Origin of the sequence: Pseudonocardia ailaonensis (assembly GCF_039531635.1) — a bacterium.
In the GTDB taxonomy this organism is placed as follows: Bacteria; Actinomycetota; Actinomycetes; order Mycobacteriales; family Pseudonocardiaceae; genus Pseudonocardia; species Pseudonocardia ailaonensis.
In genome coordinates this window covers 56,508-114,178 of the sequence record NZ_BAAAQK010000012.1, presented here as the reverse complement: position 1 = coordinate 114,178, position 57,671 = coordinate 56,508, and the positions used below count along the sequence as shown (strand labels likewise).

General features: G+C 74.8%; 46 protein-coding genes (2 of these 46 cut by a window edge). 17 read left to right on the top strand and 29 right to left on the bottom strand.

The genetic code is table 11. The annotated features are described in order from the left end of the window. The 3 genes from ABD324_RS19225 to ABD324_RS19215 form a co-directional block, all read right to left on the bottom strand. Window positions 1–289: the 5' end (the start) of a branched-chain amino acid ABC transporter permease gene (locus tag ABD324_RS19225; RefSeq protein WP_344418668.1), read on the bottom strand. It extends 581 nt beyond the left edge of the window; the window shows 289 of its 870 coding nt (coding positions 1–289); its start codon is at window positions 287–289; its stop codon lies off the left edge, out of view. Between the two features lie 107 nt (window positions 290–396). After that, window positions 397–1,194 (bottom strand): SDR family NAD(P)-dependent oxidoreductase, encoded by a 798-nt coding sequence (locus ABD324_RS19220; RefSeq protein ID WP_344418665.1) that lies wholly within the window; start codon window positions 1,192–1,194, stop codon window positions 397–399. After that, window positions 1,191–2,393, bottom strand: a complete 1,203-nt coding sequence (locus ABD324_RS19215) for a cytochrome P450 (protein WP_344418662.1) — start codon at window positions 2,391–2,393, stop codon at window positions 1,191–1,193. The genes ABD324_RS19220 and ABD324_RS19215 overlap by 4 nt, the downstream gene beginning before the upstream one ends. Before the next feature lie 264 nt (window positions 2,394–2,657). Here ABD324_RS19215 and ABD324_RS19210 point away from each other — a divergent pair, with 264 nt between their 5' ends. The 3 genes from ABD324_RS19210 (at window position 2,658) to ABD324_RS19200 (ending at window position 7,638) form a co-directional block, all read left to right on the top strand. Then, window positions 2,658–3,842 carry an ABC transporter substrate-binding protein gene (locus ABD324_RS19210; RefSeq protein ID WP_344418659.1) on the top strand — a complete coding sequence of 395 codons (1,185 nt, stop codon included), beginning with the start codon at window positions 2,658–2,660 and terminating at the stop codon, window positions 3,840–3,842. A gap of 236 nt (window positions 3,843–4,078) precedes the next feature. Next, entirely contained in the window at window positions 4,079–5,083 is a 1,005-nt protein-coding gene (locus ABD324_RS19205) for a magnesium transporter CorA family protein (RefSeq protein ID WP_344418657.1), read from the top strand. A 74-nt stretch (window positions 5,084–5,157) separates the two neighbouring features. Continuing rightward, a complete protein-coding gene (locus ABD324_RS19200; RefSeq protein ID WP_344418654.1) occupies window positions 5,158–7,638 on the top strand; it encodes a glycogen/starch/alpha-glucan phosphorylase in 2,481 nt (826 codons plus the stop codon). 147 nt (window positions 7,639–7,785) lie between these two features. On the opposite strand, the gene ABD324_RS19195 is transcribed toward ABD324_RS19200, so the two are convergent. Together ABD324_RS19195 and ABD324_RS19190 are read right to left on the bottom strand one after the other, a co-directional pair. Continuing rightward, a complete protein-coding gene (locus tag ABD324_RS19195; RefSeq protein WP_344418651.1) occupies window positions 7,786–9,132 on the bottom strand; it encodes a sensor histidine kinase in 1,347 nt (448 codons plus the stop codon). Beyond that, window positions 9,132–9,764, bottom strand: coding sequence for a response regulator (locus tag ABD324_RS19190; protein ID WP_344418648.1), 633 nt, complete (start codon window positions 9,762–9,764; stop codon window positions 9,132–9,134). Before ABD324_RS19190 ends, ABD324_RS19195 begins: the two co-directional genes overlap by 1 nt. A 117-nt stretch (window positions 9,765–9,881) precedes the next feature. Between ABD324_RS19190 and ABD324_RS19185 the strand changes: the two genes are divergently transcribed. The 3 genes from ABD324_RS19185 to ABD324_RS19175 are packed head-to-tail and all read left to right on the top strand — an operon-like array spanning window position 9,882 to window position 13,455. Next, window positions 9,882–10,940, top strand: coding sequence for an iron ABC transporter substrate-binding protein (locus ABD324_RS19185; protein ID WP_344418645.1), 1,059 nt, complete (start codon window positions 9,882–9,884; stop codon window positions 10,938–10,940). After that, window positions 10,937–12,481: an ABC transporter permease gene (locus tag ABD324_RS19180; protein ID WP_344418642.1), complete on the top strand. Its 1,545-nt coding sequence runs from the start codon at window positions 10,937–10,939 to the stop codon at window positions 12,479–12,481. The genes ABD324_RS19185 and ABD324_RS19180 overlap by 4 nt, the downstream gene beginning before the upstream one ends. Next, window positions 12,478–13,455 (top strand): ABC transporter ATP-binding protein, encoded by a 978-nt coding sequence (locus ABD324_RS19175; RefSeq protein ID WP_344418639.1) that lies wholly within the window; start codon window positions 12,478–12,480, stop codon window positions 13,453–13,455. Before ABD324_RS19180 ends, ABD324_RS19175 begins: the two co-directional genes overlap by 4 nt. Before the next feature lie 216 nt (window positions 13,456–13,671). Here ABD324_RS19175 and ABD324_RS19170 read toward each other — a convergent pair whose 3' ends face one another. Genes ABD324_RS19170 through ABD324_RS19155 form a run of 4 tightly spaced genes read right to left on the bottom strand, consistent with a single transcriptional unit; the run spans window position 13,672 to window position 16,860 of the window. Beyond that, on the bottom strand, window positions 13,672–14,562 hold the full coding sequence (locus ABD324_RS19170; protein ID WP_344418636.1) for an undecaprenyl-diphosphate phosphatase: 891 nt from the start codon (window positions 14,560–14,562) through the stop codon (window positions 13,672–13,674). Then, window positions 14,559–14,987: a DUF1707 SHOCT-like domain-containing protein gene (locus ABD324_RS19165; RefSeq protein WP_344418633.1), complete on the bottom strand. Its 429-nt coding sequence runs from the start codon at window positions 14,985–14,987 to the stop codon at window positions 14,559–14,561. The genes ABD324_RS19170 and ABD324_RS19165 overlap by 4 nt, the downstream gene beginning before the upstream one ends. A gap of 20 nt (window positions 14,988–15,007) precedes the next feature. After that, complete coding sequence (locus tag ABD324_RS19160; protein WP_344418631.1) at window positions 15,008–16,168, bottom strand: glycosyltransferase; 1,161 nt, start codon at window positions 16,166–16,168, stop codon at window positions 15,008–15,010. Window positions 16,169–16,218: 50 nt separating this feature from the next. After that, window positions 16,219–16,860: a DedA family protein gene (locus ABD324_RS19155; protein WP_344418629.1), complete on the bottom strand. Its 642-nt coding sequence runs from the start codon at window positions 16,858–16,860 to the stop codon at window positions 16,219–16,221. 120 nt (window positions 16,861–16,980) lie between these two features. On the opposite strand from ABD324_RS19155, the gene ABD324_RS19150 reads away from it, so the two are divergent. From ABD324_RS19150 to ABD324_RS19110, 9 genes are all read left to right on the top strand, one after another. Beyond that, window positions 16,981–17,670 carry a response regulator transcription factor gene (locus ABD324_RS19150; RefSeq protein WP_344418626.1) on the top strand — a complete coding sequence of 230 codons (690 nt, stop codon included), beginning with the start codon at window positions 16,981–16,983 and terminating at the stop codon, window positions 17,668–17,670. 79 nt (window positions 17,671–17,749) lie between these two features. Beyond that, window positions 17,750–18,631: a DMT family transporter gene (locus ABD324_RS19145; RefSeq protein WP_344418623.1), complete on the top strand. Its 882-nt coding sequence runs from the start codon at window positions 17,750–17,752 to the stop codon at window positions 18,629–18,631. 25 nt (window positions 18,632–18,656) lie between these two features. Further along, on the top strand, window positions 18,657–19,955 hold the full coding sequence (locus tag ABD324_RS19140; protein WP_344418620.1) for a sensor histidine kinase: 1,299 nt from the start codon (window positions 18,657–18,659) through the stop codon (window positions 19,953–19,955). A 47-nt stretch (window positions 19,956–20,002) separates the two neighbouring features. After that, complete coding sequence (locus ABD324_RS19135; RefSeq protein ID WP_344418617.1) at window positions 20,003–21,169, top strand: phosphodiester glycosidase family protein; 1,167 nt, start codon at window positions 20,003–20,005, stop codon at window positions 21,167–21,169. A 70-nt stretch (window positions 21,170–21,239) separates the two neighbouring features. Beyond that, window positions 21,240–23,723 (top strand): HAD-IC family P-type ATPase, encoded by a 2,484-nt coding sequence (locus tag ABD324_RS19130; RefSeq protein ID WP_344418614.1) that lies wholly within the window; start codon window positions 21,240–21,242, stop codon window positions 23,721–23,723. Between the two features lie 51 nt (window positions 23,724–23,774). Beyond that, window positions 23,775–24,794 (top strand): sensor domain-containing diguanylate cyclase, encoded by a 1,020-nt coding sequence (locus ABD324_RS19125; RefSeq protein ID WP_344418611.1) that lies wholly within the window; start codon window positions 23,775–23,777, stop codon window positions 24,792–24,794. A gap of 109 nt (window positions 24,795–24,903) precedes the next feature. Beyond that, entirely contained in the window at window positions 24,904–25,068 is a 165-nt protein-coding gene (locus tag ABD324_RS19120; protein ID WP_344418608.1) for a hypothetical protein, read from the top strand. Window positions 25,069–25,126: 58 nt separating this feature from the next. After that, a complete protein-coding gene (locus ABD324_RS19115) occupies window positions 25,127–28,291 on the top strand; it encodes an ATP-binding protein (protein ID WP_344418605.1) in 3,165 nt (1,054 codons plus the stop codon). A 203-nt stretch (window positions 28,292–28,494) separates the two neighbouring features. Then, window positions 28,495–28,770 carry a hypothetical protein gene (locus tag ABD324_RS19110; protein WP_344418603.1) on the top strand — a complete coding sequence of 92 codons (276 nt, stop codon included), beginning with the start codon at window positions 28,495–28,497 and terminating at the stop codon, window positions 28,768–28,770. Here the strand turns inward: ABD324_RS19110 and ABD324_RS19105 are convergent. From ABD324_RS19105 to ABD324_RS19095, 3 genes are all read right to left on the bottom strand, one after another. Beyond that, window positions 28,722–29,276 carry a DUF5994 family protein gene (locus tag ABD324_RS19105; protein WP_344418601.1) on the bottom strand — a complete coding sequence of 185 codons (555 nt, stop codon included), beginning with the start codon at window positions 29,274–29,276 and terminating at the stop codon, window positions 28,722–28,724. The genes ABD324_RS19110 and ABD324_RS19105 overlap by 49 nt on opposite strands. A gap of 196 nt (window positions 29,277–29,472) precedes the next feature. After that, the gene (locus tag ABD324_RS19100; RefSeq protein WP_344419398.1) at window positions 29,473–30,255 is read right to left on the bottom strand and encodes a GAF and ANTAR domain-containing protein; all 783 of its coding nucleotides are present in this window, start codon (window positions 30,253–30,255) and stop codon (window positions 29,473–29,475) included. A gap of 5 nt (window positions 30,256–30,260) precedes the next feature. Beyond that, on the bottom strand, window positions 30,261–31,010 hold the full coding sequence (locus ABD324_RS19095; protein ID WP_344418598.1) for a GAF and ANTAR domain-containing protein: 750 nt from the start codon (window positions 31,008–31,010) through the stop codon (window positions 30,261–30,263). Window positions 31,011–31,442: 432 nt separating this feature from the next. Between ABD324_RS19095 and idi the strand changes: the two genes are divergently transcribed. Further along, window positions 31,443–32,048: an isopentenyl-diphosphate Delta-isomerase gene (gene idi / locus ABD324_RS19090; protein WP_344418595.1), complete on the top strand. Its 606-nt coding sequence runs from the start codon at window positions 31,443–31,445 to the stop codon at window positions 32,046–32,048. A gap of 177 nt (window positions 32,049–32,225) precedes the next feature. Then, on the top strand, window positions 32,226–33,410 hold the full coding sequence (locus ABD324_RS19085; RefSeq protein ID WP_344418592.1) for an MFS transporter: 1,185 nt from the start codon (window positions 32,226–32,228) through the stop codon (window positions 33,408–33,410). An 18-nt stretch (window positions 33,411–33,428) separates the two neighbouring features. Here ABD324_RS19085 and ABD324_RS19080 read toward each other — a convergent pair whose 3' ends face one another. The 17 genes from ABD324_RS19080 to ABD324_RS19000 all read right to left on the bottom strand — a co-directional run. Continuing rightward, complete coding sequence (locus tag ABD324_RS19080) at window positions 33,429–34,658, bottom strand: cytochrome P450 (RefSeq protein ID WP_344418589.1); 1,230 nt, start codon at window positions 34,656–34,658, stop codon at window positions 33,429–33,431. Between the two features lie 118 nt (window positions 34,659–34,776). Then, window positions 34,777–35,355 (bottom strand): hypothetical protein, encoded by a 579-nt coding sequence (locus tag ABD324_RS19075; RefSeq protein ID WP_344418586.1) that lies wholly within the window; start codon window positions 35,353–35,355, stop codon window positions 34,777–34,779. Then, on the bottom strand, window positions 35,348–36,931 hold the full coding sequence (locus tag ABD324_RS19070) for a substrate-binding domain-containing protein (protein ID WP_344418583.1): 1,584 nt from the start codon (window positions 36,929–36,931) through the stop codon (window positions 35,348–35,350). Before ABD324_RS19070 ends, ABD324_RS19075 begins: the two co-directional genes overlap by 8 nt. Further along, a complete protein-coding gene (locus tag ABD324_RS19065) occupies window positions 36,928–38,013 on the bottom strand; it encodes a hypothetical protein (protein ID WP_344418580.1) in 1,086 nt (361 codons plus the stop codon). The genes ABD324_RS19070 and ABD324_RS19065 overlap by 4 nt, the downstream gene beginning before the upstream one ends. Before the next feature lie 91 nt (window positions 38,014–38,104). Beyond that, window positions 38,105–38,935: an alpha/beta fold hydrolase gene (locus tag ABD324_RS19060; protein WP_344418577.1), complete on the bottom strand. Its 831-nt coding sequence runs from the start codon at window positions 38,933–38,935 to the stop codon at window positions 38,105–38,107. A gap of 2 nt (window positions 38,936–38,937) precedes the next feature. After that, window positions 38,938–39,369, bottom strand: coding sequence for a PaaI family thioesterase (locus ABD324_RS19055; protein ID WP_344418574.1), 432 nt, complete (start codon window positions 39,367–39,369; stop codon window positions 38,938–38,940). 113 nt (window positions 39,370–39,482) lie between these two features. Continuing rightward, window positions 39,483–41,291: a fatty acyl-AMP ligase gene (locus ABD324_RS19050; protein ID WP_344418571.1), complete on the bottom strand. Its 1,809-nt coding sequence runs from the start codon at window positions 41,289–41,291 to the stop codon at window positions 39,483–39,485. Then, entirely contained in the window at window positions 41,288–42,028 is a 741-nt protein-coding gene (locus ABD324_RS19045) for a thioesterase II family protein (RefSeq protein WP_344418568.1), read from the bottom strand. The genes ABD324_RS19050 and ABD324_RS19045 overlap by 4 nt, the downstream gene beginning before the upstream one ends. Next, the gene (locus tag ABD324_RS19040; protein WP_344418565.1) at window positions 42,025–43,257 is read right to left on the bottom strand and encodes a cytochrome P450; all 1,233 of its coding nucleotides are present in this window, start codon (window positions 43,255–43,257) and stop codon (window positions 42,025–42,027) included. Before ABD324_RS19040 ends, ABD324_RS19045 begins: the two co-directional genes overlap by 4 nt. Then, window positions 43,254–44,081, bottom strand: a complete 828-nt coding sequence (locus tag ABD324_RS19035) for a class I SAM-dependent methyltransferase (RefSeq protein ID WP_344418563.1) — start codon at window positions 44,079–44,081, stop codon at window positions 43,254–43,256. Before ABD324_RS19035 ends, ABD324_RS19040 begins: the two co-directional genes overlap by 4 nt. Next, complete coding sequence (locus ABD324_RS19030) at window positions 44,078–44,335, bottom strand: acyl carrier protein (RefSeq protein WP_344418561.1); 258 nt, start codon at window positions 44,333–44,335, stop codon at window positions 44,078–44,080. Before ABD324_RS19030 ends, ABD324_RS19035 begins: the two co-directional genes overlap by 4 nt. Further along, a complete protein-coding gene (locus ABD324_RS19025; protein WP_344418559.1) occupies window positions 44,332–45,288 on the bottom strand; it encodes an acyl-CoA desaturase in 957 nt (318 codons plus the stop codon). Before ABD324_RS19025 ends, ABD324_RS19030 begins: the two co-directional genes overlap by 4 nt. Further along, window positions 45,285–46,868: a PfaD family polyunsaturated fatty acid/polyketide biosynthesis protein gene (locus tag ABD324_RS19020; RefSeq protein ID WP_344418557.1), complete on the bottom strand. Its 1,584-nt coding sequence runs from the start codon at window positions 46,866–46,868 to the stop codon at window positions 45,285–45,287. The genes ABD324_RS19025 and ABD324_RS19020 overlap by 4 nt, the downstream gene beginning before the upstream one ends. Further along, a complete protein-coding gene (locus ABD324_RS19015) occupies window positions 46,862–49,057 on the bottom strand; it encodes a beta-ketoacyl synthase (RefSeq protein ID WP_344418554.1) in 2,196 nt (731 codons plus the stop codon). The genes ABD324_RS19020 and ABD324_RS19015 overlap by 7 nt, the downstream gene beginning before the upstream one ends. After that, window positions 49,054–56,109: an SDR family NAD(P)-dependent oxidoreductase gene (locus ABD324_RS19010; RefSeq protein ID WP_344418551.1), complete on the bottom strand. Its 7,056-nt coding sequence runs from the start codon at window positions 56,107–56,109 to the stop codon at window positions 49,054–49,056. Before ABD324_RS19010 ends, ABD324_RS19015 begins: the two co-directional genes overlap by 4 nt. A gap of 65 nt (window positions 56,110–56,174) precedes the next feature. Further along, entirely contained in the window at window positions 56,175–56,744 is a 570-nt protein-coding gene (locus tag ABD324_RS19005) for an SGNH/GDSL hydrolase family protein (RefSeq protein WP_344418549.1), read from the bottom strand. Then, window positions 56,744–57,671: the 3' portion of an NAD(P)/FAD-dependent oxidoreductase gene (locus ABD324_RS19000; protein ID WP_344418546.1), read on the bottom strand. The gene runs 278 nt beyond the window's last position; the window shows 928 of its 1,206 coding nt (coding positions 279–1,206); its start codon lies off the right edge, out of view; the stop codon is at window positions 56,744–56,746. Before ABD324_RS19000 ends, ABD324_RS19005 begins: the two co-directional genes overlap by 1 nt.

Sequence of the window (57,671 nt, the reverse complement as noted above, 5' to 3'; positions counted from 1 at the left end):
CGAAGCTGCTGATCAGCGGGACCAGATGGTCGCCGGTGCGGGCCATCCGGCCCGCGATGATCCCGAACAGCAGCCCGAGCACGCCCACGATCAGGATCCCGGCCACGATCGCGACGACCGGCCTGCCCCCGTCGAGCACGACCCACTGGATGTAGAAGAACACCCCGAGCGCGGCGATCTCGCCCTGGGCGAAGTTGACGAGGTGGGTGCCGCGGTGGACCACCACGATGCTGCACGCCATCAATGCGAAGATGCTGCCGACGCAGAGGCCGACGATCACCGTGGCCACGACGCCGTCCCTCCCCGCCCTGTTCCGCTCTCCATCGAACCTCCGCTCGCTCGCGCCTCGTTGCACTGTTCTGCCAAGCACTGTCAGGACGGACCGCCGCCGCGGTCTCAGGTCACGCCGGCCAGCCGGGCCGAGGCACCGCCGTCGACGACGAGGACCTGGCCGGTGATCCAGCGGGCCTCCGGTCCGGCGAGGAACCGCACCGCGTGGGCGGTGTCCCAGGCCGTCCCCTCCTCGCCCAGGAGCGTCGCGGCCACCCGCTGCCGGCGCGCCGCCCCCGCGTCGCGCGCGTCCCCGGTGTCGACGACGGGCGTCCACACCGACCCGGGACACACGGCGTTGACCCGGATCCCGGACGGGCCGAGCTCCCCGGCGAGCGCGACCGTCAGACCCTCGACGGCGGCCTTCGACGTGGCGTAGGCGAGCCGGCCGGTCACGCGGTGCGCGGCGAGGGAGGACAGGTTGACGATCGCGCCGCCCCGCGGCATCGCCGGGGCCAGGTGCTTCGCCATCACCATCGCGGCGGTGACGTTCGTCCGCAGGATCCGGTCCCACTCCCCCAGGTCCAGATCGGACAGTGCCGTAGGACCGCCCATCACGCCGACGTTGTTCACCAGCACCGCGACCTGGCCCTGTCCGGCGACGGCCCCGCACACGCGGGCGCAGTCGGCCTCGTCGGCGACGTCCGCCTCGTGGGCCCGGGCGGTGCCGCCCTCGGACTCGATCACGTCCACCGTCTCGCGGGCGGAGTCCACGTCCCGGTCGACGACGTGCACGCAGGCGCCCTCGCGGGCCAGCAGGACCGCGGTCGCCCGGCCGTTGCCCAGTCCTCCGTGGACGGAGCCGGCGCCGGTGACGACCGCGCGGAGGCCCCGCAGCCCGCCGCGGGCCTGCGTGCCGGTCATCCCGTCTCCACGAGGAACCGCGCAGGCTGCTGCAGCATCGTGGAGACCGCGAACTCCTCGGAACCCTCCACCAGCCGCAGGTCCGGCAGCCGCTCGGTGAGCTCCGCCAGCACGGCGTCGGCCTCCAGCCGGGCCAGGCCCGCGCCGAGGCAGAAGTGGATCCCGGTCGAGAACGCCACGTGGGGGTTCGGGGACCGCGTGATGTCGACCGCCCACGGATCCGCGAAGACCTCGGGATCCCGGTTGGCCGCACCCAGCCAGAGCGTGACCCGCTCCCCCGCCTCGACCCGCCCGCTCGGCAGCTCGACGTCGGAGAGGACCAGCCGCAGCGGTAGCGCCCCCACGCTCCCCGCCACCCGCAGACACTCCTCGATCGCCGTGCGCCGCAGGTCGGGCGTCGCGCAGAGGAGCTCCCACTGCTCGCGGGCCCGCAGGAGCTGCAGCACACCGCCGCCCAGCAGACCCGAGGTCGTCTCCATCCCCGCGACGAACAGCTGGCACGTCATGCCGAGCAGCTCGTCGTCGGTGAGCCGGTCGCCGGCATCGGTCGCCTCGATCAGGCCGGTCAGCAGGTCCGAACCGGGGTTGCGACGGCGGTCGGCGATCACCCCGCGGACGAGCTCCACGAACGCGTCGGCCGCCGCCTCCGCCGCGGCCGCCGCCTCCGGGGTCGGCTCGGCCGCGATCCCGGTGAGGATGTGCGGGATCAGCGGCACGACCCGGTCGCGCTGCTCGTCGGTGAGGGCGAGGATCTCGGCGAACACCCCGACGGGGAGCGGGTGCGCGACGTCGGCCACGAAGTCGAACCGCGCGGCGCCCTCGACCGATGCGACCAGCTCGGCGACGACCTTGCGGACCTGGTCATGGACCGCGCGCAGCCCCTTCGGCGTGAACGCCTGCTGGGCCAGTACCCGCAGCCGGCGATGGTCGGGCGGGTTGGTCAGGGAGAGGAACCTGCGGGTCAGCCGGTCCATGCTCGAGTCGGGGGCCGCACCCGGCGGGGCCTCGCGGACCGCCTCGTTGCTCCTGCTCAGCGCGACCACGTCGGCGTGGCCGCTGACGATCGTGAAGCCCAGCGGGCTGCGGTGCAGCCGCTCCTCGGCGTGCAGCCGCCGGATCAGCGGCGCGGCCTCGCTCCACCGCGGAGCCGAGTAGAAGTGCTCGACGGACGCGGTCAGTGTGGCTACCGGCTCTGGCATCGCTCACCCTCGTGGTCGGTCGACAGGAGCCAGCGGAACGTACACCACTGGTACAGCTCGCGGCGAGTGACATCACAAGGCAGCTGCCTCAGGCTCGTGCCACATCGTGAGACTCACCAGCTTGAGCAGCGCAGATGGACACTTGACAGGGCGGGCCGCCACCGAGACCATATCCAGCCACAGTGCAATTCATGTACTGGTGACGCCAAGGGCGGCCCACGGAGCTGCGGCCGCCCTGCGCACCGCAGCCCCAGGGAGACTCCGATGAGCGCCGCCCGACCACGTGTCCTCCGACGGTGGCTGACCACCGCCGCCGCCTCCTCCGTCCTCCTCGTCGCCGCCGCCTGCGGGGGCGGTGGCGCCTCGACCGCCACCCAGACCGTCAAGATCGGCTCGGTGGTACCGCTGACCGGGGCGGCGGCCGCCGTCGCCGGGCAGTACCTCGCGGGCACCGAAGCGGCGATCAACGCCGCCAACGACGCCGGCGGCGTCAACGGGCGCACGATCGAGCTGGTGAAGGTCGACGACGGCTTCGACATCTCCCGCACGATCACCGGCATCCGGCAGCTCGCGACGAAGGACCAGGTCGCGGCGATCATCGGCCCGTACGGCACGAACGCCGCCGCCGCCGTCCGCCCCGTGGCCGAGCAGCTCAAGGTGCCGCTGGTCGGCCCGCTCGCCTACGTCAAGTCCTTCTACGACCCGGTCTCCGCGGACACCTACGCGCTCTGGCCCTCCCACGACACGATGTTCCGCGCCGTCACCGACTACGCCCTGACCAGGGGCGGGGTGAGCAAGCTGGCCGTCGTCGCCACGGTCGGGGACGTCGGCGACGGCGCGGTCGCCGGCGCGACGGCGGCCCTGGGCGCGAAGGGGCTCCAGCCCACCGTCGTGGTCCGGGTCCCCAACGGCGCACCGGACTACTCGGGCGCCATGAACCAGGCCAAGGGCTCGGGGGCCGACGGGCTGGTCGTGCTCGGCGACAACCCGTCGATGGCGAAGATGCTGTCCGACGCGCGCCGCGTCGGCCTTCAGGTGCCGTTCTTCGGCGGCGTCTCGGCGGCCGACTCCGGCTTCGCGAAGCTCGCCGGCACCACCGCCGACGGCATCATCGGCGTGAGCACCGTGGACCTGAGCGGCAAGGCCGCCGGCTGGTCGGACTACATCGCCGCCGTGGCGAAGTACACGAAGGCCGACCCGGGCAGCAGCTACGTCGCCTCCGGCTACGCCGCCGCCCAGACCGTGATCGGCGCGATCGCGCAGGTCAAGGGCACGGTCGACGCGGCGTCGCTCACCGCAGCGCTGCAGCAGACGAAGGTCGACACCATCGCCGGTCCGGTGGCCTTCTCCAAGGACTCGCACCTGGGCCGCAGCGACGTGTACCTGACCAAGATCGTCAACGGTCAGGTCACGCTCACCGGGGACACGGTGAACACGTCCACGACCTGACCGACGGCACCTGACCCGCCGCCGCCCCGGACCCTGTCCGGGGCGGCGGCGGGGTGCGGGACCCACGCTCCCGCGCGGACGGGCGCGGCGCGTCCGACCCCGCCCCCGCTGTTCACCTCCCCGGCGGTCGCCGTTCGCGACCGCGACGCCGGGCCGGGTCACGCTCTGCGGACACCCGAGCCGGAGGCGAGGCCGATGCGGACGTGCACGACGGCGGTCACCGCCGGGCTCCCGGCGTGAGCGGGCGGCCGCCCGCCGCCTCGGTCCTCCTGCTCCGGGACGGCCGCGCCGAGCCGCGGGAGCTCGACGAGGTGCCCGCCCTCCTCGCCGCGGGCACCGGGGTCGTCTGGGTCGACGTCGCGCGCCCGGACGACGACGTCCTGGACCTGCTCCGCGCCACCTTCCGCTTCCATCCGCTCGCCCTGTCCGACAGCGCGCGGCGCAACCCCATGCCGAAGTTGCACAGCTACCCCGATCACGCCTTCCTCGTCCTGCACGCCCCCGAGCGCGGGCTCGGCGGCCACATGCACTCCCTGGAGCTGGACCAGTTCATCGGGCCCGGGTACCTCGTCACCGTGCACGGTCCGCTCAATCCCGCCCTCGACCCGCGGATCGCGCTCACCGAGACCGACGCCGTGCGCGCCCGCCTCGACGCCGGGCGGCTGCGGCCGGGCAGCGGGCACGAGCTGGCGGCCGCGATCGCCGCCGCGGTGGTCCGCCGGTTGCAACGGCACCTGGAGGAGCTCACCGCCGAGGTGTGGGAGCTGGAGCGGACCGTGACCTCCGGGCACTTCGGCGACGCCGAGCAGTTCCTCGAGGAGATGTTCCGGGTGCGGCACGGCCTGCTCAGCGTGGCCACCATGGCCACCCTCGACCACCAGGTGTACGAGCGCCTCACCCAGCTCGCCGACGTCGCCGACGACCGCGGCCGGGAGCTCGCCCTCGACGTGGTCGACAGGTTCGCCCGGATCGCCACCATGGCCGAGAGCCAGCGCGCCTACATCCAGGGCGTGATCGAGTTCTACCAGACCCGCACGAACACCAAGATGACCATCGCGGCCGAGCGGCTCGCCGTGATCGCCGGTGTCACGCTGCCCGTCACGGCGCTGTCCTCGGTGCTCGGGATGAACGTCATCGTGAGCGACGAGACGCACTGGCCCCTGCTGATCCTGCTGCTCGCGGTCATGGCCGCGATGTCCGTGGCGATGCTCGTGTGGGCCCGCCGCAAGGGCTGGTGGTGAACCGCCCGACCTCTTCCGCGGGCGTTCATCCTCTGTGCACTCCTCTCTGCACATCGCCCTGCCAGGCTCGCGGCGTGACCGATCTGGTGCAGACGCCCGGTGCCCCCTCCCCCGAGCCGTACGGGCACAGCCGTACCGGCCTGGACCCCGACTCGCTGCGCCGCGGGATCGTGGACCACCTGCGCTACTCGATCGGCCGCCCGGCCGCCGCGCTGCGGCCCGAGCACTACTACCGGGCGCTCGCGCTCGCGGTCCGCGACCGCATGCAGGACAACCGCGCCGCGTCCACGCAGACCTCGCTGGACCTCGGCCGCAAGATCACCTGCTACCTGTCGGCCGAGTTCCTGATGGGCCCGCAGCTCGGCGCGAACCTGCTGAACCTCGGCATCGAGGGACCGGCCCGCGAGGCGCTGGCCGAGCTCGGCCAGGACATCGGCGAGGTCCTGGCCTGCGAGCCGGAGCCCGGGCTGGGCAACGGCGGGCTCGGCCGGCTCGCCGCCTGCTACCTGGACTCGCTGGCGACCCTGGAGCGCCCGGCCATCGGCTACGGCATCCGCTACGAGTTCGGCATCTTCGACCAGGAGATCCGCGACGGCTGGCAGGTCGAGAAGACCGACAACTGGCTGGCCCAGGGCAACCCGTGGGAGATCGCCAAGCCGGACGTGAGCTACCTCGTCCGCTGGGGCGGGTTCACCGAGCACACCGCGGACGGTGTCCGCTGGGTGCCCGGCCGGGTGCTCAAGGGGGTCGCGTACGACACCCCGATCCAGGGCTACGGCGTGCGCACCTGCAACGTGCTGACCCTCTGGAGCGCGCGGGCGGTCGAGTCCTTCGCGCTGGAGGCGTTCAACACCGGGGACTACTACAAGGCCGTCGAGGACGAGGTGACGTCCGAGACCGTCACCAAGATCCTCTACCCCAACGACGAGCCCGACGCCGGCAAGCGGCTGCGCCTGCTCCAGCAGTACTTCTTCGTGTCCTGCTCGCTGCAGCACGTCCTGCACATCCTCGACGACCTCGAGGGCGCGTCGCTGCGCGAGCTCCCGGAGCGGTTCGCGTTGCAGCTCAACGACACCCACCCGTCGATCGGGGTCGCCGAGCTCATGCGGCTGCTCGTCGACGAGCGCGGCCTCGGCTGGGACGAGGCCTGGGCCCTCACCGTCCGGACCTTCGGCTACACCAACCACACGCTGCTGCCCGAGGCGCTGGAGACCTGGCCGCTGGCGATGTTCGGCGAGTCGCTGCCGCGGCACCTCGAGATCGTCTACGAGATCAACCGCCGCTTCCTTGACGAGGTGGCCGCCCGGTTCCCCGGCGACGCGGAGCGGCTCCGCCGGATGTCGCTGATCGGCGAGGACGGGGACCGCAGCGTCCGCATGGCGCACCTGGCCACCGTCGGCAGCCACGCGGTCAACGGGGTGGCCGCGCTGCACTCGGAACTGTTGCGCCACAGCGTGCTCGCGGACTTCGCCGAGCTCTGGCCGGAGCGCTTCTCCAACAAGACCAACGGCGTGACCCCGCGGCGGTTCGTCGCGCTGGCGAACCCCGGCCTGCGCGGGCTGCTCGACCGCACGATCGGCGAGGGGTGGCTCACCGACCTCGACCGGCTGCGCGGCCTGGAGGCGTTCGCGGACGACCCCGCGTTCCAGCAGGAGTGGCAGGAGGTCAAGCGGGCCAACAAGATCCGGCTCGCCGACTACGTCCGGGAGACCACCGGCGTGGAGCTCGAGCCCGAGCGGCTCTTCGACGTGCAGGTCAAGCGGATCCACGAGTACAAGCGCCAGCACCTCAACGTCCTGCACATCCTCACCGCCTACCACCGGCTCAAGACCACCCCCGGGCTGGAGATCCCGCCCCGCGCGTTCGTGTTCGGCGGCAAGGCCGCGCCGGGCTACTTCCTGGCCAAGCGGATCATCAAGCTGATCACCGCCGTCGGCGACGTCGTCAACAACGATCCCGAGGTCAGCCCCTTCCTCAAGGTCGCCTTCGTGCCGAACTTCTCCGTGCGCAACGGCCAGCTCATCTACCCGGCGGCAGACCTGTCCGAGCAGATCTCGACGGCGGGCAAGGAGGCGTCGGGCACCGGCAACATGAAGTTCATGATCAACGGTGCGCTGACCATCGGTACCCTCGACGGCGCGAACGTCGAGATCCGCGAGGAGGCCGGGCCCGAGAACTTCTTCCTCTTCGGCCTGACGGTCCCCGAGGTCGAGGAGCTCCGGCGGACCGGCTACCGCCCGGCCGACCACGTCACGGGGGAGCTGGCCGCGGTCCTCGACCTGCTGACCGACGGCACCTTCGGGGATCCCGAGGTGTTCCGGCCGCTCGTCGACAACCTGCGCCACTCCGATCCCTTCCTCGTGCTGGCGGACTACGCGTCGTTCGTCGAGTGCCAGGACCGTGTGGACGCCGCGTGGCGCGACCGCGCGGGCTGGACGCGGATGTCGATCCTCAACGCCGCCCGGAGCGGGAAGTTCTCGTCCGACCGGGCCGTCGCCGAGTACTGCGACGACATCTGGAACGTCGGGCCGGTCACGGTGGCCGGCCGGCCGTGAGCACGACCGGCTCCGGGCCGCGTACGACGAGGTCGTCACGGGTCGGACCGTCCGGCGCGGCCTCCCACCCGCGCTGACCGACACCGCCCGCCGCCCGCACCGCGGCGAGAGGGCCGCCGGGTCCGGGTGAGGCCGTGACCGGGGCGGTCAGCGGGGCGCGCCCGCACGGGCGCGCTCCCGGGCTCGGGGCGCGGGGCGCTCGGGGATGCGGACCGAGACCGTCGTCCCCCGGCCGGGTGCGGAGTCGACGCGGATCGTGCCCCCGCCGTCCTCGACGAACTGCCGGACCAGCGGGAGCCCGACGTGACCGGGGCGGCGGGGCGCCGACGGATCGAAGCCGATGCCGTCGTCGCTCACGAGGAGCTCGACGACGGCGTCCCCCGCTCCGGTGAGGGCCACCCGGACGACGTCGGCATCGGCGTGGCGGAAGGCGTTGCGCAGCAGCTCGCCGGCGACCCGACGCACGAGGAGGGCGGTCCCCTCGGACAGGGCCGGGGAGTCCGGGACGTCGATCTCCACCACCGGACCGTCCGGCCCGGAGGCCCGGCGCAGGTGGTCGCCCAGCCCTCGCAGCGTGTCCCCGATCGGCTCGGCCGGGGAGCCGACCAGCTCGTCGAGCAACGCGCGCAGCCGCGCGACGTCCTCGGCCACCACACCCTGGGCCCTGCCGACGAGCTCCCACGGCGGGTCACCGGCCGGAGCCCCGGCACTGACGGCCTGCAGCAGCAGGCTCGCACCGGCGAGATCGGGAATCACCCCGTCGTGCAGGCGCTGGGCGAGGTCGCGGCGGGCCAGCTCGGCCGCGGCCAGCCCGTAGTCCCGCGCCGCACGCTGCTCCGCCCGGTCGCGTTCCATCCGGCGGGCGAGCGCGATCGACAGCGGGACCGTGGCCAGGGCGAGCAGCAGCAGCCCGGCGAGGATCAGCGGCACGAGGACCGCGACCGCGGCGCGGGTCGTCTCGCCGACCTGGACCGGGACGTACACCTCGAGCCGGGTGTCGTGGCCACCCGCGTCCCGGAAGCCGAAGTACACCTCGAACCGCTCCCCGGGCAGGCTCCGCTCGAAGTCGTGCTCCGGATCGTCCGGCACCTCCTGGACCACGACGTCACCGCGGTCGAGCTGCGCCACGAGCTGGGGCCGCAACGTGCCCGAGCGTCCCTCGATGCGGCGCTCGTCGGAGAACACGACGCGGGCCGTGCCGCCCGCGACGGTGAACACCTTGACCCGCTCGATCATCCCGGAGCCGAGGAATGGGGCCAGGTCGGCCAGCAGTGCGTCCCGCGCGACCCCGCCGGGGCTCCCGAAGTCCCGCTGCGCCATCGGCATCAGCAGCGCCGACGCGATCTGCCGGGCGACCCGCTCCGCCGAGCGCCGCGCGTCCCCCTCCGCATAGCGCCAGACGCCGGCCGCGGTGATCCCGGACAGCACGACGGCGACCAGTGCGGTGAGCAGCAGGTGCCGGACGAGCGTGCGGCGCACCAGCGGGCCGGGCATCAGTACCGCGCGCCCAGCGTGATCAGGCCCCGGCGCTCGGCGGAGACGACGGCGTCGAGCTGGGTGTGGACACCGAGCTTGGCCATCAGGGCCTTGATGTGGTCCCGAGCGGTGTGGACCGAGATCCCGAGCGCCGCCGCGATCCGGGTGGCGTCCCGGCCCTGGCCCAGCTCGCGCAGCACGTCGAGCTCGCGGTGGGTGAGCTCGACACCGCCGGGGCGGGCCCCGGCCTCGACGACCGGGTTCGCGGCGTCGGCGTGGCGCACCGCGTCGAGGATCCGGGTCAGCGGGGCGTCCTTGCCGAGGAAGGCGACCGCGCCCGCGCCGAGCGCCCGTTCCGCGAGGTCCGGGCGGGGATGGGCGGTGAGGACGACGATCCGGGCTGCCGGGCGCAGCGCGCGCAGCAGCGGGATCAGGTCGAGCCCGCCGCCGTCGGGGAGCTGGAGGTCGATCACCGCGACCGCGAAGTCCACGGCCGCCGCCCGGGCCAGGCCCTCGCGGGCGCTGTGGGCCACCGCGACACAGGCCAGGTCGGGCTGCATACCGAGGCTCATCGCGAGCAGGTCGGTGAACACCCGGTGGTCGTCGAGCAGCAGCACCGGCAGGCGGGCCGCGTCGGTCGGGGGCGTCACCCCCCCCATTCTAGGGAGGCCACCCTCAGTTGTTGAAGCCTAACCTTCCTTCGAGCCGCCGTGGGGTCGTCGACGCCCCGGTGCGGAACCCCTGTGAACAGTGAGAAGGAGCCCCTCGTGCGCCCCGCCCGACGTCACCTGCTCACCGCCGCGGTCGCCGCGGCGGTGCTGTCCCTCGCCGCCTGCGGCAGCGGCGCGACCCCCGCCGCCGCCCCGTCGAGCACCCCGGCGGGCACCCGGGCCGCCGACACCACGCTGGTGCTCTACAACGCCCAGCACGAGGAGGTCGGCAAGGCCTGGGCGGACGCGTTCACCGCCAAGACCGGCGTGAAGGTCGACATCCGCAAGGGCAGCGACTTCGACCTCGCGAACCAGATCATCGCCGAGGGCGCGGCGTCCCCGGCCGACGTGTTCATCACGGAGAACTCCCCCGCGATGTCGCTGGTGTCGAGCAGGGGCCTGTTCGCCCCGGTCGACGCGGCGACCAAGGCACAGGTCCCGGCCCAGTACTCGTCGAGCAAGGGGGACTGGGTGGGCGTCGCGGCCCGCTCGACCGTGTTCGTCTACAACTCCGCCACCCTGACCGAGGCCCAGCTGCCGAAGTCCATCATGGACCTGGCGAAGCCGGAGTGGAAGGACCGCTTCGGGATCTCACCGAGCGGGGCGGACTTCCAGGCCATCGTCAGCGCCGTCTACCTCACTCAGGGCGACGCGGCCGGCGCGGCCTGGCTCCAGGGGATCAAGGCCAACGCCAAGATCTACCGCGGCAACAGCACGATCATGAAGGCCGCCAACGCCGGCGAGGTCCCGGGCGGGGTCATCTACCACTACTACTGGTACGGCGACCAGGCCGACGGCGGCGCCAACAGCAAGGCCACCAAGCTGGAGTTCTTCGGCAACCAGGACCCGGGCGCCTTCCTCAGCGTCTCCGGCGGCGGGGTGCTCGCGTCGAGCAAGCACGGGGCACAGGCGCAGCAGTTCCTGGCGTTCATGACCGGCGCCGAGGGACAGAAGATCCTCTCCGACGGCAAGGCGCTCGAGTACAGCGTGGGCGCGGGCGTCGCGCCGAACAAGGCGCTCAAGCCCCTCGCCGAGCTCCAGGCCCCGACCGTGGACATCAACGCGCTCAACGGCCCGAAGATCGTCGCGGAGATGCAGCGGGTCGGCCTGCTGTGACGCGTGCGGTGGCGGGTGCCGGGATTCGGCGCCCGCCGCTCCGGCACCCGCTCCGGCTCGCCGCCGCCCTCGCGGTCGCCGCCCTGACGCTGCTCCCCCTCGGCTATGTCGTGGCGGGAGTGGTCGCGGCGGGGCCCGAGGGCGTCGTCGCGCTCGTGTGGCGCCCGCGCGTGGGCGAGCTGCTGCGCAACACGGTGACGCTCGTGCTGCTGGGCACCACGGCGTGCGTGGTCCTCGGCACCGGAGCGGCCTGGCTGGTCGAGCGCACGTCGCTGCCCGGCCGCGCCCTCTGGACCGGGCTGATGGCGGCGCCGCTCGCGGTGCCCGCCTTCGTGAACAGCGTGGGCTGGTACGCGCTGTTCCCCGGTTTCGACGGCCTGGACGCCGCCGTCGCGGTGACCACGCTCTCGTACTTCCCGCTGGTCTACCTGCCGGTCGCGGCCGTCCTGCGCGGGATCGACCCGGCCTTCGAGGAGCTCGGCCGCTCGCTCGGACTGGGACCCTGGCGCGTCGTCGCCCGCGTGGTGCTCCCCCAGCTCCGGCCTGCCCTCCTCGGTGGGGCTCTGCTGGTGGGCCTGCACCTGCTCGCGGAGTTCGGCGCCCTGCAGTCGCTGCGCTTCGACACCTTCACCACGGCGATCTACGACCAGTTCCAGTCCACGTTCGACGGTGCCGGGGCGACCATGCTCGCGGGCGTCCTCGTGCTGCTCTGCCTGCTGCTCCTCGCGGGCGAGGCCGGGCTCGCGGGCCGGGCCCGGATCTCCCGGGTGGGGTCGGGCGTGGCCCGCCGCGCGGCACCGCACCGGCTCGGCGCCGCCACCCTCCCAGCGGTGATCGCCCTGTCGGCGCTGGCGGTCGCCGCGCTCGGTGTTCCCCTGGTGAGCCTGGCGTCGTGGCTGGTCACGAGCACGTCGACGGCGTTCCCGCTCGCGGAGCTGGCCGGCACGGCCGCCACCTCGCTCGGCCTGGGGGCCCTGGGCGCGCTCGCGACCTGTCTGCTCGCCCTCCCCGTGGCCTGGCTCGCCGTGCGCTGCCGGGGCCGGCTCGCGATCCTCGTGGAGCGCGCCACGTACATCGGCAACTCGCTGCCCGGGATCGTGGTCGCGCTGGCGTTGATCACCGTCGGCATCCGCGTGGTCCCGGCGCTCTACCAGAGCACGGCGATGCTCGTCGCGGCGTACGCCGTGCTGTTCATGCCGCGGGCGATGGTCAGCCTGCGGGCCGCCCTGGCGCAGATCCCGCCCGAGCTCGACGACGTCGGCCGGTCCCTGGGAGTCGGGCCCGCGGGGGTCCTGGCCCGGGTGTCGGTGCCGCTGATCGCCCGGGGGATCGGCGCCGGCGGGGCGCTGGTGTTCCTCGCCGTCGTCACCGAGCTGACGTCCACCCTGCTGCTGGCCCCGATCGGCACGGAGACCCTGGCCACGAGATTCTGGAGCGAGTCGTCCGAACTCCACTACGGCGCCGCGGCGCCCTCCGCACTGCTCATGATCGTGCTGTCCGCCCCGGCGGCCTGGCTGCTCACGCGGCGGGCGGCCCGGTGACCGGCCTGGACGTGCGCGGCCTGCGCCGCTCCTACGGCGATGTCCCTGTGCTGCAGGGCCTCGACCTGACGGTGCCCGCGGGCGCACTGACCGCCGTCGTCGGACCGTCCGGCTGCGGGAAGACCACGCTGCTGCGCCTGGTCGCCGGCTTCGACCGCCCCGGTGCCGGCACCGTGACGATCGACGGCAGGGCGGTCACCGGGCCCGGTGTGCTCGTCGCGCCCGAGCGTCGGCGGATCGGGTACGTCACGCAGGACGGCACCCTGTTCCCGCACCTCACCGTCGCCCGCAACATCACCTTCGGCCTGCCGCGGCGCGAGCGCCGGGCCCGGCACCGGGTCGCGGAGCTGCTCGAGCTGGTCGGGCTGGACCCCGCCCACGCCGACCGCAGGCCCGACGAGCTCTCCGGCGGCCAGCAGCAGCGGGTGGCGCTGGCCCGGGCGCTCGCCCCCCGACCGGCGCTGGTACTGCTCGACGAGCCCTTCTCCTCCCTCGACACCGAGCTGCGGGCGAGCACCCGCCGCGCGGTCGTCGACGCGCTGGCCGCCGCCGGCACGACCACCGTCCTGGTGACCCACGACCAGGCCGAGGCCCTCTCCCTGGCCGGACGGGTGGCCGTGATGCGCGACGGGATCGTGGTCCAGGAGGGACCGCCGGCCGAGCTGTACCGGCGGCCGGGCGACCGGGGCGTGGCCGCGTTCCTCGGCGAGATCGTGGAGCTGCCCGCCCGGCTCGTCGAGCCCGGCTCACGCAACGGCGCCACCGTGCTCGTCCGCCCGGAGCAGCTCACGCTGACGGCCGGTGGGGACGCCGGGATGATCGCCGAGGTCCTGGACGTCGCCTTCTACGGCCCCTATGCCGAGGTCCGCGCCCGCACGACGGAGGGGACCGTGGTCCGGGCCCGGTGCCCCGGGCACCTGGTCCCGGAACCCGGTGCGCGCGTGGGGATCTCCGTCACCGGGGCCGTGCTCTAGGGAGTGTCTGACGGATCGCCGTCGAGTCCGCGGCGTTCCAGGTGGGTGCCCCGCAAGGCGGCGACGGGCCCTCATACCGGGCGTATTCGGGCCTGTCGCCAACGCCGCGGGGTGCCCGCCTGGGCGTCGCGGGCCGGCGGGGGTCCGTCAGACACTCCCTCGGGGTGTCCGGTGGATCTGTGCCGGCCGGAGATCCACCAGACGCCCCCTGGGGTCTCAGCGGACGGCGAACCAGATCAGGCAGCCCACGCCGACGGCGATGCAGTAGATCCCGAAGGGGCGCAACGACCGGCGCTCGAAGTAGCGGGTGAGGAAGCGGACCGAGAGGTAGGCGCCGATCCCCGAGAGCAGGCTCCCGACCAGGATCTGCGGGCGGATGCCGTCCCCGAGCGGGCCGGCGAGGTCGCCCAGCTTGAGCATCCCGGCCGCGAGGATGACGGGGGTCGCGAGGAGGAACGAGAAGCGGGCGGCGTCCTCGCGGGACAGGCCCAGCCCCAGCCCCGCGGTCATCGCGCTGCCCGAGCGGCTGATCCCCGGGAGCAGGGCGGCGACCTGCGCGGTGCCGATCAGGACCGCGCGCCCGACCGGCAGCCGGGCGAGGCGGTGGTCCGCCTCGATCTCGCTCCCGGTCCCCGCCTCGGGAGCCGCGGTGCGGGCCCGCATCCGCTCCCCCACCAGCAGCACGATCCCGTTCAGGACCAGGAACGCCGCCGTCGGTACGGGCTTGCTGAACACCGTGCGGAACAGGTGCTCCAGCAGCAGCCCCGACACCCCGACCGGGATCGTCGCGAGCACCAGCAGCCACGCGAGCCGCTGGTCGGGGGTGCGGACCTCCCGCCGGACGACGCTCGTCACCAGTCCCCCGATGATCCGCACCCAGTCCCGGCGGAAGTAGATCAGCAGGGCGACGGCGGTGGCCACGTGCAGCCCGACGACGAACGCGAGGTACGGCGACTCCGGCGAGCTCACGTCCAGGTCCTGCGCCCAGGTCCCGCCGACCACCGCGGGCAGCAGCACGCTGTGCCCGAGGCTGGAGACGGGGAAGAGCTCGGCGACCCCTTGCAGCGCCCCGACGACCAGCGCCTCGGTCCAGCTCAGTGCACTCATCCGGCGTGACCGGCGAACCCGTGGTGGTCGCCCGGTCCTTCGACGATCCCGTGCATCGCCATCGCGATCACGCCCACGACGAGGAGCAGCGCCGCCAGGGCGAGCACCAGCCGTCGCCGCCCCGTCACGGCGGCGCCGCCGCGGCCCACGAGCGCGCGGGCGTCGGCGACGAGCTGGTGCCAGGCCAGCAGGAGGATCGCGGCCCAGCCGGCGCGGGCCGGGGCCTGGGCCGCAGGGAGGTCGGCGGTCAGCTCGGCGAGCTCGTGGACGTGGCGGGCCGCGTAGACCTTCGCGAGGCGCTCCTCGGCCTCGTCCATCGTCAGGCAGCCGGTGCCCGCCGCCTCGTGCAGGGTGGCGCTCGTGCGCTCCCGGTCGGCGTCGGAGCAGCGCACCGGGGTGTCGGTGGTCGTCTCGGTCGTGGTCATGGGTGTCCTCGTGGGGTGGGTCAGGCGGCGGCGAGCGCCGCGACGGTCGGGTGGCCGGCGAGGCGCCGGTAGACGTCGGTGAAGGTCCGGACGGTCGCGGTGAGGTCGTGGGCGCGGACGATCTCGCGGCTCGCCCGGCCCATCCGGTGCCGCAGCAGCGGGTCCGCGAGCAGCACGGCCAGGGCGTCCGCCAGCGCCGCCGGGTCGGCCGGGCGGTGCAGGAAACCGTTGCGGCCCGGCCGCACCAGGTGCGGCAGCGCCATCGCGTCGGCGGCGGCGACCGGCCGCCCGACCGCCATCGCCTCGAGGGTCACCAGGCTCTGCAGCTCGGCGACGCCGGGCATGCAGAACACGGCGCAGCGGCGGTAGGCGGCGGCGAGGTCGGCGTCGCTCACGAAGCCGCGGAACGTGACCCGGCCGGCGAGCCCCAGGTCCTGGGCGAGGTCCTCGAGATCGGCCCGGCGGAGCCCGTCACCGATGATCTCGACCCGCCACTCCCCACCGGCGGGGAGCAGGGCGGCGGCGCGGAGCAGGTCGTCGACCCGCTTCTCGGGGTCGAGCCTGCCCACGAACAGGATGGTCGGGGGGCCGGCCGGCTCGGGGGTGGGCTCCGGCGGGATCTCGACGCCGCACGAGATCGGCAGTGCGACCAGCCCGGTCGCCCGGGCGAGCAGGTCCACGGCCCGGCCGGTCGGCGCGGTCAGGACGTCGGCACGCCGGTAGACCCCGCGCAGGTCCCGCCAGGCCGCCAGCCCGGCGCCCGCGCGGAGCCATCCCGGGATCCGGGCGTGGGCGACGAGGTTCTCGGGCATGAAGTGGTTGGTCGCGACGAGGGGCACCCCGTTCGCGCCCGCGGCGAGGGCGAGGCCGCGACCCACCGAGAAATGGGCCTGCACGTGCACGACGTCCGGCTCCAGCTCCCGCACGAGCCGCGCCGCGGCGGTGCCGGAGACCCACGGCAGGCTCGCGCGGAAGCCCACCGGGCCCGGGCAGCGCACCGAGCGGACCCGGTGGACGGTCACGTCGCCCGTCTCGTCGCTGTGGGCCGGGCCGTCGGGCGAGGGGGCGAGGACGTGCACCTCGTGGCCGTCGGCGGCCAGCCCGCCGGCCAGGCGTTCGGCGAACCGGGCCGCGCCGTTGACGTCGGGCGGATATGTGTCCGCCCCGATCAGGATCCGCATCGGAGGATGTCCTTCCGGGAGGGTCAGGGGGTCGGTTCGGTTCGGGAGGGTCAGGGGGTGGGTTCGGTACGCCGCCGCCGCTCGCGGAGGAGCTCCAGGCCGAGCGGGACCAGCGAGACCACCACGACGAGCGCGATGACCGGCAGCAGGTACTGGTCGACGCCGGGGACGAAGGCGCCCAGCGCGTATCCGGCCAGGACGAGCCCGACCGTCCACAGCAGACCGCCGGCGACCTGCCAGAGGGTGAAGGTCCGGGTGGGGGTGTGGAGCGCTCCGGCGACCGGGTTGAGCACGGTGCGCACCACGGGGATGAACCGGGCGAGCACGATGGCCTTGGCCGGGCCGTAGCGGGTGAAGAGCTCTTCGGCGCGGCGCATGCCGGCGGCGATCTTGGGCCGCCCGGCCCGGTCCTCCAGTGCCCGGCCGGCGCGGCGCCCGATCACGAAGCCCACCTGGGCGCCGATCAGGGCGCCGGCCGCGGCGGCCAGCAGGACCCACGGCAGGCTCAGGTGCAGGCTGCCCGCGCCGGTGGCGCACAGCAGCCCGGCGGTGAACAGCAGCGAGTCGCCGGGCAGGAAGAAGCCGATCAGCAGGCCGGTCTCGGCGAACAGCACCACCAGGATCCCGATCGTCCCGAAGGACGACAGCAGGTCGGTGGCGCTCAACGGGTTCAGGGCAAGTGCGGTGGTCATCGCGCTCCTCGGGGGTACGGGGACGACGCTAGGAACACCGGTGCTTCGGGACGGCCAGACGAAGGTGAGGACTCGGCAAAATCTGCCGGGGAACGTCTCCGGGGCCGTACCCTCGCGCCCATGGCCCGGCTGCTCCTGGTGGAGGACGACGACACGATCGGCCGGGCGCTCTCGGCCAGCCTGGCCGCGCACGGCCACGAGATCACCTGGCAGCCGACGGGCCGCGGGGCGCTCGAGACGGCCGCCCGCGGACCGCTCGACCTGGTGCTGCTCGACCTCGGGCTCCCCGACCTCGACGGGGTGGCCGTGTGTCGCGAGCTGCGCACCACCCAGCCGGACGCCGTGGTGGTCATGCTGACCGCCCGCGACGAGGAGATGGACGTGATCATCGGCCTCGAGGCGGGTGCCGACGACTACCTCACCAAACCGGTGCGCCTCGCCGAGCTGCACGCCCGCATCCGCGCCCACCTCCGGCGCGGGACGGCCGCCCCGGCGGACGGCCCGATCGTCCTCGGCGACCTGGCCCTGGACACCGCGAGCCGCCGGGTGACCGTCTCGGGGAGCGAGGTGACGTTGCGCGCCAAGGAGTACGAGCTGCTCGTGCGGCTCGCCGCCGAGCCGGGTGCCGCCGTGCGCCGCGAGACCCTGATGTCCGAGGTGTGGGACGAGCACTGGTTCGGGTCCACGAAGACGCTCGACGTCCACATCGCCGCGCTCCGGCGCCGGCTCGCCGAGGCCGGGGCGGGCGCCAGCCTGCCGGCGATCGTCACACTGCGGGGGCACGGCTACCGGCTGGACCCGCCCGGCTGATCGTGGCCCCACGGGATTTTGCCCGGGGCTAACCGTGTGGGGGCCGGGCCCGAACCCGGCGGTTCGTAGCGTCGGCGGGGTGCAGATCCTCCTGGCCGTCCTGCTCGCCCTCGCCTCCGCGGTGAGCTACGCCGTGGCCGCGGTCGTGCAGCAGCGGGAGGCGTCCCGCCACCACGCGGGTGGCCTCGCCCTGGTCGGGCGGCTCGTGCGCACGAGGGCCTGGTGGGCGGCGCAGGCCGCGACCCTGTGCGGGGCCGCGCTGCACCTGGCCGCCCTCGGCCTGGGAGCCCTGGTGCTGGTCCAGCCCCTGGGGATCGCCGCACTCGTGTTCGCCCTGGTCCTCGGGGCGCGGCGGGGGGTGCCGGTCGGCCGGTCGGGACGGGCGGGCGCGGCCCTGGTCGTCGTCGGTCTCCCGAGCGCGCTCGTGGCGGTGGGCGCCTCGGGGCAGGAGGGCGTCCCGCTCCTCGGGTACTGGACCCTCGCACCCCTGATCGCGGTCGCGGCGGCCGCGCTCGCCCTCGCGGCCGCCCGACGGCGGTCGGGCGCCGCGCTCCATGCGGTCGCCGCCGCGCTGTGCTTCGGCCTGACCTCCGGGACCGCGAAGCTCGCGTGGCTCGGCCAGGCCGGTCCCGCGGCGATCGGGGTGGGGCTCGTCGCGGCGGTCGCCGGGATGGTCCTGGCGCAGCACGCCTACCGCGACGGCGGGCTCGGCGCCCCGCTGGCCACGCTGACCCTGGTCGACCCGCTGACGGCCGGGGCGATCGGGGTCCTCGTGCTCGGCGAACCGCTCACGACGTCGCTCCCCCGGCTCGGGATCGGCGCCGCCGGTGTGGCCATGGTCGTCGCCGGGGTGTTCCGGCTCGCACCGCACCGCGCGCCCACCGCGCCGGGCCGCACAGCGCTGCTGGCGCCCGGCGGCACAGCGCCGCCCGGGCGGGTGCCGGACGCCGTGGGCCGCTAGGAACCCGGCAGAGGACGATCGGGCCGTGCGCAGACGCATCATCCTCCTGACGCTGGCCGCGGCGGCGCTCGCGATCGCGCTGTTCGGGCTCCCGCTCGCGGGCGTCGTCGTCGCCTACGTGCGGAACGACGAGCAGGGCGAGCTCGTGCAGATCGCCGACGTCGCCGCCCTGAGCGTCACCGCGGACCTGGCGAGGGGGGACGCCCCCGCGCTCCCGGCCCCGCGGGGCATCACCGAGGTGGCGCTCTACGGCCGGGACGGCACCCGGCTGCTGGGCACGGGTCCGGACACCGCGGACCGGGCGGTGACCCGCGCGCTCGCCGACGACCGGGACACCGAGGACCACGGCGTCGTCGCCGTGCCGGTGTCCGGGGACGACGCCCGGGCCGGCGCGGTCCGGGTTCACGTCTCCCCCACCGAGACCTACGCGAAGATCGGGCTCGTCTGGGCGGCGATGCTCGTCCTCGCCGCCGCCGCGCTGGGCGCCGTCTGGTTCGTCGCCCGCCGCCAGGCCGGGCGGCTCGCGGGCCCGCTCGAGCAGCTCTCCGGGGCCGCGCGACGCCTGGGCGACGGCGACTTCACGGCGCGCTCCCCCCGGGTCGGGATCGCCGAGATCGACTCGGTGGGCGCCGACCTCGACACCACCGCCGAGCGGCTCGGCGACCTCCTCGCCCGGGAGCGGGCGTTCACCGCCGATGCCTCCCACCAGCTCCGCACCCCGCTCGCGGGGCTGCGGTTGAGCCTGGAGTCGGCGTTGGAGGACACCCGCACCGATCCCCGCGCGGCCATGAGCGCCGCGGTCGCGGCCGCCGACGGGCTGCAGCGGACGATCGAGGACCTCCTCGCCCTGGCCCGGGACGCCGAGACCGTGCGGGCGCCGCTCGAGCTCCCCGTCCTGCTCGACGAGCTCGAGCGCCAGTGGTCCCCGATCCTCGCCCCCGCCGGGCGCGACCTCCGGATCGTGCCGGACGCCAACGCCCCCATGGCGTCCGGCTCGCCCGCGGCCGTCCGGCAGGTCCTCGCCGTGCTCCTCGACAACGCGGTCCGGCACGGGGCGGGCACGGTGACCGTGGCGGTCCGCGATGTCGCGGGTGCGGTCGCCGTGGACGTCACCGACGAGGGCGGCGGCGTCACCGTGCCCGTCGCGGACCTGTTCACCCGCCGCGCGCCCCACGCGGACGGGCACGGCATCGGCCTCGCCCTCGCGCGCAGCCTCGCCGAGGCGGAAGGCGGACGGCTGGCGCTCACCCGCGCCGCACCGCCCACCTTCACCCTGCTGCTCCGCGAACACGTGACCTTCCCGCTCGACTTTCCCGAGCTCTAACCCGCGGCTGGGCGGCCCCGCACCGGCCGGTTCCTAGCGTCGGGACCATGACGATCCACCCGCCCGGGTCCCCGACCGACTCCCTGCCCGACCCTCCGCATCACCCCTCCCGCCACTCCCCGGGGACCCGACGACGCACCGTCCGCCGGCTCGTCGTCTGCCTGCTGGTCGTCGGGCTGATCCCGGCCGGGATCTCCTACGGGCGGGCCCTGACCTACCCCGGCAACGCGTCCTTCCTCGCGCGGACGGTCGACTGGGTCCGGGCGAGCGGCGGCGGACCGCTCGTCAACCTCGTCGAGAACGTCGTCTACCGGCTCCGGACGCCCTCCACGGCGCCGCCCGCGCCCGCCTCGCTGCCCGCGGCACCGGCCGTGCCCTCGGCGTCGGCCCCGGCCCCGCTCGCTCCCCTCGCGGGGGCGCGGACGCTGCCCGGGGAGGGTCTGTGGCAGGCCGGGCCGCCCGTCTCCGGGCACCCGAGCGGGCTGTACACCACGTTCGTCCGCCCGGACCCGGGCTACCCCAGCGTCGTGGCGGGCGTCGCCCGGTTCGACCAGAACCTGGTCGCGGCGCACCTCGTCCCCGGCACGAAGGAACCGTCCGGGCTGGGCTGGCCCGAGGGTGGCCAGGTGCCGCCCGCCCTGCGACCGAACCTGGTGGCGACCTTCAACTCCGGCTGGAAGATGGCCGATGCCCAGGGCGGCTTCCTCGCCGACGGCCGCACGAGCGACGCGCTGCGCACCGGCGCCGCGTCGCTCGTCATCGACACCGGCGGGCGGGTCACCATCGGCGAGTGGGGCCGCGACGTCGGCCCCGGGCCGGGCGTCGCCGCGGTGCGCCAGAACCTCGCGCTGGTCATCGACGGCGGGCGACCGGTGCCGGGGCTGGACGTCAACGCGGACAACAGGTTCGGGTCCGCCAAGAACCAGCTCCAGTACACCTGGCGCTCCGGCGTCGGCACCGACGCCGCGGGCAACCTCGTCTACGTCGGCGGTGACCAGCTCACCCTGCGGACCCTCGCCGACGCCCTGTCCGCGGCCGGCGCGGTCACCGCGATGGAGCTCGACATCCACGGCGGCATGGTCGACCTGTTCTCCTACGCCCACCCCGCCGGCGGCCCGCCCGCGGGCACCCTCCTGCTGCCCACCATGCCCGGGCCCGCCGACCGCTACCTCGTGCCCGACCAGCGCGACTTCTTCGCGATCACCGCCCGGTGAGCACCGCGCTGTCCGATCGACCGCGGATCGGACAGAATGCACACGCCCGACGACGAAGGTGGAGTCCGCGGTGGAAGTTCGGACGGACGACCCGGTCGTCACCGGCCTGACGACGGCCGAGGCGCAGGCCCGGCGCGCGCGGGGCGAGGGGAACACGGCGGTGTCCGGGTCCTCGCGCGGCTACACGACGATCCTGCGCACCAACGTCTTCTCGTTCTTCAACAGCATCCTGTTCGTGATCGGCATCGCCCTGCTGGCGCTGGGCCGCTACAGCGACGCCCTGATCAGCGTGGGGCTCGGCCTGATCAACGCGCTGATCAGCGCCGCGCAGGAGATCCGGGCCAAGCGCAAGCTCGACCAGCTGCAGCTGCTCGACCGGGCCCCGGTGTGCGTGGTCCGCGACGGCCTGGAGGGCGAGCTCACCCCCGGCGACGTCGTGCGCGGCGACCTGCTGCGGGTCCGCCCGGGGGACCAGATCGTGGTCGACGGACCGCTGCGGGACGGCCGGCTCGAGGCCGACGAGTCGCTGCTGACCGGCGAGTCCGATCCCGTGGTCAAGGAACCGGGCGACGACCTGCGCTCCGGCAGCGTCTGCGTCGGCGGGGGCGGGCACCAGGTCGCCCGCGACGTGGGCCGGGACAGCTACGCCGGGCGGCTCACCGCCGACGCCCGCCGCGCCACCACGGACCGGACGCCGCTGCAGCGCCGCATCGAGTTCGTCGTGCGCCTGGTCATGGCCCTGACCGTGCTGATGAGCGGCGCGATCGTCGCCCAGGCGCTGCTCGAGGGCTTCAGCCTGCTGCGGGTCGTCCAGATCACCGCGGTGCTCTCGGGCCTCGTCCCCTACGGGCTGTTCTTCCTCATCGCCGTGGCCTACACCGTGGGCGCGGCCGCGATCGCCGGGCGCGGCGCCCTCGTCCAGCAGGTCAACGCCGTCGAGTCGGTGAGCAACGTCGACGTCGTCTGCACGGACAAGACCGGGACGCTCACGACGGGACGGCTCACCCTCGCCGAGGTCGTCCCGCTCGGCGGGAACCGGGACGTCGAGACCGTCACGGACACGCTCGGCGCCTTCGCCCGCAGCGTCGCCACCCCGAACCTCACCACCGCCGCACTGGCCGGTGACGGTGCCGCCTGGGAGGTGCGCGACGAGGTGCCCTTCAGCTCGTCGCTGCGCTGGTCCGGGATCGTCACCGGCGACGGGACCTGGGTGCTCGGCGCCCCCGACGCCCTGGCCCCGCGGCTGACCGTCCCCGTGCCCGCCGAGCTGGTGGCCGAGCGGGCGGGGCAGGGCCTGCGGGTCCTGCTGCTCGCCCGGGGGCGGTCCGGGCTCCGGGACGCGGCCGGCGATCCCGCCCTGCCCCCGCTGGAGCCGGTGGGGCTGGTCGCTCTCGCCGACGAGCTGCGGCCCGAGGTCGTGGGCACCGTCGAGCGGCTGCGCGGCGACGGGGTGGCGCTCAAGGTGCTCTCCGGCGACGACCCGCGGACCGTCGCCGCGCTCGTCGCTCGGACCGGGCTCGACGTGGGCGATCCCGTCGCCGGGCCCACCCTCGACGCCCTCGACGACGCCGCGCTCGACCGCCTCGTCGCCCGAACCTCGGTGTTCGGCCGGGTCGCCCCGGAGCAGAAGGAGCGGATCGTCGCCTCGCTGCGCCGGCAGGGCCGTTACGTCGCCATGATCGGCGACGGCGTGAACGACGCCCGGGCGCTCAAGGGCGCCCACATCGGGGTGGCCATGCGCAGCGGCAGCGCGGTGACCCGCGACGTCGCCGACATCGTCCTCGTCGACGACTCCTTCTCCGCGCTGCCGCCGGCCCGCGAGCAGGGCCGGCGCATCATCAACGGCATCGCGGTGTCGATGTACGTGTTCCTCGCCCGGGTGGCCACCCAGGGCGTGGTGATCCTCGCCGTCACGATGCTCGGCCTGGGCTTCCCCTACTCCCCCACCCAGGTGGGCCTGACCCTGCTCACCGTCGGCATCCCGACGCTGTTCCTCACCTGGTGGGCCCGGCCCGCGGCGATCGACGAGCAGCTGCTGGGCAACCTGGCCCGCTTCGTCATCCCGACCGCCGTGATCACCGGCGGGGTCGGGACCGCCGTCTACGCCTGGCTCTACGAACGCGTGCTCACCGGCTTCACCAGCGGCCGCACCCCGGCGCAGGTGCTCACCGAGTTCGAGAGCTACACCGGGCTGAGCTCGACCGACACCGACTTCGCCACCGCCTCGGCCGCCATCGGCGCCCAGACCGGGCTGTCGACCTTCGTCTGCCTGGCGTCGTTCCTGCTGATCCTGTTCCTGTTCCCGCCCACCCGGCTCTTCGCGGCCTGGACCGCGCCGACGCCCGACCGCCGGCCGACGCTGCTGGTCGCCGGGCTGCTGGTGGTCTTCGCGGCCGTGCTGTTCGTCCCCGCCCTGTCCACCTACTTCGGGCTCACGGGGCCGGCCGCTCCCGTCTTCCAGGTCGTGCTCCCCGGGGTCGTGCTGTGGTTCGTGCTGCTCACCGTGGCCTTCCGGCTCCGCCTGCTGGACCGGGTGCTCGGCCCGCGCCCCTGACCGGGGCAGCGCGCGGCACGGGCCCGCACGGCGTCGGGCTAGAGTCCGGCGATGTCGAGCCCCCGCCCGCCGGGCGGCCCGCCAGGGGCGCACCTCGCGGTCGGGCCCCGCGTGGCGGCGCCGCTGCTGCCCACCCGCAGCTTCGGCGTGGCCTGCGAGCTCGTCCTCGACCACCTGCGGACGGTCGCCCCGATGGGCGTCTGGGCCGTCACCCGCATCGTCGACAACCGGCAGCTGTTCCTCACCCTGCGCGGGGACGGCTACGGGATACCGGCCGGGGCCGCCGTCCCGTTCGACGAGACCATGTGCCGCACCATGGCCGCCGGCCAGACCCCGCGCATCGCTCCCGACGTCGAGGCCGTCCCCCGCTACGCGGCGGTGGCCGCGGGCGCGCAGGTCGCGGTGCGCGCGTACGTCGGCACGCCCATCGTGGTCCAGGACGGGCTGCTCTTCGGCACTGTCTGCGGCTACGACCCGAGCCCCCAGCCCGAGTCCCTGCACGAGCTCCTCCCCCTGCTCGACCTCCTCTCCAGCCTGCTGTCGGCCGTGCTCGACTCCGACCTCCGCACCACCCGCATGGCACGTGAGCTGGAGGCCGCGCTGCGCGAGGCGGAGGTCGACGCGCTGACGGGCCTGCTCAACCGGCGTGGCTGGGACCGTTTCGTCGAGCACGAGGAGGAGCGGTTCCGCCGCTTCGGCGACACCGCGAGCGTGGTGATCCTGGACCTGGACAACCTCAAGACCGTCAACGACGGGCTCGGCCACGACGCCGGCGACCGCTACATCCGCTCCGCCGCCCTCGCGCTCGCCGCCGTCGTGCGCGACGGCGACGTGCTGGCCCGCCTCGGCGGCGACGAGTTCGGCATCATCGCCGTCGGCGCGACCCCCGACGAGGCCGCCGAGCTGGTCCGGCGGGCCGAGGCCGCCCTCGTCGCGGCCGGGGTCTCCGGCTCCTTCGGACACGCCCCCTACAGCATCGTCGCGGGCTTCCCGGGCGCGTGGAAGGCCGCGGACGAGGCGATGTACGCCCAGAAGCGCCGGCGCCGGGGCCTGCCCGCCGTACCTGGCTGAGCAGGCCACGCCGCCGGACAAGCGGGCGACAAGCGACGCGCAAGGGCGACCCGCCACCGTGGCGGCAGCGGTCGGTCAGGTGCCGTCCGCCCGACCCGAGGAGAGCCCGGTGGACGCATCCGACCCCCGTACCGAACCGGCGGAACCGACAGAGCTCACCGGGCTCACCGCGGCCCGGCGCATCGCCATCGCGATGGGCACCGCCACCGACCCCGGGTCCGCCCCGACACCCACCGACGGCGACGAGGAGGTCCCGCCGCGGACACCCGGGTGATCCGGACGGGCGGTACTTTCGTCCGGTCCGGGCAGGGTGCACCGGCGAGGAGGAGCGCGTGAGGTTCGACGTCCTCGGCCCGACCGAGGTGTGGGACGGCGAGCGCCTGGTCGAGCCGGGCCCGGCCCGTCGCCGGCTGGTGCTGGCCGCGCTGCTGGTGGACGTCGGCCGCGTCGTGCCGCTCGAGACCCTGCTCGACCGGGTGTGGGACGGCCGTCCGCCGGAGTCCGCGACCGGCACACTGCAGACCTACATCTCGCGGCTGCGGGCGACGCTGAGCTCGGCGACCGTCACCACCAGCCCGCGCGGCTACGCGCTCGACGTGCCGGACGACGACGTCGACGCGAAGCGCTTCGAGTCGCTGCTCGGCCGCGCCATCCGCCGTCGCGACGACGGGGACCCCGCGGGTGCCCGGGCGCTCGTCGGCGAGGCCCTCGGCCTCTGGCGCGGCGAGGCCTACGCCGACTTCCGCGCCGCGTTCACCGCGGTCGAGGCGGCCCGGCTGCACGACCTGCGGCTCACCGCCCACGCCCTCGCCGCCGATCTCGACCTCGCACTCGGCCGGCCCGACGAGGTGCTCCGCACCCTGCGACCGCTCGTCACGGCGGAGCCGCTGCGCGAACCGCTGCGCGCCGCGCTCATGCTCGCGCTCTACCGCGCCGGCCGCTCGGCCGAGGCGCTGCAGGTCTACGCCGAGGGCCGCGCGCTGCTCGCCGAGGAGCTCGGCGCGGACCCGGACGCCGCCACCCAGCAGCTGCACGCCCGGATGCTGCGCCAGGACCCGGCCCTCGACCTCGTGCCCGCCCCCGATCCCGTCCGCGCGGCCCCGGTGCAGGAGCTCGCCCCGGCCGGCGGCGAGCGGTTGATCGGCCGCGATGCCGAGCTGGCGCTGCTGCAGGCGGCGGTGGACGGGTCCGCGGCGGGCGGCACGGAGTTCGTCGCCGTCGTCGGCGAGGCGGGGATCGGCAAGAGCCGGCTGGTCGAGGAGCTGGCCGGCCGGGCGCGGGCCACGGGCGTGCCGGTGGCGTGGGGACGCTGCTGGCAGCACGAGGGGGCGCCCGTGCTGTGGCCGTGGGTCCAGGTCCTGCGCGAGCTCGGCACCCGCCTGCCCGCGGACGTCCTCGCCGCGGCACTGACCGGGCGGGCGGCTCCGGTCGGCACCCTGGTGCCCGAGCTGGTGCGCGGCGCCCCGGCCGCGTCGCCGGCACCCGGTGCGTCCGCCGATCCCGCGGCGTCCGTCGACGAGGCGGAGGTGTACCTGTTCGACGCCGTCGTCACCTTCTTGGCGGCCGTGGCCACGGACCGGCCGGTCGTGCTGGTGGTCGACGACCTGCAGTGGGCCGATCCGGCGTCGCGCCGCCTCGCCGAGTACGTCGCGACGCACCTGCGCGACAGTCGCGTCACGGTCGTGGTCACCGTGCGCTCCCCGGGCACGGAGGGCGACCATCCCGATCTCGAGGTCCTGGCCGCGCTGGCCCGCCTCACCCGCGTCCGGCGCATCGACCTGCCGCCGATCTCCGCCGCCGACGTCCGCGCGCTCGTCCGGGACCGGGTGGGCGACGACGTCGACGAGCCCACCGCTGCGGCACTGCACGCCCGCACCGGCGGGAACCCCTTCTACATCGGGGAGATCGTGCGGCTGGTGCTCACCACCGGATCCGGGATGGCCGACGGCGTGCCGGACAGCGTCCGCGGCGTCATCCGCCGCCGGGTGCAACGGCTGTCCGAGGACGACCAGGCCGTGCTCCGCGCCGCGGCCGTGGTCGGCCGCACCTTCGACATCGACCTGCTGGCAGCCGTCACCGGCATCGACGAGGACGCCGTCGACGACGCCGTGGACCGCGCGACGGTCCTCGGCCTGCTGCGCTCCGAACCCGGCACCGCCGACCTGCACCGCTTCACCCACGCCTTGCTCCAGGAGACGCTGATCGACGAGACCGGCCCCTCCCGGCGGAGGCGGCTGCACCGGCGCACCGCCGAGATGCTCGTGGCCCGGCGCGACGGGCGGGCCCGCGGCCCGGCGCCCGCCCGCTGGATCGCCTACCACCTCGCCGAAGCGGGCGACTGGGAGCGCGCCGCGGAGTTCTCCCTGCTGGCCAACGACGAGGCGCTGGAGCGACGCAGCTACACCGAGTGCAGCGAGCTGCTGCACCAGGCCCTCGACGCCGCGAGCAGGGTGCCGGGTGGCCGCGGCGCCGCCCTGCGTGCCGCCGCCACCTACCGGCTGCGGTCGTTCCACATGCTGTTCGACGGCACCCAGTCGCCCTACGGGCTGTGGGCGGACGGGCCGGTCGAGTTCGATCCCGAGGCGCCGTCCCGGGACCTCGTCACCACGCTGTACGCCTGGTGGGGCGACCTGCACGGCCGCAACGACATCAGGGCCGCCGCCGGGATCAGCGCGACGATCGTCTCGCTGGCCGAGGAGCGCGACGACGACCTGCTGCGGCTCGCGGGGCACATGACCACCGGGTACAACCTCCTGCAGGAGGGCCGGTACCGCGAGGCGCGTGACGCGTTCGCCGCGATGGAGTCGTGCTACGACGGCGTGACCGTCCCCGAGCTGGTGTTCACACCCGATCCCCGCGTCGGTGGCCCGCTCTACCAGGGCGTGTGCGAACTGATCATGGGCGATCCCGGGCGCGACGAGGAGCTGTTCCGGCTGGCCAACTCCCGCGCCCGCGACCTCGGCGACCCGATCGCCCAGAGCTACGCCGACGGCATGGGCCTGTTCCGGCAGGTCTGGCGCGGCGACGGCCCGGCGGCGCGCGCGGCCGCGGACGTCGTCGACCGGAACATCCAGGCGCGGGAGATGCACATGATGCGGATGTACATGGCGATGCCGACGGCGTGGGCGAGCGCGGCCGACGACATCGAGCGCGGCGCCGCCCTCGCGGACGAGGCCATGGCGTTGATCGGGGCGCCGGGCCGGATGGTCTGGCGGCCGTACTTCCTCGGCTTCTACGCCGAGATCCTGCTCCGGGCGGGACGTCACGACGACGCCCTCGCGGCCGTCGCGCAGGGGCTCGACGAGGCCACGGACTCGGGGGCGCACGGCTACGACGCCGCGCTGCACCGCCTCCGCGCCCAGGCGCTGCGCGCCGCCGGGGCCCCGGTCGCCGAGGTCGACGCCGAGATCGTCCGCGGGCTCGCCGTCGCCCGCGCGCAGGGGGCGGCCCTGTTCGAGCGGCAGCTGGAGGCCCTGTCCCGCCTCGGGCCCGGCTGAGCCTCGGCGCCGTGTCGGCCCCGGGCTCGCGCCGCGTCGCCGCCGAACGACGCCGCCGAACGACGCCGCCGAACGACGCCGCCGAACGACGCCGCCGAACGACAAGGGACCGACAAGCGGGTGGCGGCACGGTTTCGGCACGGCACACGAACGCGGGCCCTCGCTCGCCGCCGTGACAGCACCGCCGAGATCCGGAGGATCCTGTGACCACCGCCGAGCACTCCCGCTTCGCCGGCGAACACGCCCGCACCGAACAGCTGCTGACCTGGCTCGAGCCGCGCATCCTGTGCGGTCCGCTCGCCGCCGGCATCGAACGCCGCGGCCTCCTGCGGCTCGCCCTGCCCTCGACGACGCAGTTCGGCGCCGTGGACGCCTACCGCCGGGCAGCCAGCAACGCCCTCTACGAAGGACGGTCGTCGGCCGCGGCCCGCTACTGGGCCTGGGTGCTCCGGACGATCGCGGCGGCCCATTGCGCCTGATCCTCGCCCCGACCGCCGGAGTGCCTCTCGACCTCACCCGACGTCGTCGCCCAGGTCGTCGGCCCGGACGGATGCAACAGCTCGGGCACCCCCAGCCGGGTCCCGTGGACGAGCACCGCCGCGAGGATCTCCGCCGCCCTCATCTCACCGGTCCACAGCGGCAGGACCAGGAGGGTCCGGCTGCCGTGCGAGCCGCGCACCCGCACCGTGTGCCGGGCCGCGCCGGCCCCGTCCACCTCGACCGGGCCGACGGCCGACCGGCTCCGGTCGGCCTCGCTCCAGTCCGCCCGGTGGAAACCCACCCTGGTCACGGTGCCCACCGCCGGGGCGAGAGCGCCCATCAGCGTCGGGATCTCGCTCGCCAGCCCAGAGGTCCGGGGCCACCACGCGCCGTCGATCATTCCGGTCGCCGGCCCGCCCCGCAGCCGCACCCGCGGCAGGTCCGGCCGATCCTCGACGACGGCGTCCGGTACCGGGAACGAGCGCGCAGCGGGTGCCAGTGTCATGTCGGTGTTCCCGATTCCCCGAACACGAGGTCCGGCCCCGGCGTTCGTCGACAACGACCCGGGCTCGATCGCCCGGGCGCGGCATGCTCCCGACGAGCCGACGCTACACCGCGCGGCCGCACGTGGGGCAGGAACGAGCCGCCCGTCAGGATGCCCCTCGACGGCGCCCGTCGGGCGCCGCAGGCCCCGCCGGGGCTCAGCCGTGGTCGGTGGCGCGGTCCTGCGCCGCCAGTACCCGCGGATCGAGCCGGCGGGTCACCACGTCCCCGGCCACCTCCGCCAGCCGCCGGTTGCTCCGGCGGGAGTAGCGGCGCAGCTGCTCGAAGGCCTCCTCCATCGCCACGCCGCTGTGCTGGGCGACCACACCCTTCGCCTGCTCGATCACGACCCGGCTGTTCAGCGCGTTCTGCAGCTGCTCGGTGACGACCTCACCCCGGCGCACCGCCCGCTCCGCGAGGATGCCGATGGTCGCGACGTCCGCCAGGGCCTGCCCCAGCGCCAGGTCCTCCGGGGGGAGGGGCCCGGGTGTGTGGTGCAACAGGTTCATCGCCCCCATCGCCTCCCCCCGCAGGCGCAGCGGCAGGGCGTGCACCGACCGGAAGGTGCCCCGCGCGGAGGCCGCCGCGACGAACCGCGGCCACCGGTCGGTGTCCGACAGGTCCGTGACCGTGACGGCGGTGGCGGTCCGGACGCAGTCCACGCACGGCCCCTCGCCGGCCTGCAGCTGCAACAGCTCCATCAGCTCGGCGTCCTCGCTCGACGCCGCGACCGTGCGCAGCCCGCCACCGGCGTCGACCAGCATGATCGCCGCGGCGTCCGCACCGAGCAGCCGCAGGCTGTGCCCGACGAGGCGGTCCAGCAGGTCGATCATGTCGTAGTCGTCGACGAGGGTGTCGGCGAGCTCGACGAACGCCCCCGCGACCTGCCGTTCCCGCCGTCCGGCGTCGGACGCCGCGGGCTCCGGTGATCCCTCCTGCATCGCCACTACCTCGTCTCCTCGGTGAACACCAGCCGCCGCTCGACCACGTCCCGCGCCACGTCGATCAACAGCCGCCGTTCGGCGAACGCCCTGGCCCGCATCCGGGCCAGCGCCTCCTCCGGCCCGATCTGCAGCTGCACCAGCACCATCCCGGCCGCCTGATGGATCTCCGGGCGGCCGAACAGGCCCCCGCCCAGCAGCCCGTCGTCCTCGGGGTCCCCTCCCCCGGCGAGACCTCCGCCCGGACCTCCCGGCCGGGTCCTCACCCCGAGCATGAGGATCCCCGCGATCTCGGTCGCCGCCAGCAGATCCTGCCACTGCCCCGCGGGGAGCGCACCCGCTCGCAACCGGTACAGGTCCATCACCCCGATCGTCACCGCGCCCCACCGCAGCGGCAGCGCGAACAGGGCCCGCACGGCCGTCCGCTCGGCCACCTCGACCGCGAACACCGGCCACCGCATCTGTTCGACGGGCTCCGTGACGTCACCGACGAGAACCGGGAATCCGCTGGTGGCCGCGTCGATGCAGACGCCCTCGTTCAGGGTGACCTGGATCTCCTCCAGGGTCATGGCCGTCTCGTCCGTCGCCCACAGCGTCCGCCGGGAGGTCTCCGCGGTCATCACCGACAGGGCCGCGCCGTCGACGTCGAGCCCGTCGACGCAGGCCTCGCACACGGTGCGGGCGAGGTCCTCCTCGTCGAGGTCGGCCACCGCCAGACCCGTCAGCAGCCCGGTGACCGCGCCGCGCTCAGCCACGCCGGCGCTCTTCGGCCCGACAGGCCGATGCAGTGCGGCTCACCGATCTCCTGCCCTCCGGCGTAGGGGCGCGCGACGAGGACCGGGCCGAACACCGACGTGTGGGCAGGACCCTAGCGGTTCGCCCGGGTCGCGGCAGGCCGGTCACATCGGAGGTGGCGTCGCGCACGGCGCGGCACGATCCCCGCATCGGCCGGGCCCGGGCCCCGGTGACGGGTGCGGGAAGCCTGCGGATGTCTGCCGAGTCGACCCCCGACACGTCGGAATCACTCCGCTCGCCGAGGGTCCGGGGCGACGGTTGCCGAGGCCTCTCCTCCCCGGAACGGGGGTTGAAGCCTCACCACCCGCGGGCCTAGCGTTCCTGCTCGAGCGACGATCCGCTCCTCACGCCCCGGACCCCGGCGTGCCTCCGCCCACGGCTAGGGGACCGCCATGTCCGAACCCGTCGCGCTGTTCGCGGCCCGGCCCGGCCCGCGCTGTCGCGAACCCCGTACCTCCCAGGTGGTGCTGGTCGACCCGCAGGGCCGGCCCTGCGGGGTCGCGGACGAGGACGCCGTGCTCGGCCCGGTCACCCCGCGACACCTCGGCTTCTCCTGCTACGCCTTCGACCCTGCCGGGCGGGTCCTGGTCACGCAGCGCTCACGCCGGCGGCGGGCCTTCCCGCTGGCCCGGACCAACACCTGCTCCGGGCATCCGGCCCCCGGTGAGTCCCTTCAGGACGCCGTCCGCCGTCGGCTCCGGTACGAGCTCGGCGTGCCCCCGGTCGACCTGCGTGTGGTCCTGCCCGACTTCTCCTACCGGGCCTCGGCCGCCGGCGTCGAGGAGAACGAGCTGTGCCCCGTCCTGCTCTGCCGGATCGAGGACGTCCCGCTGGCCCGCCCCGACGAGGTCGAGTCGTGGCAGTGGTGGTCCTGGCAGGACCTGCAGGCCGAGGCGTCGGCGCCGGGCTCCGCCCTGTCCCCCTGGTGCCGGCTCCAGATCCCCCTCCTCGCCGCGTCGGGGCAGGTCGAGCTCAGCCTGGGAGCCGCGTTCCTCTGAACCGGCCGCGGTCCGCGCCCCATCCCCATTGCCCGACCACCATTGCCGACCACCATTGCCCGATCACCATTGCCCGATTGCGGAATGCGATCACCGGGAATGGCTCCGGAAAGGATTTCATTCGCCCTTCATCGGCTCGACGAATGCGCCCGGCGAGCGCGGATCACGCTGGGGCGCATGAGTACCGCCGCACCGCCCTCCGGCCTCGTGAGCGCCCGCATGCCGTGGCCGTCGCTGCTGGTCCTGAGCCTCGGCGGCTTCGCGATCGGCACGGACGGGTTCGTGGTCGCCGGGATCCTCGGCGGGATCGCACGCGACCTCGACGTCTCCGTCGCGGTCGCCGGCCAGTCCGTCACGGTGTACGCGATCGCCTACGCCGTCGGGTCCCCCCTGCTCACCGGTCTCACGTCCGGGGTCCGCCTGCGCCGCGTGCTCGTGGCGTCCATGGCGCTCTTCGCCCTGTTCAACGTGCTCTCCGCGGCGTCGGGATCGATCTGGATGCTCGACGGGTCGCGGGTCCTCTGTGCACTCGCCGCCGGGCTCTACCTGCCCGCGGCGGCCGGGGCGGCCTCGCGGCTCGCACCGCCGGCATTCCGGGGGCGCGCGCTCGCCGTGGTGATCGGCGGGCAGTCGGCGGGCACTGTGGTGGGCGCGCCGCTGGGAATCGTCGTCGAGCAGCAGCTCACCTGGCGCGGCACGTTCGTGCTGGTCGCGGTGCTGGCGGGGCTCGCCGTGCTCGGCCTGGCCCTGCGCGGGCCGGCCGCCGGCACCGCCGATCCCCTGCCGCTCCGCAGGCGCCTCGCGCCCCTGCGGACACCGGTACTGCTGTCCTCGCTCGTCGTCACCGTCGTCGGGATGACGGGCGGGTACTCGCTCTACACCTACCTCGCGCCGCTGTTCGGGTCCGATCCCGCGATCGGGACGCGCTGGTTGAGCCTGCTGGTCGCCGCGTTCGGGCTGGGCGGGGTGGCGGGCACGTGGCTCGGCGGCAGCCTCGCCGACCGGTGGGGCGCCCCGCGCACGCTGTCCCTCTCGCTCGCGCTGATGACCGTCAACTTCGGTCTGTCCCCGCTCACCGCGTCGACGGTGCCGGGCGCCCTGGCGTTCTGCCTGGTCTGGGGGATCACCGGGTGGGCGTTCCTGCCCGCCCAGCAGCACAAGCTGGTCGGCCTGCTGCCGGCAGAGGCGCCGCTCGTGATCTCGCTGAACTCGTCCGCGGTCTACGTCGGCATCGCCGCCGGCGCGGCGACCGGGGGCGCGGTCCTGGCGGGAGCCGGCGCGGGCGCACTGTGGATCGCCGCCGCCGCGTGCGGGGCGGCCGCGCTGGCCGTGCACGTGCTCTCGGAGTGGGCTCGGCGCTGAGCCCACCCGGGGCCCGGCTCAGGCCGGGAGGATCCCCGCGTGCCGGACCGGCAGCACGTCACGACCCCGCAGGTTGACGTTCTCCCGGAAGCGCGGGGTGTGCGGCAGGATCTCCGGGTCCTGCACCCGCCTGGCGAACTCGCGCACCGCGACGATCGCCTCCTTGCGGCCCAACGCCGCCCCGAGGCAGAAGTGGATGCCCGCCGAGAAGGCGACGTGGTCCGACGGCCCACGGTCGAGGTCGAACAGCTCGGGCTCGGCGAAGCGCTCCGGGTCGCGGTTCGCGGCGGCGAAGATCACCAGGACCGCGGTGCCCGGGGAGAGCTCCACCCCGCCGACGGTCGTCGGCTGCCGCACCGAGCGCAGCACGAACTGGACCGGGGCCTCGTGCCGCAGCCCCTCCTCGACGACGGCCGGGACGAGGTCCGGCTCGGCGCGCAGCCGGCGCAGCGCCGCAGGATCCAGGAGCAGGGAGTGCAGCGTGCTCGAGATCAGGTTGACCGTGGTGTCGAACCCGGCTCCCATGAGCAGCGCGGACGTCGCCAGGAGCTCGGCCTCGGACAGCGTGTCGCCCCCGTCCTCGACCGCGACCAGCTGCGACAGCAGGCTCCCGTCGGGGGCGGCGCGATGGCGCACCAGCAGGCCGCGCAGGTAGTCGATCAGCGTGCGGCGCGCCGCCTCCGAGTCGGCGATCGTCGGGTTGGGCATGATGTGGTCGAAGTCGAGGACCCGCCCGAAGACGTGGGCGACGTGCTCGAAGTCCCGGTACTCGTCGAGCGGGATCCCCAGCAGCTCACAGATGATCTGCATCGGCAGGGGCACCGCGAAGTCGGCCACGAGGTCGAACTCGTCGCGCTCCCCGATCGCGTCGACCATGCCGTCGACGATCGTCAGGATGCGGTCCTCGAGCCGGGCCACCACCCGCGGGGTGAAGGCCTTGGACACGAGCCGCCGGACGCGGGTGTGCGTCGGCGGGTCCAGGAAGAGCAGCGACTCCTGGCGGGGCGGGATCGCCGCGCCGATGCGGGTGTTCCGGGGGTCGTTGCTGGTCGACGGGTCGCGCAGGATCTGGCGACAGTGGTCGTAGCGGGCGACGACGACCAGGTCGCCGCCCTCCAGGACCAGCGGGGACGCCTCCCGGATCCGCGCGAGGACGGGATAGGGGTCCACCCGGGCGTCCGGGCCGAAGTACTCGGCCAGGAGCGCGTGGGCGTCGGTGGCGGGCAGGGTCTGGGCAGCGAGCCGCATCGGGGCCCTCCGTTCGGCGAAGACAGATCGGCCGTCCGAAGTCCACCAGCCGGGGCGCCCGCGCCGTGTGGCGATGGGCGTTCGGACATGCGTCATCGGAGCAGCGGATCGTGCCTGGTCACATCGGCGGGTAGCGCCGGCGCAGCTCCTGGGTCAGCTCCTCGGCCCGCTGCACCGACGCCTCGGGGACGGCGGCGGCGAGCCGGTCCGCCACCGGGGCCACGAGGTCCAGCTGGGTGGCGAGCTCCGCCGCCGCCCGCGCGTCCGGCCGGGCCAGGTACGCGTCGAGACAGCTGGGCAGGTCCACCCGCAGGATCTCCGCGACGGTGGCGAGGCGCTCGGGCGCCGCGGCCCGGTCCGCCGGATCGTCGGCGGTCTCGTCGAGCCGGTCCAGCACGGTCCGCGCGCAGAGCACGATCCGCGAGACGGCGGCACCGGCGCCGGGCGGGAGCGTCCGGCGCTGCACCAGCTCGAGCAGCCCGTCCGCGTCGCGCCGGAGCTCGTCGGTGAGCGAGCCGGGTTCCGGCCGGTCCGGCGGCGTCACCAGCGCCCCGATCGCGTAGAGCCCGACGGCCGCGGCGGGCCAGACGTCCCCGATCACGCCGCCGAGGTTGAGCCCGAGCCCGACCGCCGCCCCCGCCAGCCCGACCAGGTTCTTCCGCGAGGTCGGATAGCCCCGCAGGCCGCCGTCAGACATAGCCGCGGATCTCCTGGAACACCTGGTCGAGCGGTAGCCTCCGGGCGTCGAAGGTGCGGCCGCCGGTCAGCGTGGCGAGCTGCTCCATCTCGCCGGTGTCGCTGTCCGCGAACAGGATCGGGAAGATCGGGACGGCCTTCAGGGCCGGTGCCCGCGCCCCCTGCCCCGCGGTGAAGTCGGCCAGGTCGCGGCCGGTGTTGTTGGCGCCGTCGGTCATCAGGACGATCGAGGTGAAGCGGTCGGGATCGGCGGTGATCTGCCGCGCCGCCACGGCGTAGGCGGAGTCGAGGGCGTCGTAGATGGCGGTCTGCCCGCCCGGTCGCAGGCCCGCCGCGTCGGCGGCGATGCGCGTCAGGCCGGGCGAGGGATCGTCCTGCGGCACGGTCACCGTGTCCGGGGTGCCGGGCCGGTCGCTGAAGGGCAGCAACGTGACCTCCTCCCGCCCGCGGAACCGCCGGTACCTCGAGGCGGACCCGGGATCGCCGCCGGTCAGCCCGGTGAGCGAGGCGCGCAGCCGGCCGATCCGGTCCTGCTCCCCCATCGACCCGGACACGTCGAGGACGTAGATCGTCCGCGAGGGCCGGCGCACCTTGTCGAACCAGCTGGTCAGCAGGGTGTCGACGACCTCGGCGCGCGCCGGGAAGGGCAGCTCCACCGGGGCGGGCCCCAGCGTCTGCGGCACACCCGGCACCGCGGGCCGCCGCGAGGTCCGCTCCGCGATCGCGCGCTGGACGTCCGGGGTGCGGAGGTGGTCGGTGAGCCGGCGGACCGCGTCCCGCACCTGCTCCGACGCCCCCGCCAGCACCGTGAACGGGTACTCGGCGGTGACCACGCCGTCGGCCGGAGAGATGATCTCCAGCGGCTCCGGCAGCCGCCCGGAGGCGTTGAGCGCCACCAGGACCGACTCGTAGTTCATCAGGCCGTCGACGTGCGGTCCCGGATCGGCGCCGGTGGTGCGGCGCACGAACGCGTCCTGCAACCAGCCCGAGGAGCCGGCCGAGAGCACCTGCGCGGAGAAGTAGTCCCGCAGGGCCGGGGCGGTCGAGGCGGCCTGCGCGGTGGTCAGCGCGGCACCGGTCCCGGCGAGCGCGGTGGACACCGCGACGACCGTCGAGAACCCGGAGTTCGACGCCGACGGGTCCGTCATCCCGTACGTGAACTCCGTGCGCCCGGCCGCGGCCGCGATCTCCGCCCAGGTCACCGGCCTGCCGACCCACCCGAGTCGCTGGGCGACCGAGCGGCGCAGGCCCAGCACCACCGGCGAGGACATGATCTCGGTCGCGGTACCGATCCGTGCCTGCGCGCCGGGCTGCAGCGCGAGGTAGCGGTTCGAGGAGAACCAGACCGCGTCGTGGGTGGCCGCGGCGGCACCCGAGGTGACCTGCTCGGCGCCGTCGAGGGTGCCGACCTGGTCGAGCTGCACGCGCACACCGGTTGCCCGCGCGGCCTCCTCGAGGATCGGGACCATGTCGGCGAGCTCGCTGCCGGCGAGGACCCGCAGCGTCGTCCCCTCCGGCGCCGAGGTGCACCCGGCGGCGAGCAACGCCAGGGCCAGCAGCAGGACGATCCGCCTCACGCCGGACACCCCAGCCCTCGCAACAGACCCTCCAGGGTGTCGTAGGTGGGCGGCTCCACCACGTCCACGAGCTGCGGCAACGGGGGCAGGCCCCGGGCCGCGACGATGTCGGCGAGCTGCCGCGGGTCCTGGGTCCGGAAGCCGTGCGCGGCGGCGAGCCGCACCAGCTCCGGGTTCGTGGTGAGCAGCTCGCCGATCCGGTCCCCCCGGGGTGTGAGCGGCACGAGGGTGTGCCGGGAGAACACCGTCGGGCTCGGGTAGAGCAGCACGGTGCCCGGTTGCAGCGCGGGCCGCGGCGCCAGCTCCTCGGCGAGGTACTGGGCCTCGTAGACCATCGCCATCGGCACCCGCCCCATGCCGGCCGCGAGGTAGTCCTCGAACAGCACCTCGCTCGACGACGGCAGGTAGCCCTGGTCGCGGAACAGCCCGCCGACGGTGGGCAGCACCGCGGCGCCCGCCGCCGGGTCCGCGACGACCGCGTCGCCGTTGGCCGCGTAGGAGGCGATCCCGAGGTACATGGCCGCGGAGTTGGACTGGCAGGGTTCGGTGGTCGAGAGCAGCACGTTCCGGCGCGCCGGGAACGCGGTGTTGCCCGGCAGCTGGTCCCAGCGGGTCCCGGCCCGGGTCAGCTCCAGGTAGCGGCGGACGTCGAAGGTGTTCCCCCGCACCACACCGGCGGCGGTCAGCAGGTCCGCGATCGGCCGGAACGTGGCGACGGCCATGGGGGACGAGAAGGGTGCGTAGGTGCGGACCGCGGGATGCGCGGCGAGCAGCTTGTCGGCCGCCGGGGCGCTGGACGGGAAGGCGAAGTCGTACGCCGCGAGGTCCACGGTCGTCGCGATCCGCCGCGACCCGGCCGGATCGATCTTCAGCTCGATCCCGTTGTCCGCGAACACCTTCTTCACGTCGGGATCGGCGAAGAACGGCAGCTTCTCGGAGCCGACGACGCCGCTGACGGTCACCGTCGCGGATCTCCCGCCGATCTCCCGGGTGAGGACGACGGCCAGCAGCCCCGCGAGCACGAGCGCCAGCAGGATGCCGAGGACCCGTCTCCCGGAGCGCCTGCGTTCCCGGACCACCATGGAGTGATCCTCCGGGCCGTGGATGGCCGGCGGGCGAACGGAACCCGGCGATCAGGCGTCCCGGTCCCCTCTTCTTCCGTGAGCAGTCCCCCTAGGGCACCGTCCCCCGCACGCAGGAGGTTCGGTCGACCTCGTGGAGGAAGGCGTGCAGCAGCCGCGTGACCTCGGCGGGCCGCTCGAGCGCGCTGGTGTGGCCGCAGCCCTCGAGCACCGCGAGGCGGGAGCCCGGGATCCCGGCGTGGATCGCGCGGGCCCGGTCCGGCGGGGTGGCGCGGTCCTGGTCGCCCGTCGCGATCAGGGTCGGGACACCGATCGCACTCAGCTCGCCGGCCACCGACGCACGCTCCGCCACACCCCGCACCGCCGCCCGGATCCCCGCCCGGTCGGCGGTGTCGAGGCGGACCAGCCACTCCCGGACCAGGGCCGGGTCGGCGTCGCTCCCGAAGAGCAGCGGCGTGATCCGGCTCGCGATCGGCCGCACCCCGACGAGCCGTTGCACCGCACCGAGCCGGCCGTACTGCCGGGCCGCGGCGGGCTCCTCGGCATCGGCGCTCGTGCCGAGCAGCGTGAGCGAGCGCAGCAGCTCGGCCCGGCGCGCCGCGAGGCGCAGGCCGACGAACCCGCCCATGGACAGGCCCACCCAGTGCACGGGCCCGCTGCCGAGGGCCTCGACGACGGCCGCGGCGTCGAGGGCCAGGGTGTCCATGTCGGACGGCCCGGCGGCCGGGCTGGCCCCCTGCCCCCGCCAGTCGAGGGTCACGCAGCGGTGGCTTCCCCGCAGCGTCCGGACCTGGTGGCGGAACATCCAGCCGCCGAACAGCAGGCCGTGCCCGAAGACGACCGTCGGTGCGTCCGGGCGCCCGGTCGGCGTCCCGGTGTCGGTGTAGGCGATCCGGGCACCGCCCGTCTCCAGGTACGGCACGGCTAGCCCACCTTCAGGTTGCGCATCGTGACCAGCGCGGTGGCGCACAGGACCTCGGCGGCGCCGGACACGACGTGGACGTCCACCGCCGCGACCGTGGTGGACCGGCCGGCGTGGACCACGCGGCCGCGGGCGACCAGCCGCTCTCCCCTCGCCGGGGCGACGATCTTGACGGTGTAGTCGGTGGTCAGGTTCGTCCAGCCGGCCGGGAGCAGGGTGCCGGCGGCCGAGCCGCCCGCGTAGTCGGCGAGCGCGCCGAGCACGCTGCCGGCGACGTGGCCGTCGTGCTGGGTGTGCTCGGGGCGGACCTCGAGGTCGAGCCCGACGGAGCCCGGCCCCAGCGACCCGAAGGTGAACCCGAGGTGCGCGGCGGCGGGCAGGGCGAGCACCGCGGCGGTGACGGCGTTCGCATAGTCGGGGTTGGGGGCGTCCATGCTGTCTCCTCCTGATGCCGTGACCTGCTGTTTCTCCCCGGCGCCACCGCCGGCCGTCCCTCCCCGGCGAACGGCCCCTTCGCTCACATCCGGTGCGCGAGAGTGCCGTTCGCTCAGGGTGCCCAGCGCTCGAACCCGTCGCCGGCGTGGATGGCCGCGGCGGTCGAACGGCGCACCTTGCCGCTGCTCGTCCGTGGCACCCGGCCGGGCAGCGTGATCACGAGCTCGGCGAGCGCGAGACCGTGCTCCTGCGCGAGCGCGGCGCGAACGGCCCCGAGGACCTCGCGCGGATCCCCGCCGCGACGGTGCTCGCGACGCACCTCCTGCACCACGACCAGCTGCTCGCCGTCCGGGGCGGACAGGGCGAAGGCCGCGGCCGCCCCGGGTTCGAGGACGGGGTGCGCGGTGCCGACGGTGTGCTCGATGTCGTGGGGATGGTGGTTGCGCCCCCGGATGATCGCGACGTCCTTGCGCCGGCCCACGACGTACAGCTCGCCGTCGACGAGCGCGCCGAGGTCGCCGGTCCGGAGGTACTCGTGGGGGTCGCCGACGATCCGGGCCCGGAAGGTCTCCGCGGTGGCCTCCGGCCGTCGCCAGTACCCGAGCGCCACGGAGGGCCCGGACACCCAGATCTCCCCCACCGCCCCGTCCGGACGGACGAGCCGGCTCCCGGGTTCGACGATCCGGACCACCTCCCCGTCGAGCGGCACCCCGGACCCCGCCAGCTCCCGCACCCCCGCTCCCCCGGTGAGCGAACGGCCCCCTAGCTCACACCTAGTGAGCGAGAGTGCCGTTCGCTCGTCCGGAGCGGGGGCGTCGACCGGCCGTTGCTCAGCCGCCGCGGGGGTGAGCGAACGGGCCGCCGGCTCACCAGGTGTGAACGAGAGTGCCGTTCGCTCACCGTGGACGCGGTTGTCGGCGAGGGATGCGGGGTCCGCCGCGAGGAGTCGTGGGCCGCGGAGCTTTCCGGTCCCCGTGACGATGAGGGTCGCCTCGGCGAGGCCGTAGCAGGGGTGCAGGGCCGCGGGATCGAAGCCGTGTGGCCCGAAGGTCTCGGCGAAGGCGCGCAGGGTCTCCGGGCGCACCGGTTCGGCCCCGTTGAAGGCCACCTTCCAGCAGCTCAGGTCCAGGGCCGGGACGCCCCGGGACGCGGCACGGACGCAGGCGTCGAAGGCGAAGTTCGGGCCGCCGCTGGTGTGCGCCCGGTACCGCGACACGGTCTCGGGCCACAGCATCGGACGGCGGACGAAGGCCATGGGCGACATCAGGATCGCCGTCGACCCGGTCCACAGCGGCTGCAGGACGTTGCCGATCAGGCCCTGGTCGTGGAAGAACGGCGCCCAGCCGACGACGGTCGAGCCCTCGTCGTGCCCGAACGCGGCGGCGATCATGTCCTCGTTCGCGGCGAGGTTGCCGTGGGAGACCATGACGCCCTTGGGATCCGACGTCGATCCCGAGGTGTACTGCAGGAACGCCAGGTCCCCGGGCCCGACCGCCGCCGGCGCGCCGGAGCCCGGCCCGATCTCGTCGACCGCCAGCCAGGCCCGCGGACCGGGGAGCCGCTCCCGCAGCGTCTCCACCGAGGAGCGCAGGGTGAGGACGGCGGCGGCGTCGCAGTCGGCCACGACGGCGGCCGTCGCCTCCTGCACCCTGCTGCGCCGTGGTGGGTTCACCGGAACCGCGATCACCCCGGCGTAGAGGCACCCGAGGAAGGCGATCACGAACTCGGGGCACTGCGGGAACGCGAGCAGCGCCCGCTCCCCCGGCGCGCACGGGAGCGCCTGTGCCACACCGAGTGCCAGCCGGTGGAGCTCGCCGTAGGTGAGGACCCGGGTCTCGTCCCCCCGCTCGTCGAGGAAGACGTGGGCCGGTCGGCGCGGGGTCTCGGCGGCGCGGCGGGCGAGGACCTCGGGGACGGTCATGCGGATGCTCCGGCCGTGAGGCCGCCGGTCGTGATCGCCTCGGTCATGTGGGCGGCCAGGGCCTCGCGGTGCTGCTGGTGGAACAGGTGGTCGCCGGTGAAGGTGTGCAGCGCGAAGCGCCCGGTGGTCACGTCGGACCACGCCCCGGCCTGGTCGAGGTCGACGATCGGGTCGCCGAGGCCGTGGAACCCGGTGACCGGGCAGTCGAGGCGGGGTTCGAGCCCGCCCGCGTAATCCTCGGAGAGCGTCAGATCCGCCCGGGTGAGCCGCAGCGCGTAGCGCCGGAAGGCCGGTGGCCCGGTGAGGGCGCCGCCGAGCGCGGCGGCGAACTCGTCGTCGGGCAGGTGGTGGATCGGGGCGCGGCGCGAGGCGAGATGGGGCGCGCGGCGACCGGACACGAACAGGTGCACCGGCGGCCGCCCGGCCGCCTCCAGCGCCGTGGCCAGCTCGAACGCGACGAGCGCGCCCATGCTGTGCCCGTAGAGCGCCACCCTCGGCAGCTCCCGGAGCTCCGGGAGCAGCAGCACTACGGCATCGGCGACGGACCGCAGCGGCTCCTCGCCGGCAGCGTCCTCCCGACCGGGCAGCTGCACCCGGAGGAGCCCGATCGGCTCCGGGAAGAGCCGCAGCCAGCGGGCGAACGACGACGCCCCGGCCCCGGCATGGGGCAGGCAGACCAGGGCGGTCCCGCCGACGGGCGGGACGTCCCGCAACCGCCGCACGGCCGCCGCGGTCATCTTGCGCCCTCCGGCACACCGGGCCGGCTCCGCATCGGCACACCGGCGCCGGAGAAGGACTCCCTCGGGAGTCGGGAGGGCGCGGTGGCCGCACCGTCGACGCGCCGCACGGGCAGCGCGACGGGGCTGCGGACGATCAGGCTCTCCGTCTGCCAGCGCACCTCGCCGGCGAGCTCGACCGGTGTGCGGACGAGCGCGTCGAGCACCGCCCCGGCCTGCAGCTCGGCCAGCGCGCCGCCGAGGCAGCCGTGCATCCCGAAGCCGAAGCCCAGGTGTGGGCCGGGCGGACGCGCGACGTCGAACCGGTCGGGATCCGGGAACACGGCATCGTCCCGGTTGGCGGCGGCGAGGCAGAGCAGCACCTGGTCCCCCGCCGCGATCGCCGCACCGCCGATCTCGAGGTCCCGGGTCGCGATCCGCTTGGTCATCTGCAGCGGGCTCTCGTGCCTCAGGGTCTCCCGGACCGCGGCGGGCACCTGCTCCGGCGTGACGGGGTCGTGCAGGACCGCGAGCGCGGCGTTGCCGATCAGCGCCGTGGAGGTCTCGGAGCCCGCGACGAAGCACATGATCCCGAGCAGCGCGATCTCCTCGTCGGCCAGCCGGTGTCCCCCGGACGTCCGGGCCTCGGCCAGGCGGGTCAGGAGCCCGGCCGGGCGGTCGTGCAGGACCTCGGTCAGCGCGCCCGCGAAGGTGTCGACCACGTCGGCCACCCGCGCGAGATCGTCCCCGCGCAACATCCCCGGTTCCAGCAGGAACCGGACGTCGTGCGTCCAACCCGCGACCATGTCGTGCAGCTCGGCGGGCAGGCCGAGCCAGGTGCAGAGCACCTCGACGGGCAGCGGCACGGCGACCTCGGCCATCAGGTCGTGACGCAGATCGGCGACCCGCCGCCCGGCGATCTCGCGGACCGCCGGCTCCAGCTCGGCGACCGCGGCCGGGGTGAACGCCCGGTTCACCAGTCCCCGCAGCCGCGCGTGCGCCGGGTTGTCCGTGAACACCAACGACGCCCGGCCGAGACGCAGGATCCGGTCGGTGTCGCCACCGTGCCGCGCCACCAGCGCGGGGATCAGCTCGGCGCTGAACGTCCGGTCGCGCAGCACCGCGAGCACGTCGGCGTGCCGGGTCAGCACCCACATCCCCAGGGTGCGGATCGGTGGCTGCGCCCGCAGGGCCGCGTACTGCGGGTACGGGTCCTGCCGGAAGGCCGGCGCGAAGGGGTTGAACCTCATGCGCCCCACCGGGAGCCGTACGGGCGCAGGGTGATCCGGTAGAGCGCGAGCCTGCCCATGCGGAAGCCGAGCGACGACAGCATCAGGTACCGCTCGTAGCGCGCCACCGTCTCCGCCCCCACCAGCTCGCGCGCCTCGGGCCGCGCCGCCTTGAGCCGCCGGGCCCACTCCGCGCAGGTCCAGGCGTAGTCGAGGCGGCCGTTGGACAGCGCGGTGACCTCCAGGACACCGTCGGCGGCCGCGGTGATCTCGGCCAGGGTGGGCAGCTCGGCGTCCGGGAAGATCTCCTGCTGCATGAACGAGCTCGCCTCGGCCGGGTCCATGTCCGCGTAGGCGATCGTCTGCAGGGACAGCGCGCCGCCCGACAGCCACTCCCGGCAGCGGGTGAAGAACTCCCGGTAGATCGCGACCTTGTCGGCGCCCGGCGCGGCGAAGTGCTCGAACGCCCCGATGGACACGATGCCGTCGTAGGGGTGCGACGGCGTGTGGTCGCGCCAGTCCTCCACCCGCACCTCGGCGTCCGGGATCCCCTGTGCCGCAACGTGCGCGGCCTGGGCGTCGGAGAGGGTGAGCCCGACCGCCGGCACGCCGGCCCGGGCGAGGATCCCGCCCCATCCGCACCCGACGTCGAGCAGCCGGGTCCGCGCGCCCGCGGCGTCGAGGTGGCGACGCAGCTTGTGCTCCTGCGCCTGCTCCAGCGACTCGTCTCCGGTCCGCCAGGCGCACGAGTAGCTCAGCGTGGGGTCCAGCCAGAGCGCGTAGAAGTCGTTGCCGATGTCGTAGTGGTGCCGGATCGCCTCGGCGGACTGGGCGGCGGAGCTCATCCCAGGCGCTCGTGCAGGTAGGTGGCGACGGCGGCGATCGTCGGGTTCTCGAACAGTGCCTCGGGGGCGATGTCGACGTCGTAGCGCTCCTCGACCTCCACCAGCAGCGACACCGCCAGCGCGGAGTCGACGCCGAGCCGGTCGAAGTCGGCGTCCGGGTCGATCTCGGCGACCGGCGTCTCCAGCAGGTCGGCGAGGTACCCGCGGCACCACTCCACGATGGACGCGACGTCGGTCGCCACAGCTGCACTCATGACTCGGCTCCTGCGGGGCGCGCGCGCCGGGCCTGCCGGCGCTCGGGGGACGGGGTCTTCAGGTCCGAGGCCAGACCGCCGGTCTGCAGCGCCCGGATCAGCCAGAAGCCGGGATCGAGCCGGTACCAGTCCAGCCCGAACGACGGCGACTCGGGGAACGCGTGGTGGTTGTTGTGCCAGGACTCGCCGAGGGTGAGCAGCGCGAAGATCCCGCCGTTGCGACTGTTCTCGCGGGACTCGTAGGGGCGCGTGCCGACCATGTGCAGGCCGGAGTTGATCGCCCAGACGATGTGCTCCAGCACGAAGATCCGCACCAGGCCGCCCCACAGCAGCCCGGACACCGCGCCCTGCCAGGACAGGTCGACGAGGCCGCCGATCAGCGCGGGCACGGCCAGCCCCAGCGCGACCCACCAGTAGTAGAGGCGGGCGACGCGGACCAGCCGCCGGTTCTTGATCAGGTCCGGCGCGTAGTGGACGACGTTGGGGTACTCGTGGCGGCGCATCCACAGGAAGTGCGAGTGCGCCAGGCCCTTCACCGCGCCGACGAACCCCCCACCGGAGAGGTTGGGCGAGTGCGGGTCGCCCTCGCGGTCGGAGAACTCGTGGTGCCGACGGTGCAGCGCCACCCAGGAGATCACCGCGCCCTGCCCCGCCATCGAGCCGAGGACCGCGAGCGCGACCTCCACCGACGGAGCGGCCTTGAACGTGCGGTGGGTGAACAGCCGGTGATAGCCGACGGTCACCCCCAGCCCCGTGAGCAGCCAGAACCCGACCAGCAGCCCGGCCTCGGTCCAGCCGAAGGGGTGCACCCACAGGAACGCCACCGCGGCGGCGGTGCCGAGGATCGGGGCGACGTCGAAGAGCAGGAAGTGCCTGCGCTGCAGCTTGTGGATGTACGGGCTGCTGATCGTCTTCCGGCGTGGTTCCGGTCGGTCGATCACCGCGTCGGTCATGTCAGGAGCTCCGGTCGGTGCGCGGCGCACCCGGCGGGCAGCGTGACGCCCGCCTGACGCAGGGCGGTGACCCGGCCGTGGAAGGCCGCACCCCGCATCAGGTTCTCCGCGACACCGCTGACGGTCCGCGCGGCGACCGGTTCGAGCGGGGTGCCGGCGAGCCAGGTGTTGCAGGCGCCCATCGCCGCGCCGCACCAGATCTGGTAGTCCGCCTTGCGGTCCGGGGCGCCACCCGCGGCCCAGTTCGACGACAGGCCCAGGTACCAGCGGAACACCAGGGCCATGCGGCGCTTGGGGTTCTCGGCGGCGCGGGCGATCTGGTCCGGGTCGCGGCGGGAGAAGTAGTCGACGGTGTCCGCCCAGACGTCGTCCAGGGGACGGCGGAACACGGTGCGCTCCAGGGACTCCCGCTCGTCCGCGGGCAGGTCGTCGATGCCGTCGTGGCGGCGGTAGAGGTCGTAGAGCCGCCGGGCGCGGGAGGGGAACATCGTGCCCCGGCGCAGCACCTGGACGTCGACCCCCAGCTCGAACATGTCGCTCGACGGGGCCATCTCGCAGTCCGTGACCCCGGCCTGCCCGAGCAGCTCCTTGGCGACGGCGGACTGGCCGGACTCGACGCAGGCCTGGTTCACCGAGCCGGTGACGACGTAGTCCGCGCCCTGCGCGAACGCCGCCGCGGCGGCCTCCGGGGTCCCGATGCCCCCGGCGGCACCGATCCGGACCCGCGGCGCGCGGCGGTCCCGGAGCCGGATCAGCTCGCCCAGCAGCACGGGCAGCGGGCGGCGGTCGGTGTGGCCGCCCGAGTCCGCCTCGGCGGTGATGTCGTCCGCCACCGGCACCTCGCGGGCCAGCGCGGCCTGCTCGGCGGTGATCCGCCCCGCCTCGACGAGCCCGCGCAGGATCGGCTCCGGCGCGGGAGCGAGGAACAGCTCGGCGATCTCCGTGCGCGAGACCTTGGCGATCACGTGGTGCGCGATTCGCGGGGAGCCGTCCGCGTTGCGGGACAGGCCCAGCGCCCGGTACCGGACGATGTCCGGCGTCAGCTCCAGGAAGGCCGAGGCCTCCAGCGTGGTGACCCCGTGACGCAGGCAGAGGTCCACCGTGGACCGCTCCATGGCCAGCTCGCTCGGACTGTGGATCAGGTTGCAGGCGAACGGGCGGCCCGGCGCGTCCCGGGTGATCGCGGACAGGCCGGCGTCGACCTTCTCCGCCACCAGCCCGGCCGCGCCGAAGCTGGCCAGCACACCGGTGCGGGCCAGCGCGGTCACCATCTCGGCGGAGGCGATCCCGTGGGCCATCGCGCCGGCGTGGTAGGCCAGCCGAACGCCGTGGGTACGCCGGAACGACGCAGCCCCGAGCCGAGGGGCGGGCAGCGGACCGGCCGATGCCAGCACCTGCACACCGGGACGACGGGCGCCGCCGGGCTCGTTGGTGGCGCCGATTCCGCGGACGTCACGCACCACGAAGACCGGGCGGTCCAGGTCCGCGAGCACGCCGTAGAGCTCGTCCGCGGTCCGGGCGAGGAGCTCCCCGCGGGACAGCGCATCGAGGTCCGGGCCGGTCAGGACGGTGGTCACCATGCCGGTGCCCCCTTCTCGCGCGCCTCGGCGGCGACGTCGGTCAGCTCGTAGATGCGCAAACCCGGCTTCCACACCGAGGCGTCGGCGACCACCCGCACCCGTCCCGGCCGCCGCTCGACCCGCTTGACGTGCACCTCGAGGGTCATCTCGCCGTCACCGGCGAGGATCTGGCCGCGGTAGCGCCAGGCCAGCTCGATGCCCGCGGGCACCACGAACTCGGGCTCGGTCAGCTCGGTGGTGGCGCCCGTGTCGACCAGCCACTCCTGCAGGGCCTGGATCACCGCCTCGATGCCGAGCGAGCCGGGCATCACGGGGTCGAGGTGGAAGTGCCGGGCGAAGAACCAGTCGGACGCCTCCACGCGCCGGCGGGCCCGCAGGTAGCCGGCCCCGTGGAGCCCGCCGCCGTCGACGACCTCCATGTCCCGCACCAGGTCCAGCTCACCCGTCGCCCCGGTCCGTCCACCAGGGGCGGTCCGGGTCGGGTGCGGGTGGCGCTCCAGCCAGGTGGGGACGAGGGTGCCGTTGTCCAGGCCGGTCTGGTTGGCCAGGGCGGTGGCGTTGAAGAACCCGAACAGCGACGTCCCGGAGTAGAACGGACCGGTGGTGGCGCGGTCCTCGCCGTCGAGCCACAGCTCGTAGGTGAAGCCCTGCAGCACCGCACCCGACAGCACCGTCGTGGTGATCAGCTCGGAGCGCTGGACGATCGTCCGCCCGCGCAGGTCCACCTCGCGGTGGAGGGTGGCGCTCCCGTCGAGGTTGCGCAGGCTGTAGTTCTCGTCCGGGTCGGTGAGGGTGGCGCCGAGGTGGTAGCCCAGGAGCAGCGCCGACTGGAGCGAGGTCTCCATCAGGATCACGTTCGGCACGCTCGGGCTGGGGGCTGCCCCGTAGTACCAGGCGTCGGCGGCGGAGTCGTACTCCGTCTCGCCGCTGCCCTTCGTGAGGTCGCCGCGGGCGCCGTGGATCTCCATGACACGCCCGACGAGCCGCAGCCCGCCGGCCGGCGGACGGGTCGCGCGGACCTCGGCGTAGCGGGCGAACTCCGGGCCGAGGGCCAGCTGCAGATCGCCGACCGAGGCCGTGGCCAGCGCCAGCTCGTCGACGACGGCGAGGGTGCCGGTGACACCGCGCCGCACCGGGAGGGCGGGCGGGTTGCCGCCGCGGCGGGTGCCGAGCGGGGTGCCCGGCTCCTCGCGGACGGCCAGGGTGAGATCGCGGACGATGCCACCCGGGCGCACCTCGACGTCGACGCGCACCCAGGGGCGGGGCAGCAGATCGGCCGCGGTGACCTCGGCGAGCACCTCGACCTCGCCCGCGGGGGCGGGCTCCGGCTCGACGGTCCCGCCCTCGACGACGAACCGGGCCGCGGGGACGACGGTCGGGAGGCCCAGCCAGCCGGCGATCACCTGGGCGACCTGGGCGGCGAGGGTGCGCAGCTCCTCCGCGCTCCCGGGGGCGGTGGCGAGCCCGCGGAGGACCGCGACGCCCGCCGGACCGCCCGGCCGGAGCTCGGTGACGGCGTGCAGCGGCCCGGAGGCGAGGAGCGGGCCGGGCTCCCCGCGCTCGTGCCGCGGCCCGAAGACCGCGGCGAGGTCGCCGCGCCGGAGCCGCTCCAGCGCGGCGGAGTCCAGGGTGGACACCAGCGCGGGAGCCAGGGGCTCGAGAGCCCCCTCGCGCCGGTACCCGCCGGCCTCCAGGGCGAGACGGGGCGGTGCGGGGACGCGGGTGAGCTTCCCCGCCACGGGCCCGAGGGCGCCCCCCTGCATCGGCGCAGGGGCGAGGTGACCCGGCACCGCACCGGCGCTCGCGGGGAGGTGGCCGGCGACGGCCCGACCGCCCTGCAACGCCGCGAGCGCGGCGTCCTGCCAGGCGGTCTGCACCTCCATGGCGGAGCGGTGGGCGGCGACCAGGCCGGCCCGGAGCTCGTCGACCAGGCCGGCCGCGAGCGCCTCGGCGGCGACGGGTGCCGTCCCGTGCGTTGCGGCCGCCGGGCGAGAGGCGTGATCCGCGTCCGGGAAGGGAACCGGTCGGTCGTCGGACGTCCCGCTACCCGCGTGCGGATCACGGCCCGGCGCCGCAGCGATCGGCGCCGCCCCGCCGACCGTGCCGCTGCCCGACTGGGGATCGGGGATGCCGGCCAGGGAGTCGAAGGGGGTGCCGTCGAAGGTGATCTCGTCCGTCAGGTCGCTCATCGCGTGCCCTCCTCGTTCCGGACCCGGACCGCCTCGGCGAACTTGGCGGCCATGTCGGGAGTGCTCACCGCGCCGATGTCGGTCCAGCGCTGCAGGATCCGGCCCTCGGGGTCGGTGACCGTGGCGTTCACCGTGACTCCCCCGGTCGTCGGGCGGAGGTCGTCGGCGATCACGCGGAAGGGGGTGCCGTCCGGGATCGGGGCGTACAGGTCGACCGCACCGACCGACAGCGGGAGGCAGCCGGCCTGCTGGTGCCAGACCCCCAGCACCGACGCGACCTGCAGCACGACGTCGCCGAGCACCGGGCTGTGCAGCTCCGCGGCCCAGCCGCCCCCGGCGAGTGGGATGTCGGCGAGCGCGCACTCCGCGACCAGCCGGGTCTCGGCCCGCTCGACCACTCGCCTCAGGCCCTGCAGCAGCGGGCCGTGGAAGAGGTCGGCGTCGCGGTAGACCTGCAGCCCGTCGTCACCCTCGGTGGGCGTCCAGGCCTCCCCGGCCGGGGGGACGGCCGGGCCGGCGGCGAGGACCAGCGTCGCGCCGAAATGCGGCTGGGCCGGAGTCGACCCTCCGCCCTGCGAGCCGCTCGTGATCCGGGCGCGGACCGTCAGCGTGCCGCCCTCGACCGTCCCGCGGTCCAGGCCCAGCTCCAGCTCGGCGGGCTCGGTGCCGTCGAGCACGATCCCGCGGTGCACCCCGACGTCGCGGAGCCCGACGACCCGCAGGTCGCGGTGGGTCCGCTCGGCCGTCCGCGCCATCCAGCCGATCGCGGCGGACAGCGGCAGCACCGGGGCGGCGCCGATGCGGTGGTCGGCGACCACGGCGTCGCGGGTCAGGGCGTGGGTGTCGCGGCGGACCGTGACCTCCCGGACCGGTTCGGGCGCAACGGGGGCGAGTGCGCCGCCCGGTGCGACCAGGACCGACCGCTCGCCGCGGGTGAGCTCCTCGACGAACGCCGCGGCGCCCGTCTCCGGCGCGAGCAGCGCGACCCCGCGGGCCGCGAACAGCTCCTTGAGCTCCGGCGTGACCATCCCGCCGTCCCAGGCGCCCCAGTGGATCGCGGTGCCGCCCTGCCCGTGGTGGCGCAGGGTCGCGGCGGCGCGGTCGAGGGCCTCGTTGGCGGCGGCGTAGTCCGCCTGGCCCGGGTTGCCGAGGACCCCGGCGACCGAGCCGAAGACGATGACCCGCGGCGAGGTCTCCACCGCGTCGAGCACCGCACGCAGCCCGCCGAGCTTGGGCCCGAACACCCGGGCGACGGCCTCGGCGGTCTTGTCCGGCAGGGCGGCGTCGGCGAGTGCGCCGGCGCCGTGGACCAGCGTGGTGACCCGGGTGGCGTCGTCGCCCAGGGCGGCGCGGACGCCGTCCGCATCGGCGACGTCGGCGCTCAGGTAGCGCGCCCGGGCGCCGGCCGCGCGGACTGCGTCCAGTGTGGAGCGGATCTCGCGGCGGGCCTTGAGCGCGGAGACCTGCTGCTCGACCTCCTTGGGGCCGAAGCCGCCGGTGCCGTGGCGCAGGTCGGTGATCAGGGCGGCCTTGAGGCCGTCGTCGGGCACGCCGGCGGCCCAGGCGGGCTCCGGCTCGTCGATGCCGGTGGTGCGGCCGAGCAGCAGGAACTCCGCCGGGACGCGCTCGGCCAGGGCGATCACGCAGGTGGCGGTGACGCCGCGGGCGCCGCCGGTGACCAGCACGACGTCGTCGGCTCCCAGGGGCGCCTCCTCCACCGGGGTGCCCGCCAGGCCGCGGTCCGTGCGGACCGGGGTCCAGCGGGCGCGGTCGGCGTCGACGCCGACCTCCGCCGTCAGGTCGGGATCGTGCAGCTCGGCGAGAACGACGTCCGACACCGCGGTGTCGTCGAGGCCGGGGGCGACGTCGACCGCCCGGGCGAACACGGTGGGGGCCTCGCGGGCCAGGGTCTTGGCGAGGCCGGTGAGCCCGCCCTGCAGGGCGAGGCCGAGCTCGGCGGTGCCGTGGTGGCCGAGGCCGCCGTCGATGCGGGTGACGGTGAGGAACGCGGCGCGGGTCTCCCTGCGCCGCAGGGCCTCCACGGTCGCACCGGCGGTGAGCACCGCGTCGGAGAGCAGCTGCTCGGCCGGGAACTGCGGGCCTGCCAGCAGGATCACCGCGTCGAGGTCGTCCGGCCGGTCGGTGGTGACGGTCCAGCCGCGGGCGCGCAGGCCCTCGACCAGGGCGGCCGGCGCGGAGGTGCCGCGCTCGACGATCCACGCCACCGGCTGCGCCGCGAAGGGCTCGGCGAGCCGGTCGAGCGGCGGGAGCGGGGCGAGGTCGATCGTGAAGCGGTGCGGGCGCACATCGACCGCCCGCTCGGGCTCGACCACCGCCACGGGCTGCCCGGCCGGCGCGCCGGCGAGGACGGCGACGATGTCGTCGACCGAGCGCAGCTCCGCGAGCTGCTCCGGGCCGACCGGGGTGACGCCGGGGACGAGCTCGGCGACGGCGCCGAGGATCTGCACCCGCTTGATCGAGTCGATGCCCAGGTCCGCCTCGAGGTCCATGGTCGGCTCGACCATGTCGACGGGGTAGCCCGTCTTCTCGGAGACGACGGTGAGCAGCGCGGCCCGCACGGCGTCGGGGTCCACACCGGACGGGACGGGCGTGCCGGGCGCCGGCGTGGCGGGTGCGGCGGCGAGGACACCGACGATGTCGTCGACCGACCGCAGCTCGGCCAGCTGCTCCGGGCCCACCGGAGGCAGGCCGGGGATCCGCTCCGCGACGGCGCCGAGGATCTGCACCCGCTTGATGGAGTCGATCCCGAGGTCGGCCTCGAGGTCCATGCCCGGCTCGACCATGTCGACCGGGTAGCCCGTCTTCTCGCTGACCACCGCGAGCAGGGCCGCGCGCACCGACGAGGCGTCGGCGCCGGCCGGGGCGGCAGGCGCGGGGGTCGCGGCGGCCAGCACGCCCACGATGTCGTCCACCGACCGCAGCTCCGCGAGCTGCTCCGGGCCGACCTGGGGCAGGCCGGGGATCCGCTCGGACACCGCGCCGAGGATCTGGACCCGCTTGATCGAGTCGATGCCGAGATCGGCCTCCAGGTCCATCCCCGGCTCGACCATCTCGACCGGGTAGCCGGTCTTCTCCGAGACCACGGCGAGGAGCGCGGCACGCACGGCCGCGGCGTCCGGACCGGCGGCGACCGGAGTGGCCGTCGGGGCGCCCGCGGCGAGGACGCCCACGATGTCGTCCACGGACCGCAGCTCGGCCAGCTGCTCCGGGCCCACCTGCGGCAGGCCGGGGATCCGCTCCGACACCGCGCCCAGGATCTGCACCCGCTTGATCGAGTCGATGCCCAGGTCGGCCTCCAGGTCCATGCCCGGCTCGACCATGTCGACGGGATAGCCCGTCTTCTCACTGACGACGGCGAGCAGCGCGGCCCGGACGGCGTCCGGGTCCGGACCGGTCGGCGCCGCGGTGGGCACGGACGGGGCGGCGGGGGCCGTGGAACCGCCCACACCGCCGGCCTCGGTGCCACCGGTGTGGGCGGGGGTCGTCGGGGTGGGGGCCTCAGCGAGGGCGACGGCACCGGATCCGTGGGCCCCGAACCCGTGGGGGCCGGTGCCGTTCACGTGGGCACCGCCGGGGAGCCCGCCGTTCGTGGGAGCGGCGGGGGCGAGGGGGGCGGTCAGGGCGAGGGCGTTCGCCGGCGCGGGTGTGGCCGGGGCCGGGGCGGCCGGGGCGGGAGCACCGAGGAGCCCGGTCATCCGGGACAGGACCTCGTTGGCGTGGGTGTGACCACGGCTAATCGCCAGCGCCGAGTCGGCGACGGCGCGGACGCCGGCGTGGACCTGCGGGTCGACCTGGCCACCCTGCGCCCGCAGGACGTCGACCAGGCCCTCCGTGATCCGGAGCTGGCTGTCGAGGTACCGGGCGTGCAGGTCGACGTGCTCGGCCAGCGGGTCGCCGGCGAGCCGGGTCGTGGTCACGGCGGATCCTGCCGGGGACGGGAGGGGTGCGGGCGCGCCGGACAGGGCGACCGCGGTCGCGGCGCCGGGGGCGCTCGGCGCGGCCGGGACGGCGGCGCCTACGGGGAGCGCCGCACCGGGCGCGGGGGACGCGAGACCTGCGGCGGACCCCACCGGCACCGACCCTGCGGCCGGTGGGACGACGGCGGCGGCGGTCGCCGTGGCGCCGAGGGGCAACGCCGTGCCGGGCGCGAGAGCGGCGGGGGCCGGGGCAGCGGGCGCGGTCGGCAGCGTGACCGTGTACCCGCTGGTCAGCGCCTCCCGGTACGCCTCGTTCCGCGACTCGGGGCGGTAGGTCATGCCCGACAGCGTGATCGTCATGCCCTTCGGCTCGACCTCCGCGAAGGGCTCCGCGGCGTACCGGTCGAGGCCGGCCAGCGGGGCACCGAGCACCACCAGCTGCACCGCGGCGCCGAGCAGCGACACGGCGGAGTCGCCGGAGGGGCCGGCATCCGTGGCGATCGCGATCGCCCGCTCCCCCAGCGTCCGCTCGACCAGGCCCGTCAGCACCTTCTTCGGTCCGAACTCGACGAACACCGTGGCGCCGTCGGCGGCGAGGCGCTGGAGGCCGGCGACGAACTCGACCGGCCTGCGCAGCTGCTCCGCGAGCACCTCGCGGTTCGCGGCGACGTCCGGGCCGTACTCCGCGCCCGGGCTGTTCGCCACGAGCAGGCCGGCGGGCTCGCCGACCTCGACGGCGGAGACGGCCGTGCGGAAGGCCTCGACCGCGTGGTCCACGTGGGACGTGTGGAAGGCCGCGGCGACCGGCAGCTCCGTGGCGGAGATCCCCCGCTCACCGAACGCGGCCACAGCGGCGGCAACGGCCGCGCCGGAGCCGCCGATCACGACCTGCGAGGGAGCGTTGTGGTTGCACACCACCGCGCCGTCGATCCCGGCCAGCACCTCCTCGACGACCTCGCGGGAGGCGGAGACGGCGGCCATCGTGCCGGGGTCGTAGCCGGGATCCGCCGGCGGCGCCATCGCGCGGCCGCGGGCCCGGGAAAGGGCGTGGAAGTCGTCGTCGGACAGGGAGCCGGCCGCCCACAGCGCGGTGAGCTCGCCGTAGCTGTGGCCCAGGAACCCGGCGGGCGCCAGGCCGAAGGAGCGCAGCACCGCGAACTGGCCCGCGGCGAGCGCACCGATCGCCGGCTGGGCGTAGTCGGTGCGGCGCAGGGCCTCCTCGCGCGCGGCGGCGTCCGGGGTGAACGACGGCGGCGGGAAGACGGCGGCGGCGAGGGTGTCCGCGCCGGAGTCGCCGAAGCCGGCGTTGGCGGCGTCGAACGCGGCGCCGACGGGCGGGAGGTCGATCGCGGCCTGGCGGCCCATCTCGACGTACTGGCTGCCCTGCCCCGCGAAGAGCGCGGCGACGGTGACCGACGGCAGGGCGGCGGCGCGGAACCAGATGCCCCGCGGGTGCGACCAGCTGTCCTCGGTGGAGCCGGCGAGGGTGGCCCGCGCGACGTCCCGCAGTGCGGCGGCCTCCTCGTCGGTGCGGGCGACGAAACCCAGCCGGGCGTCCGAGGCCGGGATCTCGCCTTCGGACGGCGGACCGTCCAGGGCCGCGAGCAGAGCCGACCGGGACGGCGCGTGCCACACGTGCGCCCGCGGACCGCGGTGCGCGGTGGCCGGCCGCTCCGGCGAGGCCTCGGAGAGCACGACGTGGAAGTTGGTGCCGCCGAAGCCCATTGCCGAGGCGGCGGCGTGACGGACCGGGCGCCGGGGGTCGCGGATCCAGGGCCGGGTCACCGTGTTCGGGTAGAGCGCGTGGTCGTCGAGCGCCTTGTTCGGGGTGTCGATGTTGATCGTCGGCGGGAGCACCTTGTGCCGCAGCGAGAGCGCGAGCTTCATGAGCGACGCGGTGCCCGCGGCACCCTTGGTGTGCCCGATCTGGGACTTCACGCTGCCGATCGCGGCGTAGCCCCGCTCGTCGGTCGCCTCGCCCAGGACCGACCCCAGCGCGGTGAGCTCGGTCCGGTCGCCGACCGTGGTGCCGGTCGCATGCCCCTCGAACAGCTCGACGGCCGCCGGGGAGATCCCCGCGTCCGTGTAGGCCCGCCGCAGCGCGAGCTCCTGGCCCGAGGCGCGCGGGGCGTAGATGCTGCCGAACCGGCCGTCGGACGAGGAGCCGATGCCCTGCACGACGGCGTAGACCCGGTCGCCGTCCCGCTCGGCGTCCTCGAGTCGCTTGAGCGCCAGCAGTCCGATGCCCTCGCCGACCAGGGTGCCGTCCGCGGCGTCGTCGAAGGGCTTGATCTTCCCGCCCTTGGAGAGGGCCTGTGTGCGGGAGAAGCACATGTAGCCGAAGACGGTGTTCTCGGTGTCGCAGCCGCCGGTGATCATCATGTCGGCGCGGCCCTCGGCCAGCTCGGCCGCGGCCATCCGCAGCGCCGAGAGCGAGGAGGCGCACGCGGCGTCGACCGCGCAGTTCATGCCGCCCAGGTCGAAGCGGTTGGCGATCCGGCCGGCGGTGACGTTGCCCAGCAGGCCGGGGAAGGTGTTCTCCTCCCACGGCGGGAAGGCCAGCAGGTACTTCTGCGCGATGGCCTCGGCGTCCGCATCGGACAGTCCACAGCTGCGCACGACCTCCTTGAGCACCGGGGTCTCCAGCCGCGCCGCCATCGGGTGGGTCAGCGGCATCGGGCCGGTCACGCCGAGCGTGACGCCGGTGCGGGCCGGGTCGTACCAGCCGGCGTTGCCCGCGTCGGTGACCGCGCCGGCGTCTCGCAGCAGGTCACGCGCCACGACGAGCGAGAGCAGCTGGACGGTCGTCGTCACCTCGAGCTGGTTCGGCGGCAGGCCGAACTCCCCCGGCGAGAACCGGGTCTCGGGGACGAAGCCGCCGCGGGTGCAGTAGGTCGTGTCCGGGTGCGACGGATCGGTCGACGGGGTCGGGTCGAAGTAGTCCTCGGGGCGCCAGTGGGTCTCGGGGACGTCGGTGGTGCAGTCGACGGCGTCGAGGATGTTCTGCCAGTAGTCGCGGTAGTTCCGGGCCATCGGGAACAGGCCGGCCATACCGACGATCGCGATGGGGACGTCCGCCGTTCGGCGGCCGATCCGGTGCGGGGAGTCGGACACGAATCCTCTTTTCGGCATCAGTTCGCACCGATCCGGCGGACCGAATCGGGAAATCACAAAAATCGTCAGGAAAGAAGTGCGGCGATCTCGGAGCCGATGGTGCGGTGACCGAGCGCGGACGGGTGGATGCCGTCCGGGTACCACATGTCGGGGTCCGCGCAGAGCGGCGCGGTGGACAGCTCGTAGCGCACCACGCCGCGCTCGGCGCAGAGCGCGGCCAGGAAGTCGTTGGCCTCGACGAAGCGGGTGCGCAGCAGCGCGCGGTGCTCCTCGGGCAGCCCGGGGAGCTTCCCCGGGATGTCGGGATAGTCGTGGGTGAAGACCCGGCGGCCGGGGGCGGCGACCGCGTCGAAGATGGTCTCCAGGTTGCGCCGGAACCCGTCGGGGTCGTACGCGCGGACCAGGTCGTTCCCGCCGACGGCGACGCCGAGGAGCGGCGTCTCGACGTCCGCGATCGCGGGGAGCTGCTTGTCCACGACGTCCTGTGTGGTCGCCCCGAAGGCGCCCAGGTTCAGCACGTCCCGCACGCCGAGCCGGTGCGCGACGCGCGGCACCCAGCCGACGAACCCGCCCTCGCCGTCCGGCTCGCCCCGGCCCTCGGCGAAGCTGTCGCCGATCACCACGAGCCCGTACATCAGACGGCCGCCATGATCTGGCCGACGTTGGCGGGGGCGAAGAACTCCTCGCCCGAGATGCCGCCGCCGACCATCGACAGGAACTGGCGGGTGGCCGCCTCGTTGCCGCTCACGGCCCGGAACAGGCCCTGCAGCTGAGGGGTCAGATCCAGGTCGGAGATCATCGTGGTGAACGCGTAGGCGCCCTTGGTGCCCGCGTCGCGCTCCGCCGTGTACTCGGCCAGGACGTCGCCCATCGGACGGCCGGCCAGGCCCTCGGCGATCTTGCCGGCGAGCAGCTCGGCGTGGGTGAAGGCGTCCGAGATGCCCTTCCCGGTGAACGGGTCCTTGTGGTAGCCGGCGTCGCCGACCAGCGCCCAGCCCGGGCCCGCGGACACGCGGTAGTAGTTGTCCGGGTAGCGGATGCCGGTGAAGCGCTCGGCCTGCTCGCCGGCGCGGACCTGCTCGGCGAGGTCCGGGACGACCTGGTCGAGGACCTCGTGGAAGTTCTTCTCGACGTCGCGGCGGAAGTCCGCGTAGCGGTCCCGGGTGCGCATGACGGCCACGAGGGTGCGGTCGTCGTTGGTCGGCCAGAGCCCGACCTGCTGCTGGCCCAGCCCGATCCGGCTGTGGAAGCCGGTGTCCGGGATGGCGTCCCAGTAGCTGTAGTAGATGAAGCAGGCGGGCTCGACGACCTCGTAGGTCTGGGCGCCGACCGCCTCGGCGACCCGCGAGCGGGAGCCGTCGGCGCCGACGACCACGCGGGCCCGCTCCTCGACGAGCTCGCCGTCGGCGGTCTGCAGGCGGACCCCGCGGACGACGCCGTCCTCGACGATCAGGTCGCGCAGCGTGACCCCCAGGCGCACCTCGGCACCGGCCTGCTCGGCGGCCCGCAGCAGCACCGGGTCCAGGGCGGTGCGCCGCGGCGCGAGGGTGGCGGTGATGCCG

Excerpts from the sequence above, each read along its gene's own strand:
- ABD324_RS19220 (WP_344418665.1), bottom strand. The coding sequence starts at position 1,194 with ATGACCGGCACGCAGGCCCGCGGCGGGCTGCGGGGCCTCCGCGCGGTC.
- ABD324_RS19215 (WP_344418662.1), bottom strand. The coding sequence starts at position 2,393 with ATGCCAGAGCCGGTAGCCACACTGACCGCGTCCGTCGAGCACTTCTAC.
- ABD324_RS19210 (WP_344418659.1), top strand. The coding sequence starts at position 2,658 with ATGAGCGCCGCCCGACCACGTGTCCTCCGACGGTGGCTGACCACCGCC.
- ABD324_RS19195 (WP_344418651.1), bottom strand. The coding sequence starts at position 9,132 with ATGCCCGGCCCGCTGGTGCGCCGCACGCTCGTCCGGCACCTGCTGCTC.
- ABD324_RS19170 (WP_344418636.1), bottom strand. The coding sequence starts at position 14,562 with ATGAGTGCACTGAGCTGGACCGAGGCGCTGGTCGTCGGGGCGCTGCAA.
- ABD324_RS19165 (WP_344418633.1), bottom strand. The coding sequence starts at position 14,987 with ATGACCACGACCGAGACGACCACCGACACCCCGGTGCGCTGCTCCGAC.
- ABD324_RS19160 (WP_344418631.1), bottom strand. The coding sequence starts at position 16,168 with ATGCGGATCCTGATCGGGGCGGACACATATCCGCCCGACGTCAACGGC.
- ABD324_RS19155 (WP_344418629.1), bottom strand. The coding sequence starts at position 16,860 with ATGACCACCGCACTTGCCCTGAACCCGTTGAGCGCCACCGACCTGCTG.
- ABD324_RS19150 (WP_344418626.1), top strand. The coding sequence starts at position 16,981 with ATGGCCCGGCTGCTCCTGGTGGAGGACGACGACACGATCGGCCGGGCG.
- ABD324_RS19135 (WP_344418617.1), top strand. The coding sequence starts at position 20,003 with ATGACGATCCACCCGCCCGGGTCCCCGACCGACTCCCTGCCCGACCCT.
- ABD324_RS19125 (WP_344418611.1), top strand. The coding sequence starts at position 23,775 with ATGTCGAGCCCCCGCCCGCCGGGCGGCCCGCCAGGGGCGCACCTCGCG.
- ABD324_RS19105 (WP_344418601.1), bottom strand. The coding sequence starts at position 29,276 with ATGACACTGGCACCCGCTGCGCGCTCGTTCCCGGTACCGGACGCCGTC.
- ABD324_RS19100 (WP_344419398.1), bottom strand. The coding sequence starts at position 30,255 with ATGCAGGAGGGATCACCGGAGCCCGCGGCGTCCGACGCCGGACGGCGG.
- idi (WP_344418595.1), top strand. The coding sequence starts at position 31,443 with ATGTCCGAACCCGTCGCGCTGTTCGCGGCCCGGCCCGGCCCGCGCTGT.
- ABD324_RS19085 (WP_344418592.1), top strand. The coding sequence starts at position 32,226 with ATGAGTACCGCCGCACCGCCCTCCGGCCTCGTGAGCGCCCGCATGCCG.
- ABD324_RS19080 (WP_344418589.1), bottom strand. The coding sequence starts at position 34,658 with ATGCGGCTCGCTGCCCAGACCCTGCCCGCCACCGACGCCCACGCGCTC.
- ABD324_RS19075 (WP_344418586.1), bottom strand. The coding sequence starts at position 35,355 with ATGTCTGACGGCGGCCTGCGGGGCTATCCGACCTCGCGGAAGAACCTG.
- ABD324_RS19065 (WP_344418580.1), bottom strand. The coding sequence starts at position 38,013 with ATGGTGGTCCGGGAACGCAGGCGCTCCGGGAGACGGGTCCTCGGCATC.
- ABD324_RS19055 (WP_344418574.1), bottom strand. The coding sequence starts at position 39,369 with ATGGACGCCCCCAACCCCGACTATGCGAACGCCGTCACCGCCGCGGTG.
- ABD324_RS19050 (WP_344418571.1), bottom strand. The coding sequence starts at position 41,291 with ATGACCGTCCCCGAGGTCCTCGCCCGCCGCGCCGCCGAGACCCCGCGC.
- ABD324_RS19045 (WP_344418568.1), bottom strand. The coding sequence starts at position 42,028 with ATGACCGCGGCGGCCGTGCGGCGGTTGCGGGACGTCCCGCCCGTCGGC.
- ABD324_RS19040 (WP_344418565.1), bottom strand. The coding sequence starts at position 43,257 with ATGAGGTTCAACCCCTTCGCGCCGGCCTTCCGGCAGGACCCGTACCCG.
- ABD324_RS19035 (WP_344418563.1), bottom strand. The coding sequence starts at position 44,081 with ATGAGCTCCGCCGCCCAGTCCGCCGAGGCGATCCGGCACCACTACGAC.
- ABD324_RS19030 (WP_344418561.1), bottom strand. The coding sequence starts at position 44,335 with ATGAGTGCAGCTGTGGCGACCGACGTCGCGTCCATCGTGGAGTGGTGC.
- ABD324_RS19025 (WP_344418559.1), bottom strand. The coding sequence starts at position 45,288 with ATGACCGACGCGGTGATCGACCGACCGGAACCACGCCGGAAGACGATC.
- ABD324_RS19020 (WP_344418557.1), bottom strand. The coding sequence starts at position 46,868 with ATGGTGACCACCGTCCTGACCGGCCCGGACCTCGATGCGCTGTCCCGC.
- ABD324_RS19015 (WP_344418554.1), bottom strand. The coding sequence starts at position 49,057 with ATGAGCGACCTGACGGACGAGATCACCTTCGACGGCACCCCCTTCGAC.
- ABD324_RS19005 (WP_344418549.1), bottom strand. The coding sequence starts at position 56,744 with ATGTACGGGCTCGTGGTGATCGGCGACAGCTTCGCCGAGGGCCGGGGC.